This window comes from Oscillibacter acetigenes (assembly GCF_025567605.1).
In the GTDB taxonomy this organism is placed as follows: domain Bacteria; phylum Bacillota; class Clostridia; order Oscillospirales; family Oscillospiraceae; genus Oscillibacter; species Oscillibacter welbionis.
The window spans coordinates 47,536-105,206 of record NZ_JAOQKG010000007.1; the positions used below are offsets into that span (position 1 = coordinate 47,536).

At 53.9% G+C, this 57,671-nt stretch carries 54 protein-coding genes, 2 tRNA genes and 3 pseudogenes (1 of these 59 running past the window's edge); 36 read left to right on the top strand and 23 right to left on the bottom strand.

From position 1 onward, the window contains the following. The 3 genes from OCV80_RS14115 to OCV80_RS14125 form a co-directional block, all read right to left on the bottom strand. Positions 1-1,595: ABC transporter ATP-binding protein (locus tag OCV80_RS14115; protein ID WP_267288492.1), on the bottom strand; the 1,595-nt coding region annotated here is incomplete at its 3' end. Beyond that, entirely contained in the window at positions 1,592-3,301 is a 1,710-nt protein-coding gene (locus OCV80_RS14120; RefSeq protein ID WP_136891236.1) for an ABC transporter ATP-binding protein, read from the bottom strand. The genes OCV80_RS14115 and OCV80_RS14120, both read right to left, overlap by 4 nt. Before the next feature lie 117 nt (positions 3,302-3,418). After that, positions 3,419-4,987 carry a sulfatase-like hydrolase/transferase gene (locus tag OCV80_RS14125; protein ID WP_267288493.1) on the bottom strand — a complete coding sequence of 523 codons (1,569 nt, stop codon included), beginning with the start codon at positions 4,985-4,987 and terminating at the stop codon, positions 3,419-3,421. 343 nt (positions 4,988-5,330) lie between these two features. Here OCV80_RS14125 and OCV80_RS14130 point away from each other — a divergent pair, with 343 nt between their 5' ends. The 3 genes from OCV80_RS14130 to OCV80_RS14140 all read left to right on the top strand — a co-directional run bounded on the left by OCV80_RS14130 (position 5,331) and on the right by OCV80_RS14140 (position 7,482). Then, positions 5,331-6,335, top strand: coding sequence for a LacI family DNA-binding transcriptional regulator (locus tag OCV80_RS14130; RefSeq protein ID WP_025543572.1), 1,005 nt, complete (start codon positions 5,331-5,333; stop codon positions 6,333-6,335). Positions 6,336-7,323: 988 nt separating this feature from the next. After that, positions 7,324-7,400 (top strand) — tRNA-Asp (locus tag OCV80_RS14135). Positions 7,401-7,406: 6 nt separating this feature from the next. Beyond that, a tRNA-Thr gene (locus tag OCV80_RS14140) sits at positions 7,407-7,482 on the top strand. A 203-nt stretch (positions 7,483-7,685) separates the two neighbouring features. Here OCV80_RS14140 and OCV80_RS14145 read toward each other — a convergent pair. From OCV80_RS14145 to OCV80_RS14165, 5 genes are all read right to left on the bottom strand, one after another. After that, positions 7,686-9,095, bottom strand: coding sequence for a tyrosine-type recombinase/integrase (locus OCV80_RS14145; protein WP_267288494.1), 1,410 nt, complete (start codon positions 9,093-9,095; stop codon positions 7,686-7,688). Further along, positions 9,053-10,258 carry a tyrosine-type recombinase/integrase gene (locus OCV80_RS14150; protein ID WP_267288495.1) on the bottom strand — a complete coding sequence of 402 codons (1,206 nt, stop codon included), beginning with the start codon at positions 10,256-10,258 and terminating at the stop codon, positions 9,053-9,055. The genes OCV80_RS14145 and OCV80_RS14150 overlap by 43 nt, the downstream gene beginning before the upstream one ends. A gap of 3 nt (positions 10,259-10,261) precedes the next feature. Then, positions 10,262-10,564, bottom strand: a complete 303-nt coding sequence (locus OCV80_RS14155) for a DUF6809 family protein (RefSeq protein WP_256264923.1) — start codon at positions 10,562-10,564, stop codon at positions 10,262-10,264. A 196-nt stretch (positions 10,565-10,760) separates the two neighbouring features. Continuing rightward, the gene (gene mobP3, locus OCV80_RS14160) at positions 10,761-12,566 is read right to left on the bottom strand and encodes a MobP3 family relaxase (protein ID WP_267288496.1); all 1,806 of its coding nucleotides are present in this window, start codon (positions 12,564-12,566) and stop codon (positions 10,761-10,763) included. Continuing rightward, positions 12,566-12,973, bottom strand: a complete 408-nt coding sequence (locus OCV80_RS14165) for a hypothetical protein (protein ID WP_267288497.1) — start codon at positions 12,971-12,973, stop codon at positions 12,566-12,568. The genes mobP3 and OCV80_RS14165 overlap by 1 nt, the downstream gene beginning before the upstream one ends. A gap of 486 nt (positions 12,974-13,459) precedes the next feature. On the opposite strand from OCV80_RS14165, the gene OCV80_RS14170 reads away from it, so the two are divergent. The 18 genes from OCV80_RS14170 (at position 13,460) to OCV80_RS14255 (ending at position 31,393) form a co-directional block, all read left to right on the top strand. Then, positions 13,460-13,858, top strand: coding sequence for an IS110 family transposase (locus OCV80_RS14170; protein WP_256265088.1), 399 nt, complete (start codon positions 13,460-13,462; stop codon positions 13,856-13,858). Beyond that, a complete protein-coding gene (locus OCV80_RS14175) occupies positions 13,849-14,652 on the top strand; it encodes a transposase (RefSeq protein WP_267288498.1) in 804 nt (267 codons plus the stop codon). Before OCV80_RS14170 ends, OCV80_RS14175 begins: the two co-directional genes overlap by 10 nt. Before the next feature lie 294 nt (positions 14,653-14,946). Then, positions 14,947-15,258: a DUF6809 family protein gene (locus tag OCV80_RS14180; RefSeq protein WP_256265021.1), complete on the top strand. Its 312-nt coding sequence runs from the start codon at positions 14,947-14,949 to the stop codon at positions 15,256-15,258. 126 nt (positions 15,259-15,384) lie between these two features. Further along, on the top strand, positions 15,385-16,521 hold the full coding sequence (locus OCV80_RS14185) for a tyrosine-type recombinase/integrase (protein ID WP_267288499.1): 1,137 nt from the start codon (positions 15,385-15,387) through the stop codon (positions 16,519-16,521). A gap of 1,259 nt (positions 16,522-17,780) precedes the next feature. After that, positions 17,781-18,716, top strand: a complete 936-nt coding sequence (locus OCV80_RS14190) for a 3-hydroxyacyl-CoA dehydrogenase family protein (RefSeq protein WP_256265024.1) — start codon at positions 17,781-17,783, stop codon at positions 18,714-18,716. Positions 18,717-18,728: 12 nt separating this feature from the next. Beyond that, positions 18,729-20,396, top strand: a complete 1,668-nt coding sequence (ilvD, locus tag OCV80_RS14195) for a dihydroxy-acid dehydratase (protein ID WP_256265025.1) — start codon at positions 18,729-18,731, stop codon at positions 20,394-20,396. A gap of 21 nt (positions 20,397-20,417) precedes the next feature. Beyond that, complete coding sequence (locus tag OCV80_RS14200) at positions 20,418-20,981, top strand: ferredoxin domain-containing protein (protein ID WP_256265026.1); 564 nt, start codon at positions 20,418-20,420, stop codon at positions 20,979-20,981. Between the two features lie 91 nt (positions 20,982-21,072). Further along, a complete protein-coding gene (locus tag OCV80_RS14205; RefSeq protein ID WP_267288500.1) occupies positions 21,073-21,933 on the top strand; it encodes a TRAP transporter substrate-binding protein in 861 nt (286 codons plus the stop codon). Positions 21,934-21,975: 42 nt separating this feature from the next. Next, on the top strand, positions 21,976-22,104 hold the full coding sequence (locus OCV80_RS14210; protein ID WP_267288501.1) for a hypothetical protein: 129 nt from the start codon (positions 21,976-21,978) through the stop codon (positions 22,102-22,104). 147 nt (positions 22,105-22,251) lie between these two features. Next, positions 22,252-22,797 (top strand): TRAP transporter small permease, encoded by a 546-nt coding sequence (locus tag OCV80_RS14215; RefSeq protein ID WP_267288502.1) that lies wholly within the window; start codon positions 22,252-22,254, stop codon positions 22,795-22,797. Positions 22,798-22,800: 3 nt separating this feature from the next. After that, positions 22,801-24,084: a TRAP transporter large permease gene (locus tag OCV80_RS14220; protein WP_267288503.1), complete on the top strand. Its 1,284-nt coding sequence runs from the start codon at positions 22,801-22,803 to the stop codon at positions 24,082-24,084. A 106-nt stretch (positions 24,085-24,190) separates the two neighbouring features. Further along, positions 24,191-25,123 (top strand): BKACE family enzyme, encoded by a 933-nt coding sequence (locus OCV80_RS14225; protein WP_267288504.1) that lies wholly within the window; start codon positions 24,191-24,193, stop codon positions 25,121-25,123. A gap of 75 nt (positions 25,124-25,198) precedes the next feature. Continuing rightward, positions 25,199-26,575 (top strand): hypothetical protein, encoded by a 1,377-nt coding sequence (locus OCV80_RS14230; RefSeq protein WP_267288505.1) that lies wholly within the window; start codon positions 25,199-25,201, stop codon positions 26,573-26,575. 50 nt (positions 26,576-26,625) lie between these two features. Beyond that, complete coding sequence (locus OCV80_RS14235; protein WP_267288506.1) at positions 26,626-27,111, top strand: PPC domain-containing DNA-binding protein; 486 nt, start codon at positions 26,626-26,628, stop codon at positions 27,109-27,111. Positions 27,112-27,125: 14 nt separating this feature from the next. Beyond that, complete coding sequence (locus OCV80_RS14240; protein WP_267288507.1) at positions 27,126-27,545, top strand: PPC domain-containing DNA-binding protein; 420 nt, start codon at positions 27,126-27,128, stop codon at positions 27,543-27,545. Between the two features lie 237 nt (positions 27,546-27,782). Next, on the top strand, positions 27,783-28,499 hold the full coding sequence (locus tag OCV80_RS14245; protein WP_267288508.1) for a FadR/GntR family transcriptional regulator: 717 nt from the start codon (positions 27,783-27,785) through the stop codon (positions 28,497-28,499). 1,109 nt (positions 28,500-29,608) lie between these two features. Then, on the top strand, positions 29,609-29,875 hold the full coding sequence (locus OCV80_RS14250) for a DUF6809 family protein (RefSeq protein ID WP_256265035.1): 267 nt from the start codon (positions 29,609-29,611) through the stop codon (positions 29,873-29,875). A 327-nt stretch (positions 29,876-30,202) separates the two neighbouring features. Next, complete coding sequence (locus tag OCV80_RS14255; protein WP_267288509.1) at positions 30,203-31,393, top strand: IS256 family transposase; 1,191 nt, start codon at positions 30,203-30,205, stop codon at positions 31,391-31,393. A 54-nt stretch (positions 31,394-31,447) separates the two neighbouring features. Here the strand turns inward: OCV80_RS14255 and OCV80_RS14260 are convergent. The 5 genes and pseudogenes from OCV80_RS14260 to OCV80_RS14280 all read right to left on the bottom strand — a co-directional run. After that, positions 31,448-31,678 (bottom strand): annotated as a pseudogene (locus tag OCV80_RS14260) (transposase); the annotation flags it as partial. A 357-nt stretch (positions 31,679-32,035) separates the two neighbouring features. Beyond that, on the bottom strand, positions 32,036-35,173 hold the full coding sequence (locus OCV80_RS14265) for a type I restriction endonuclease subunit R (protein WP_267288511.1): 3,138 nt from the start codon (positions 35,171-35,173) through the stop codon (positions 32,036-32,038). Positions 35,174-35,188: 15 nt separating this feature from the next. Further along, on the bottom strand, positions 35,189-35,803 hold the full coding sequence (locus tag OCV80_RS14270) for a hypothetical protein (RefSeq protein WP_267288512.1): 615 nt from the start codon (positions 35,801-35,803) through the stop codon (positions 35,189-35,191). Between the two features lies 1 nt (position 35,804). Then, complete coding sequence (locus tag OCV80_RS14275; protein WP_256265067.1) at positions 35,805-36,977, bottom strand: restriction endonuclease subunit S; 1,173 nt, start codon at positions 36,975-36,977, stop codon at positions 35,805-35,807. Then, positions 36,974-38,794 carry a class I SAM-dependent DNA methyltransferase gene (locus OCV80_RS14280; RefSeq protein WP_267288513.1) on the bottom strand — a complete coding sequence of 607 codons (1,821 nt, stop codon included), beginning with the start codon at positions 38,792-38,794 and terminating at the stop codon, positions 36,974-36,976. The genes OCV80_RS14275 and OCV80_RS14280 overlap by 4 nt, the downstream gene beginning before the upstream one ends. 369 nt (positions 38,795-39,163) lie before the next feature. On the opposite strand from OCV80_RS14280, the gene OCV80_RS14285 reads away from it, so the two are divergent. Next, on the top strand, positions 39,164-40,618 hold the full coding sequence (locus OCV80_RS14285) for an ATP-binding protein (protein ID WP_267288514.1): 1,455 nt from the start codon (positions 39,164-39,166) through the stop codon (positions 40,616-40,618). Positions 40,619-41,686: 1,068 nt separating this feature from the next. On the opposite strand, the pseudogene OCV80_RS16695 reads toward OCV80_RS14285, so the two are convergent. The 4 genes and pseudogenes from OCV80_RS16695 to OCV80_RS14310 all read right to left on the bottom strand — a co-directional run bounded on the left by OCV80_RS16695 (position 41,687) and on the right by OCV80_RS14310 (position 44,254). Further along, positions 41,687-42,842: pseudogene (locus OCV80_RS16695) on the bottom strand (tyrosine-type recombinase/integrase). 143 nt (positions 42,843-42,985) lie between these two features. Next, positions 42,986-43,342, bottom strand: a complete 357-nt coding sequence (locus OCV80_RS14300; RefSeq protein ID WP_249390868.1) for an IS3 family transposase — start codon at positions 43,340-43,342, stop codon at positions 42,986-42,988. 50 nt (positions 43,343-43,392) lie between these two features. After that, positions 43,393-43,791 (bottom strand): annotated as a pseudogene (locus OCV80_RS14305) (IS3 family transposase); the annotation flags it as partial. Next, on the bottom strand, positions 43,748-44,254 hold the full coding sequence (locus OCV80_RS14310) for a transposase (RefSeq protein WP_317258894.1): 507 nt from the start codon (positions 44,252-44,254) through the stop codon (positions 43,748-43,750). The pseudogene OCV80_RS14305 and the gene OCV80_RS14310, both read right to left, overlap by 44 nt. Before the next feature lie 20 nt (positions 44,255-44,274). On the opposite strand from OCV80_RS14310, the gene tnpA reads away from it, so the two are divergent. The 6 genes from tnpA to OCV80_RS14335 all read left to right on the top strand — a co-directional run bounded on the left by tnpA (position 44,275) and on the right by OCV80_RS14335 (position 46,978). Beyond that, a complete protein-coding gene (tnpA, locus tag OCV80_RS16640) occupies positions 44,275-44,577 on the top strand; it encodes an IS66 family insertion sequence element accessory protein TnpA (protein WP_394802918.1) in 303 nt (100 codons plus the stop codon). Continuing rightward, positions 44,507-44,725, top strand: a complete 219-nt coding sequence (tnpB, locus tag OCV80_RS14315) for an IS66 family insertion sequence element accessory protein TnpB (protein WP_119311746.1) — start codon at positions 44,507-44,509, stop codon at positions 44,723-44,725. The genes tnpA and tnpB overlap by 71 nt, the downstream gene beginning before the upstream one ends. A gap of 296 nt (positions 44,726-45,021) precedes the next feature. After that, entirely contained in the window at positions 45,022-45,969 is a 948-nt protein-coding gene (tnpC, locus tag OCV80_RS14320) for an IS66 family transposase (RefSeq protein ID WP_267288515.1), read from the top strand. Further along, positions 45,909-46,160, top strand: a complete 252-nt coding sequence (locus OCV80_RS14325) for an IS66 family transposase (RefSeq protein ID WP_256264667.1) — start codon at positions 45,909-45,911, stop codon at positions 46,158-46,160. Before tnpC ends, OCV80_RS14325 begins: the two co-directional genes overlap by 61 nt. Before the next feature lie 51 nt (positions 46,161-46,211). Continuing rightward, positions 46,212-46,373, top strand: a complete 162-nt coding sequence (locus tag OCV80_RS14330; protein ID WP_021751533.1) for a transposase domain-containing protein — start codon at positions 46,212-46,214, stop codon at positions 46,371-46,373. A 140-nt stretch (positions 46,374-46,513) separates the two neighbouring features. Continuing rightward, positions 46,514-46,978: a sporulation initiation factor Spo0A C-terminal domain-containing protein gene (locus tag OCV80_RS14335; protein ID WP_119311745.1), complete on the top strand. Its 465-nt coding sequence runs from the start codon at positions 46,514-46,516 to the stop codon at positions 46,976-46,978. A 419-nt stretch (positions 46,979-47,397) separates the two neighbouring features. Here the strand turns inward: OCV80_RS14335 and OCV80_RS14340 are convergent, their stop codons facing one another. From OCV80_RS14340 to OCV80_RS14365, 6 genes are all read right to left on the bottom strand, one after another. Continuing rightward, the gene (locus tag OCV80_RS14340; protein ID WP_249390866.1) at positions 47,398-48,051 is read right to left on the bottom strand and encodes a tetratricopeptide repeat protein; all 654 of its coding nucleotides are present in this window, start codon (positions 48,049-48,051) and stop codon (positions 47,398-47,400) included. 72 nt (positions 48,052-48,123) lie between these two features. Next, the gene (locus OCV80_RS14345) at positions 48,124-48,402 is read right to left on the bottom strand and encodes a relaxase MobL (RefSeq protein WP_249390865.1); all 279 of its coding nucleotides are present in this window, start codon (positions 48,400-48,402) and stop codon (positions 48,124-48,126) included. Beyond that, entirely contained in the window at positions 48,395-48,664 is a 270-nt protein-coding gene (locus tag OCV80_RS14350; protein ID WP_249390864.1) for a hypothetical protein, read from the bottom strand. Before OCV80_RS14350 ends, OCV80_RS14345 begins: the two co-directional genes overlap by 8 nt. Positions 48,665-48,712: 48 nt before the next feature. After that, positions 48,713-49,066 (bottom strand): relaxase MobL, encoded by a 354-nt coding sequence (mobL, locus tag OCV80_RS16465; protein WP_317258895.1) that lies wholly within the window; start codon positions 49,064-49,066, stop codon positions 48,713-48,715. Positions 49,067-49,133: 67 nt separating this feature from the next. After that, complete coding sequence (locus tag OCV80_RS14360; protein ID WP_119311744.1) at positions 49,134-49,538, bottom strand: hypothetical protein; 405 nt, start codon at positions 49,536-49,538, stop codon at positions 49,134-49,136. A 309-nt stretch (positions 49,539-49,847) separates the two neighbouring features. Next, a complete protein-coding gene (locus tag OCV80_RS14365) occupies positions 49,848-50,246 on the bottom strand; it encodes a hypothetical protein (protein WP_136891234.1) in 399 nt (132 codons plus the stop codon). Between the two features lie 647 nt (positions 50,247-50,893). Here OCV80_RS14365 and OCV80_RS14370 point away from each other — a divergent pair. From OCV80_RS14370 to OCV80_RS14405, 8 genes are all read left to right on the top strand, one after another. Continuing rightward, entirely contained in the window at positions 50,894-51,337 is a 444-nt protein-coding gene (locus OCV80_RS14370) for a hypothetical protein (protein WP_119311743.1), read from the top strand. Between the two features lie 15 nt (positions 51,338-51,352). Further along, positions 51,353-51,733 carry a DUF6076 domain-containing protein gene (locus OCV80_RS14375; protein WP_136891233.1) on the top strand — a complete coding sequence of 127 codons (381 nt, stop codon included), beginning with the start codon at positions 51,353-51,355 and terminating at the stop codon, positions 51,731-51,733. Positions 51,734-52,231: 498 nt separating this feature from the next. Beyond that, entirely contained in the window at positions 52,232-53,623 is a 1,392-nt protein-coding gene (locus tag OCV80_RS14380; protein WP_160117452.1) for a sigma-54 interaction domain-containing protein, read from the top strand. Between the two features lie 459 nt (positions 53,624-54,082). After that, positions 54,083-54,847 (top strand): HpcH/HpaI aldolase family protein, encoded by a 765-nt coding sequence (locus OCV80_RS14385; protein WP_136891231.1) that lies wholly within the window; start codon positions 54,083-54,085, stop codon positions 54,845-54,847. A gap of 18 nt (positions 54,848-54,865) precedes the next feature. Beyond that, positions 54,866-55,819, top strand: a complete 954-nt coding sequence (locus OCV80_RS14390; RefSeq protein WP_136891230.1) for a hydroxyacid dehydrogenase — start codon at positions 54,866-54,868, stop codon at positions 55,817-55,819. A gap of 35 nt (positions 55,820-55,854) precedes the next feature. Further along, positions 55,855-56,715: a 5-deoxy-glucuronate isomerase gene (locus OCV80_RS14395; protein WP_021752195.1), complete on the top strand. Its 861-nt coding sequence runs from the start codon at positions 55,855-55,857 to the stop codon at positions 56,713-56,715. Between the two features lie 21 nt (positions 56,716-56,736). Beyond that, positions 56,737-57,537: an MBL fold metallo-hydrolase gene (locus tag OCV80_RS14400; protein WP_119311737.1), complete on the top strand. Its 801-nt coding sequence runs from the start codon at positions 56,737-56,739 to the stop codon at positions 57,535-57,537. After that, a protein-coding gene (locus tag OCV80_RS14405; RefSeq protein WP_158629754.1) for a zinc-dependent alcohol dehydrogenase crosses the window boundary here: on the top strand, positions 57,537-57,671 show its start. Its footprint extends 903 nt past the window's final position; the window shows 135 of its 1,038 coding nt (coding positions 1-135); it begins with the start codon at positions 57,537-57,539; its stop codon lies off the right edge, out of view. The genes OCV80_RS14400 and OCV80_RS14405 overlap by 1 nt, the downstream gene beginning before the upstream one ends.

Consider the following 57,671-nt stretch of genomic DNA (forward strand, 5'->3'; position numbering starts at 1 on the left):
GCGATGAGGAAACAGGTGCGCCCCCTCCGCAGCCGCTCCAGGGCGGCGCTGATCTGCTCCTCGGTCTCCGGGTCCACGTCCGAGGTGGCCTCGTCCAAGATCACGATGTCCGCATTGGAGAGGAAGCAGCGGGCAAGGGCCAGCAGCTGCCGCTGGCCCTTGGAGAGGCCGGCGCCGCTGTCAGTGAGTGCGGTATCATATCCATCCGGCAGGGAGGAGAGAAAGGAATGGATACAGGCTGCCTTGGCGGCGGCCTCGATCTGGGCGCGGGTAGCGCCCGGCACGCCGTAGGCGATGTTTTCCGCGATGGTGCCGCCGCACAGCCAGCCGTCCTGCAAGACGATGGCCAAGCGACGCCGGAGGCCGTCCCGGGTGTACTGCTGGAGGGGCAGTCCGTCAATGGTGATCGTGCCGCTCTGGGGTGTATAGAATCGCAGCAGGAGGGAGACCAGGGTGGTCTTGCCGGCCCCGGTGGGCCCCACCACGGCCACCATGCTGCCGGCGGGGATGTCCGCGCTGAAGTCCCGCAGCACCGGGTGGGCGGGGTCATAGCCGAAGTCCACATGGCGGAAGGAGATGGCGCCGGAGAGCTTGCATGGCTCCCGGGCGCCCGGCAAGTCGCCATCCTCTGCCGGCTGGTCCAGCAGATCCAGAACCCGCTCCGCCGCGGCCACGGAGGCCTGCAGGTCGCTGAGGAGTTCCGCCGTCTCCCGGATAGGACCGGAGAATTTGCGGGAGTACAGCACAAAGGAGGACAGCGCCCCCAGGGACAGTCCGCCGCCTAAGTACAGCAGGGCACCAAAGACACTGACCGCCGCCAGGGAGAGGTTGTTGATGAAGTTGACGGAGGGCCCCAGGGCCGTGCTGGCGCAGTCGGCCTTGTAGTACGTCTCGGAGGCGGCGTCGTTTTTCTCGGCGAACTGCCGAAGATCTGCCGCCTCGACGCCGTAGACCCGAATGGCCCGCTGGCAGCTGACCCGCTCCTCCGCAAAGCTATTCAAGGCCCCCAGCTCCTGGGAGCGGCGGCGGAACAGGGGATGGATATGCTTCATCTGGAGCCGCGTCAGCAGGACGGAGAGCGGCACGGTCAGGAAAAACACGCCGGAGAGCAGGGGGGAGAGCATCAGCAGCATCACAAAGGAGCCAATGACCGTCAGCAGGCTGGTGCCGATCTGGAGCAGATCAGTGGACAGGGCGGCGTTGACCGTGTCCACATCATAGCAGACCCGGCTGATCAGATCCCCCGCCGGGTGGGTGTCAAAATACCGGACCGGTAGCTGAGTGATTTGCTGAAAAGCTGCCTTCCGCAATGTGTAGGATACGGTCTGCCCCACCCGCACCAGGGCGGCGGAGGCGCCGTAGCTGCAAACAGCGGACAGGACAGCGGCTCCGAGACCTGCGGCACAGTACCGCAGCACCGCGGTCAGGTCCGCAGCCCCCGGCCCAGTCCCGATGGCCTCCACCGCCCAGCCCGCCACGAGAGGCACCAGCAGCGCCAGCAGACCGGACAGAGCGGCCAGCGCCGCAGCCCCTGCTAGGGACGGCGCCTGGGGCCGCAGGAACCGGCCCATCCGGCGAAACAGATGTCGTTTCATCCGACATCACCTCCCATCTGGAGCTTGGCCATGCGCTGATAGCGCCGGCAGGAGGCCATCAGCGCGTCATGGCAGCCCTGGGCGTCGATGCGGCCGTTTTCCAGGACCAGAATGCAGTCCGCTTCACGCACGGCGGACACCCGCTCGGAGATTATCACCAGGGTAGTGCAGGGGAAATCCCGCCGCAGCGCCTGCCGCAGCGCGGCGGCTGTGGAGTAATCCAGGGCGCTGTCGGCATTGTCCAGTATCAGGATCTCCGGCCGGTCCGCCAGGGCCCGGGCGATCAGCAGCCGCTGGCGCTGGCCGCCGGAGAGGTTGGCGCCGCCCAGGTCCAGCGGGGTGTCCAGACCCTGAGGCAGCTGGGAGATAAAGGGCCACGCCTGGGCCGTCCGGGCGGCGGCTCCCACCGCTGGCCGTGGGAGATTTCGCAGGAAGGAGATGTTTTCATAGACGGTGCCGCGGATCAGGTCGTCGCTTTGAAAGACCACGCCGAAGCGGCTCTGGAGTGCCCGGCGATCCTGGGCTTTTACATCCATGCCGCCCACCCAGACCACGCCCCGGTCTGCGTCATACAGCCGCAGCAGCAGGGCGGTCAGTGTGCTCTTGCCGCTGCCGGTGGGCCCCAGGATTCCCAGCATCCCGCCTTGGCGCAGGAGGAAGGACGCCTCCTCCACATCCGGCTTGGCACCCTGATAGGAGAATGTGACGCGGTCCATGCCCAGAAAACCGCCGCCAGCAGGCAGGGGAGCTGTTTGCCGCTGCTGCTCCGGGGCCAGCAGGACCTCCTGGATCCGGCGGGCGGATGCGGCGCCCTTGCTGACCTTCACGAACACCTTGGAAAGCCCCAGTGTGGCGCTTTGGATCAGAGTGAAGTAGGTCATAAAGGCGACGATCTGCCCCGGGGGCATCAGTCCCGCGTTGACCCGCAGGGCCCCCACCAGGACTACCAGGATGAGCCCGGCGTTCAGCAGCAGATCGGTTATGGGGTTTGCCAGCGCCATGACCTGCCCGGCCTGCGCCTCTGCCTGCCGCTGGGCCTGGTTGGCTGTGTCAAAGCGATCCCGCTCCCTGACCTGACAGGCGAGGGCCTTTACCACCCGCACCCCGGCGGCGTTCTCCCGTAGGATGCGCACCACCGTGTCCACAGCCGCCTGAGCTCTGGTGTAGTGGGGGATCCCCCGCCGGGTCACCAGCGTAATGGTGAGAAAGGTGAGAAGGCTCACCGCCAGCTGCACCAGCGCCAGAGAGGGCTCCAGCAGAAAGGTCAGTATCAATCCGCCCAACACCAGCATGGGGGCCCGGATGCCGCCCCGCTGGACCTTGTCAAACATCTGGTGGACATTGTAGGTGTCATTGGTGAGGCGGGACACCAGGGAGGAGGGTGAGAATTGGTCTGCCTGGGTGCAGGAGAGTCCCTGGATCCGGCGGTAGAGATCCTGGCGCAGTACCCGGGTCATCTCCATGGAGACCCAGGCGGCCATCCGGTTGGCGGTAATATTGCAGCCCACCGCCCCAAGAGCCAGCAGCGACATCCAGCCGCCGGTCCGCCAGATGGCGGCAGTGTCGCCGGCGGGCACCAGCTCGTCGATGACTTCTGCCAGCAGGAGGGGGAGGATCAGCTCCAGGACCGCTGCGGTGAATTTGATGGCGGCACCGGCGGCGACCCGCCCGGCATGGGGGCGCAGATAGCCCAACACGGTTTTCATAGCGCACCTCTTTTCCAATGTGCAGACAATCTCGCAGCACGCCCTTGGCGGCTGTATCACAAATACAGGGCCCGCGCGGAATGAGGAGCGCATCCCGCGCGGGCCGAGCGTCGGCGCTCATGAATACCAGGCGCCCAGGCCGTCTGTCAGGGCATCGTATGCCCGCTTTACCTTGTCGTAATTCTTGTCCCGGTCCAGGACCACGCCCCGGCCAACGCCGTCCACGATCCGCCCCAGCCCGATCTGGTCCAGGCGGCTGTCCAGCTCCGCCAGCAGCGCGGGGGCGGAGCCGGGTTCGGTGGAGCGGCCGTCGAAGATGATGTGGAAGTAGACCTCCTCCAGGCCCTGCTTCTTGGCCATCTCACAGATGGCCAGGGGATAGTCGATGCACCCGTGGGAGGACTTATGGGTGAGGTAGGCCAGCAGATGCAGGGAGGCATGGTTCCGTCTGGCATGCTCGATGGCCTCCAGAAAGACCGGATTGCGGGCGAAGGAGCCGTCCTGCACCGCCGCGTCCAGCCGCACGTCGTCCTGCATGACGCACCGGCCGGCCCCCAGATTGGAGTGTCCGGCCTCGGAGTTGCCGGCCTTGCCGGCCCCCAGGCCCACAAATTCACGGGAGGCCTGCAGGCGGCACCAGGAGCGATTTTCCAAAAGGGCGTCCCAGTAGGGGGTGTGGGCCAGGTGGATGGCGTCGCCCTCATCGCCGGCGCCCAGGCCCCAGCCGTCGCAGATGATGAGGAGCATCCTCCGCCCCCGGCTCCAGGCGTGTCCCTCCGCCAGGGAGCGGCCGGTCATCTCCAGGGGCTGAGGAAGGCCCATGACGTCTAATATTGTGGGAGCCACGTCGCAGAGGGCACCGTCCCGCAGGGAGATGGGGTCCTCCTGACGGGAGTCTATCAGAATAAAGGGCACCAGATTGGTGGTGTGGGAGCCGTCCGGCTTCCCGGCAACGGTGTACAGCTTTTCGATATTGCCGTGGTCCGCAGTGATGGCCACCACGTAGTCCTGGGCCAGGGCAGCATCCACCACCTGCTCCAGGGCCCGGCTGACGTAACCGCAGGCATCCAGCTTGGCGGCGGTGTTCTGGGTGTGGCCGATGACATCACCGTTGGCGAAGTTGGTGACGATGAAGTCGTATTTCCCCAGGGCGCCCGCCACAGTCCGGGCCACCTCCGGCAGGGAGAGCTCCGGCTTCTGGTCAAAGTCGATGCCTTTGGGAGAGGGGACGCACACATCCTCTTCACCGGGGAAGGAGGTGTTTTCCCCGCCGTTGAAGAAAAAGGTCACATGGGCGAACTTCTCGGACTCCGCGCAGTGGAACTGGGTTTTTCCGGCCTCGGAGAGGACCTGGGCCAAAGGTTTTACCACGTGTTCCGGCGCAAAGGCGACGGGCAGATGCTTGAACTTGTCGTGATACAGTGTCAGGATAGCGAAGTACAGATCCTTCAGCTTCCGGCGCTCCACGGCCCGGAAGTCGTCCGCCGTGAACAGTTCCGTCAGCTCGATCTCCCGCTCACCCCGGCGGCAGCAGAACACCACCGCGTCGTGATCCCGGATGCGGCCGACGGGAACGCCGCGCTCAGTCAGCACCATGGGCTCCAGATGATAGTCGTCCTGCCCTGCGGCATAGGCATGCCGGACGGCCTCTGCCAGCTGGGCACCGCCGTGATTGGATACAGACATCAAAAGACCTCCCCTATGTTTCAGGCCGCCATTCACAGTGGGCAGGAGAGCTTCTGTAAACGGACAGCTGAAGAATGTAAACGTTTGCGGTTTTCTTGATTTTATTTTAGGATATCCGTCTGTCATTTGTCAAGTCGGCGCCCGCCAAAGAATCTTCGGCAGATTTGGAGAAATCACTATAATGATAATTTTTTCGGAGATATTGACAAGTTTGATATAATTCTATATGCTGTTCAATAAGAAAAGTGAAATTGACGATTTGTTTGATTTTAACGGCGTCAAAATGAAAACGTTTACGCAATGGAACCGGCTCAGGCATGGACCGATGGAAAGGACAGAGATCATGAAGAACGTGACACTGAAGGATGTGGCCAAGGCCGCCGGTGTCTCTTATGCAACGGTATCCCGGGCTCTGTCGGGGAGTAACCAGATCGGAAAGAGCACGCGGGAGCGGATTGTCCGCCTGTGCGACGAGATGGGGTACACGGGGAACTACGTGGCCCGCTCCATGGTGATGAAAAAGACGTATCTGCTGGGACTGGTGGTGCCGGCCATTGAAAATGAGTTCATGTCCCAGCTGGCCTATTATGTGGAGATGAGCGCCCGGGCCAGGGGCTACAACATTATGCTGTGCAACTCAGAGCCGGATTTGAAACAGGAGGAGATGGTGGTCAAACTGCTGCTGGGCCGCCGGGTGGACGGGATTTTGATCGTCCCCCAGTCCCCGGCCACCTATGAGAAGATCGCCCCGCTGCTGGAGCAGATCCCTGCGGTGTTTCTCAGCGAGAATCTGCGGGATCAGCCCCAGAGCTACGTATCTGTGGACAACAGCCGAGGCGCCTATCTGGGGGTGGAGTATCTCTACGGACTGGGACACCGGGAGATCCTGTACTTCGGTTGCCGGAACTCCACTACCCATCAGCTCCGGGCGGAGGGCTATCTGCGGGCCTGCCGGCAATTCGGGCTGGAACCCAGGCTCCATCACAGCGACTTTGCCCGGTCCTCCATCGAGAATGGATATCAGATGGTCAAGGAGCTGTTTGCAAAGCCCATCGACTATACAGCGATCTTTGCCTCTACGGACTCCAACGCACTGGGCATCCTGAAGGCGGCTGACGAGCTCCATATCCGCATCCCGGGGGATCTGTCCCTCATCGGATTTGACAACATCCCCTCCACTGCGCTGCCGCGCATCGACCTTACCACCATTGAGCAGCCGAAAAAGGAAATGGCCGTCCAGGCGGTGGATATGCTGCTGGACAAGATCGAAAAGGGGACCCAGGGTTATGTGCACCAGATTTTGATGCCCAGCCTGGTCCAGCGGGGGACCTGCCGTTCTCTGACATGATGGCAGAGCGTTTTTTCAATTTGAAGAGTGACAGAAAAAACACCGTTCCTGGCGGTGTTTTCTCTTGCGGCCGAGGTGCGGGTGAAAAGAAAATGGACTGCAGCAACTCCAGAGCTTCACAATAATATCTAGCAGGATATCCGCGCTGGTGGCATCCCTCTTGTCCAAAGCGTGATTCATATGGCTGTAGCTCTCCCGGTATTTCAGAATTTTCCAGACCAGCCCAGGAGAAGTGCTCTGCAATGGACTGGTGGAACTGGATATTCAGCGTGTTTTTCAGCTTCTTGACCCAGGTGGCCTCTTTGTAGACGCTGGCCTTGGTTCACCATACTTTCCATGCAGATCAGCAGGCTATCGGCCATCTCCGGAAGGAGGCATCCATCGAGGGCGCCAGTATGGCTCTTTCTCATAGGTTTGAAGTTCCCCGAGGAAAGGGCTTTCCATTGTTTTATGCGCCTTGGTTTTTGAGGGGCGGCTTTTTCCATGTCTGTGCGCTACGGTCATCCTTGGCGCTGGAAATTTCAGAGATTTGGTCTGGTTAGTGTAAAATTTTTGTTGGCAAAAGAAAAAGGGAAACGGCGAAAACACAGCTTCCCTTGGGACTCCAAAATCAGTAGAATTGTGAAGCGACAAAACACACCTGCTGCAAAGGTGCCTCAAGGCAGCTGTCTGTCTGCTGGATAATGGAGACATTAAAAAAATGTCTCAAAAATCAAAAAAAGGATTGACAAAAGCTGCGGCGTAAAGTATAATCCTTATTGTTCTGTGCGGCGGATGCGTTGTCCCAAAGGATGACAGCATCAAGAAAACGTCAGAATTGTGAAGAGCGAACTGCTATGGATTGGTAAGTGTTTGGGGCAGTAGAGGAACGTTGCTCTTTGTAGCCATCCCAAAACCGCATGCCGAGGGTTCGAATTCTTCTGCTCCTGCCATTGGAATCTTTAGAAGGCAGGATGTATTTGCTTATAATAGGACGAGCCTACAAAATGGCCCGGTAGTTCAGTTGGTTAGAACGCTAGCCTGTCACGCTAGAGGTCGACGGTTCGAGCCCGTTCCGGGTCGCCATTTTATGCTGCTGTAGCTCAGTAGGTAGAGCGCATCCTTGGTAAGGATGAGGTCGGCGGTTCGAATCCGCCCAGCAGCTCCAGGAAAAGACCGCTTTTTACCCGAAAAGCGGTCTTTTCCTTTGATATTTGTAACAATTTTTGGGAGTTCAAATTTCCGCTTTTGAGTTTGACCACACAACAAGCCACAGACAGAGAAAAGACGGGCCTCCAAGGGCATTTTGCCTTCGGAGGCCCGTTTGTGCAATACGTCAGTATCGCCTGGTCAACCTGCTATATTTTCCGGTTACATCCGGTTTTTCCCGGCGGCGATCTCCGCCTTCATCTCCCGAATTAGTATGGCCAATTTTCCCTCACATTCCGCCTCCGTTTTGGCATAGACGTTCCGGGCCATGCGCTTGCCGTTGACGATGGGGGAGTAACGGCCCTCCCACAGGTGGTCATTGATTCGGTTGACACATCCGGTGCCCGGTTTGCGCCGCTGTCCCTTGTGGGCTTGGAAGGCGCTGGGGACGGGTTTCTGGGGCACGGGCTCTTGTCTGGGTTTCGGTTCGGCTCTCCCGATCCCCCGGTCGATCTTGTCCGCTGCGTTCTGTCGCATGGCATCGGTAACGTGTGTGTAGGTGTTGAGGGTGGTGGCGCTGGACACGTGGCCGATGATAGTGCTCAGGGTCTTGATGTCCATGCCGTGCTCCAAGGAAGCGGTGGCGAAGGTGTGCCGCAGATCGTGAAACCTCAGACGCTTACACTCCGCCCGCTCCAGCACCGTCTGGAGCCGCTTCCGGACAGCAGCTGGGTCCATGGGAGAATCCTCCTTGACAGGGGAGGGGAACATCCAGCGGGAGCGGATGGTTTTCTGGTAGGTTTTTAAGACCTTCAAGACAGGGGCAGGGAGAAGGACCGTCCGGTTGCCGGCTTTGGTTTTAGGTGGGGATACAACCAGCTCTCCCTTTACCCGATGAACTTGACGCTCTACCCGAAGGGCACCAGTTCTGAAATTTAGGTCACCCCATTGGAGTGCTAAAATCTCGCCCCGGCGCAGGCCGGTGGCCAGTTCCAGCAGCAGAAGCTCGTAGCAGCCGTCCTCCCTGGCCTGGATTAGTAGCCGCTGGATCTCCTCTGGAGCAAGCACTTTCATCTCTCTGGATTTAGCAGGTGGGAGCTTGCAGCTGTCCGCCGGATTGCGGAAGACCAGCTTTTCTTCTACCGCCTTGTCCAGGGCTGCGTGGAGGGTGGTGTGGATGCCACGGACGGTCTGGTCTGAGAGCCCCTCTCCATAGAGCTCCTTGCGCAGCAGTCTGCCGTTCTGCTTAAGATGGGTATAGAACTGCTGGATGTCCCCAGTGGTCAGCTTGTCCAGTTGGATTCCACCTAATGCGGGTATAATGTGCTGATAGATGCGCCGCTCATAGGACATCTGGGTATTGGGGCGGAGGTTTGCCTTTTTATAGGTCTGGTACCAGTGATCCAGCCAGCCGCCCAGGGTGACCCCAGGCTGGGGCGGCTCGGGGGCGGGGGCTCTGACATCCTCCCGCAGCTTTTCCAGCTTCGCCACACACTCGGCCTTGGTTTTGGCGAGGACATTCTTGGTGACGGGCAGGCCCTTTGCGTCCCGGCCCACCACGATGCGGCCCTCCCAGCGGCCGTCCTTTCTCAGGTGGATGCTGCCGTCCCCGCGTTTTCTGCGCTTTGCCATGGGGCCATCTCCTCTCCCAAGTAGTCGGTCAGGAAGCCGCCCACGATCTCTGCCGCCCGTTTCTGCATATCCCCCGTGGTATGGGTGTAGGTGTCCAGGGTAAAGCTGGCCTTGGTGTGGCCCAGGATGCCGGCCAGGGTCTTGGCGTCCACCCCGGAGGCCAGGGCCTGGGTGGCGAAGGTGTGCCTGAGATCGTGGAAGCGGATGTCGGGGAGCCCCGCCTCCTTCAGAGTTTTCTTCAACTGATGGTATGCGGCGCCGGGATTCAGCGGAGTCTCTGGGCGAAGGGGATTGTGGAAAATCCAGGGGGAGCAGGAGTGCTTTTTGCGCCCGATCAGCCGCTTCGCTGTGCTGGACGGCAGGAGGATCTTCCGAGTCCCGGCATAGGTCTTGGTGTCCCCGACCACCAACCGCCCGCCTTTTTCTTTGCGCAGCGTGCGGGTGACGCTGAGGATGCCCTTCCGCCCATCGAAGTCGCTCCACATCAGACCGCAAATTTCACCCAGCCGCAGGCCGGTGGTCAGCTCCGTGTAGAAGAAATCTCGCCAGATTTCATTGCCATCCACTGCCGCCAGGAAAGTGTCCATCTGTTCCTCGTTTAGAATTTTCATGGGCTTGTGGGTGATTTTAGGCGGGTCCACCTGTTTGGCAGGGTTGTTGGGTATCAGGCACTGGTCTGCCGCCGCTTGGAGGGCCTGGTGGAGGGCGGCGTGGATACCGCGGACGGTGGCGGGAGAGAGGCCGGGGCCTTGGCCGGGGCGAGGGCTGATCCGGCCACGCTCCTGGAGCGTGTGGTAAAGTTCTCTTAGATCCTCTGCCGTGATCTGGGTGAGTTTTTTGTGCCCCAGGTAGGGCTTGACATGGCGGTCCATGTCGCCCCGGTACCGTTTCAGGGTGTCGGGCCGTAGGGTGAGTGACATCTGCTCCAGCCACCGGTCCAGCCACTCTGACAGCGTCATTCTGCTTTCCTCCGTCAGGTCCACTCCCTGATAGGCATCGATGTTCTGCCGGAGTTTAGCGGTCAGTTCCTTTTGGTTATCTGCGTAGATGTATCGGAAGATAGAGTCACCGTTTTCCTTGTGGCCCACTACGATGCGGCCCTCCCAGCGGCCATCCTCCCGTTTGCGCACCATGCCGTCACCGGACGGCCTGCGTTTTGCCATAGGCTATTCCTCCTTATTTTGGTCGATTAAGCTGCCGTCGTCCCCGTCCAGGGACTCCAGGATCATGCGTACTCCCAGCCGGAAACCCAGGATGAAGTTCTCCAGGGCCATGGTGCTGCCGATCTCATTCTCCGCATTGATGAGCCGGAGCAGCAATGTTTTTTCCTTGTCCTCCAGCAGGGCGGTGAGCTTTTCCTCGCACTCTGCCGACTGTTCCATGGCCTTTTTCAGGGCAGTCCCAGATCTGACATTCTGATCGTTGGGGGTGATGTTTCCAAAGTATAGGTTTTCCAACATATCTCGCATATGCGCCGCCTCCTTTGTCAGCAACACAACATAGCGCAGAAAGAGAAAACTATCCAGTGGCACAGCGTAGAATTCAGAAAAAGTTATCATTTGATTTTTCCTGTATCATTGTTAACAGCATCTCATTCCCCGTGCGGATCTTTTGCTCCATGGGAAGGGCTTTTCTCTTTGTTTTGCGGCGCAGTTTCTGATATACCTACCACCCCATAGTCATGCCGCCCATGTTTTGCTGAGGAGTTTCCTCATGGTCATCCGGCTTGTGGCCCATGGCGATCTTCTTTTCCTGGATCTTCCGCCGCAGCTTTCGGTCCACCCGCTGTCCCATCGGAGCGGCAGGCGGCACCGAGTTCTCCCGGAAGATCTGGCCCAGATGGTGGAGCAGCCGGGTGGCCGACAGGAACACATTGAGCCTGCCCACCTGGTCGAAGTGTTCCAGAAAGAAGGCGGCGTACTCGTTTCCCTGTTCCGCCGATTCATAGAAATACGCCCAGGCCTGCTCCCGGTCCTGCTTGACGTCCTGCCCGGCGAGGTATAGTTTCCCAAGAACATACTGGGCATACTGGTTCCCGTGTTCGGCGGAGTCGGTGAGATAGGCCACAGCTTTTGGCACGTCCTTCGGGACAGCTTTCCCCTCCAGATATAGCTTTCCCAGGCGGTAGGCGGCCCAGGAGTTCCCCTGGGCCGCCGCTTTTCCATACCAGGATACCGCCTCATCCATTCTCTTTTGGCTTTGCAGGAGCTTCCCCAGCGCGTATTGGGCGAAGTTATATCCCGCCTCCGCCGCCCGCCGAAACCACAGTTCCGCCTGCTGGTCGTCGGGAAGGAAGCCCCGACCATCCCGCCAGCACTTGCCCAGCTGGTAGGCGGCCAGGGAGAAACCTCTCTGCCAGAGCTGCTCCAGCACCTGCACCTGCTCCGCTTTTTCCTCCTCTGGATTTTCATACTCCTCCAGCACTTGCTTGGCGCTCTGGTAGGCCTCAGCCATCTGCCAGTTGGAATCCCAGGCGGAGTATACCGCATCCTGATCCTCATCTACCTCGTCCCGCATACGGGCATCCTCGAAGGTAAACGTACCAAGCCGGAGCCGCTCCGCCTCCCGGATGACCATGTTTTTGATGGCTTTGAACTCCTTCTGCTGGGAGAGGGGCAGGTGCTCTCTGGGGGAGTCTTTGTAGTAATGCTCCAGTTCGTCCCGGAGCCGGTTCCACTGTTCGTAGCACTCAGCCACCTCCGGGACCTTGGCCAGTTCATCCACGATGGCGTCTACCTGCGTCTTTACCGGCTTTTTCAGGTAGCCGTAGACCTTTTTGCCCTTGTGGTCCTCCAGCATTTTAGACAGGGTTTCCATCTGCTCCGCAATGACCGGGCTATGGCACAGACCTGTCTCCATCTCCCGAATGAGCCGCCCCATGGCCTCCATCGCCGCATCCCTCACCTGCTGATAGGACATATCTTTCTTCTGATAGAGAGACAGCAGCTCGTCCCGGAAGAGCTCATTGGACAGCTGGGAGCGCATCTTCTCGATACCCTTTTCTGTTAGAAAACCCTGCTTGGGGTCCGCCGACCAGACCATCATGTGGATGTGGGGGTGGTGCTTTTCATTGTGAAAGGCGGCGCACCATCGGAAATTGTTCGGAGGAATTTTCATGGCCTGGGCCAGTTCCGTCTGATGGGCCAGCAATAACTTCCGCCAGCTCTCACTGGTTTCGTAGCCCAGCCGGTGTGCGTCCTCCCGTTTCAGGGAGTAGACGAAGGTCCACACCGGCCCGGTGTGCCCGTTGATCTCCTCCGTGGTTTTCTCCAGATCGGCGGGACCGTCGGCAGAGAACAGACCGTGGGAGCGGGGGCGCTCCGCCATATATTCCAGGTAGCCGCCGCCGTCGTGGGAGGGGGATGGAGCCTCGATCAGCTCCACACCCTCCCGTGTGGCGATGTACTCGGCGTAGTGACTGCCGCCGTTTCCCGGCTTGATGTAGCCCGACTTCTGGATTAGTCCCGGCATTACTCGGCCCCCTTTTGGTAACGGACCGTGTCTTCGAAGCTGATCTCACCGTTGGTCTCCTTTACCTCTTTGACACAGCGGACGCGAGCTTTCCGCAGCTGATCCGGGTCGATCTCTATGTCGGCGGCCAGAATATTCCCCATGAGATTTTGGTCCACCGCCAGCTTGAACAGCAGGTGTCCCATCCGGTTTCCCAGGGCACCAAGCTTGCCTTCCAGCACGTCGGCCAGGACCCGGGGCAGGTATTCGTCGGCGTGCTCGGTGTCCAGGTAGCCGGAGTAGAACCGAATGGCCTTCGCGATAAATTCGTTTCTTTTCGCACAGTTGTCCTTCTGGTAGTGTGACTCTACCTGATCCCACACATCGTCATCTATCCAAACGGTGTGTCTGTGTCTATTTTCATCCATTGTCAAATCCCTCCAAACTCTATCGTAGCGTCAGCGAGTATCCCTCAACGGCGGGGATATTCGCCGGTTTTTCCGAAAACAGCGTCAATCGCAGTTTTGGCGACCCGGAAAAGCGTCAGCCCCCGTCCCCGGAAACCGCCCGCACTGCGGGCGGAAGTGACCGTCCGGACGCCACAAAAGCGCCAGGGCTTTCTCCTGCTATACTTTGGCTGTGGTCAAAAGCTGTGTATCTATGCAGAAATTCTGCATGCTAAACCTTGGTATCAACACCCGGTTGGGTGATGATATAATCGCCTCGTGCAGGCAGAGGACCGCTTCTTTTCTCCTTGCGGTATATCCGCTTTAAGCAGCATGCGGCCTCGCTCTTACAAGATTTCATTTATGAGCCGGATGCGGGAACACTTGTCCTCCGCCGATATCGAAGCAGGGTATGACTTGTAAGAAACATGAGGACTGCCTGTCACTATGACTTGAGGATGTGGTGGTATGTTTATCGTCGGGATCGATGTAGCTAAGCGGAATCACGAGGTCACGGTCATTACCTCAGCGGGGCAGGTGGTGTGCAAAGGGTTTCGCATTTCCAATACCTGCACCGGATACAACCGCATGATGGAGCGGCTTGGGAAACTGACCAACCTCAAGAGACAGTTCATCTTTGCTATGGAGTCTACCGCTCACTATTGGTTGGCCCTGTACACTCGTCTCAAGAAAGATGGTCATCAGGTCGTTATACTGAACCCCATCCAGACACACACCATGCGGGAGATGTTTCTCCGCAAATCAAAAACTGATGCAAAGGACTCTTTGGTTATTGCGGAGGTCGTCCGCTTTGGCCGCTACGCAGCCAGCGATGTTCCACAAGAAAAGAAAAACTGTTGGCACTGAAGGAACTGTGCCGCAACCGCGCTTACCTGATGGACATGGCCAGCGATCTGAAACGGAAGGCCGTTGCGATCCTGGACCGTGTCTTTCCAGAGTATGAAACACTGTTTGATTCCGTCTTTTGCAAGACATCCCTGGCTGTGCTGGCGAAATATCCCACGCCGGATAAGTTGTCCAGGGCCCAGTTTGGAAAGCTGACCGAAGTACTCCAAAAGAGCAGCAATGGGCGGTTTGGAGAGTGGAAGGCTCGCGAAATCAAAGAACTGGCTCACGGCAGCTTTGGTGTTGCGGATTATGAGGGTGTCTACTCCACTCTGATCCAGCTGTTCTTGGAACAGATCCATACTCTGCTGGAAACTTGCAGTTCACTGGAAAGGCAAATCAATGAACTGCTTCTGCAGTTTGACACTACACTCACCACGATCCCCGGCGTCGGTACGCTCCTGGCGGCCACGATCCTCAGCGAGATCGGTGACATCTCCCGGTTCTCATCCGCGGATAAGCTGGCTGCGTATATAGGCGTAGACCCGGCTGTAAACCAATCCGGTGAATTTGTGGGTTCACATGTCCATATGTCCAAGCGAGGCTCCCCCTATTTACGCAGAGCAGTTTGGATGGCCTCTATGATCGCGGTCCAGCGTGATCCCATGTTCAAGGCATATTATGAGAAAAAAGCCTCCGAGGGGCTGCGCTACATGAACATCATTGGCCATGCAACAAAAAAGATGACCGCTGTCATCTATGCCATTATGCGGGACAACAAGGCCTATATACCTGTTATGCCTGTTGTGGCGTAACGGAGGGGCATTGTCTCTGTCCAGGCCCACTCAAAGTGGGTCCGGCTTTCTGTACCGTTTTTCATCTCGCAAGCATTCACTTTACCTGTATATTTTTTGCTTGACAAACACATAGCCGCTGCTTTGCCACACGGTTTCGGCAGGGGATCCCCCTCAGAAATTGCGGTACTGAAAATAAGAATAGGGCGCCCGGACAAGGGGCCAAGTTGTTACTTTTCTGATAATAGATGCCGTGTCCCCTGGATATTGGGCCATCATCGTGGTATGTTGAGTCGCTGACAAGGAGGCGGCACAATGTACGACTACATGAGAGCCCTGCACGCAAGGTTCTGCCGGGAGCCGGAACTTCAAAAAGTCCGGGCGGAGCTGGAACAGACCTACAGAGAGATCAAAGCGAGGTTCGGCCAGCAAGATCAGGAGATCCTGCTGCAACTGGCGGATCTGGAGAACGAACTGCGGGAGGAAACTTCCCTGACCTCCTTCATCGCCGGATTTCAGCTGGGCATGGGGATCGCCGGGGAGATGGAACGGTATTGCTTCGAGGACGAGGAGGAAAAGAGGGCCACAGAGAGGGCGAAGATGAGGTGTCCCCAGGCCAAAATTTGATACGCTATATACAAAGAAAAAGGGCTGCCGCTGGCAGCCCCTTAACTTTCTGATAACTGTGGCTGTAGGCCCTGGCTATTTCGCTTTTCTGTGGTATGTTGTGTCGTTGAAAAGGAGGCGGATGCCATGACGAAAAAACGGGCCAACGGAGAGGGGAACATCAGAAAGAGAAAAGATGGCCGGTGGGAAGGACGCTACACCGCTGGGCGCGACTCGGAAACCGGCAAGCCTATCTACAAAAACGTTCTGGGCAGGACCCAGGCAGAGGCGAAGAGCAAGCTGAAAGCGGCCATCGAGGAAACCAAAAGCCTGGATGTGACCAAGACAGGGAAATACACAGTAGGCACGTGGATGGACGAGTGGTTTGAAAACTACGCAAAGGTAAAAGTTCGACCGTCCTCCCACCAGACCTACCGGGGATATATTGATAACCACATCAAGCCAAACATCGGGAAGGTTCCGCTGGAAAAACTCACTTCTCTGGAGTTGCAGAAATTCTACAAGAAGCTGCTGACCAGCGGAAGAATAGAGAGAGTTGAAAGTAAGCACCAGGCAAAGGGCTTCAGTCCCAAGACCGTGCGAAACATCCACCAGATCATCGCCTCGGCCATGAAACTGGCGAAGGAGCAGAAAATCATCGCTGCCGATCCCACCGAAGGCTGTGCCCTGCCGAAGCCGGAACATCGGGAGATGAAAACTCTCCCAGTGGAGCAACTGACCTCCTTCCTTAGAGAAGCGAAGGACAGCAGTGTATTCGAGATGTACTATGTGGAACTGGCCACTGGCCTCCGGCGGGGAGAACTCCTTGGCCTCAAATGGGAGGACATTGATTTCGAACACGGTAACCTCCGGGTAAAACGGCAGATTGCCCGGATCGACGGCGAAGTGGTGGAGGCACCGCTTAAGACGAAGAACGCCTACCGGACGCTGCCGCTGGCGGAGGACACGATAGCTGTCCTAAAACAGCAGAAGAAAAAAGTCGGCAGCAGCCACTGGGTATTCCCCTCGCCTACCGGCGGGTCCATCTCCCCGGACAGCGTGCTCCATATGCTCCACCGGGTGCTGAAACGGGCGGGATTGCCCAGGGTCCGGTTCCACGACCTCCGGCACACCTTCGCCACCCTGGCCCTCCAGAACGGGGTAGATATCAAGACGGTGTCCGGAATGCTGGGACACTTCAGCGCCGGGTTTACACTGGACACCTACGCCCACGTCACCACGGCGGCCCAGAAGGAGGCGGCAAAAACATGGAAAAGGTCCTAACAGCCGCGCTGTAAACGGCAAAAAATCTCTCCAAAAAGGACGAAGGCCCGGAGGCGAAAACACCGCCTCCGGGCCGATTTTTTGACCCGTCTGGGTCACGGTTTGGGTCACCCCGGTGTCCAGAAAATGGGGACGTCCCAAAAAGTTGCAAAAGAGCAGAAAAAAACACCGCTTTTCGGCCGGAAAGCGGTGTTTTTGTGGTTGCGGGGGCTGGACTTGAACCAACGACCTCCGGGTTATGAGCTGCCGGCGGTTTCTCCATCCGCTGTGGTGCAGTGCTTTCCGGGCCTTTTTGAGCCTAAAATGGCCCAAAACCCGAAGGTTGTTCATCTTCGTTTCGCAGCAGTTTTCATCATCCTGGGTCAAGTTATGGGGCAGGAAAAAGGGCACAAAACAAGGTGCCATGCAAAGTGCTTTCGCTGGTGATTGCTATGAATGCCTGCAAGCAATTCCTACGAAAGTGAGAATTCTCATCTGCTTGAACGGAGTAAGTAGAATGTTTAACCTACCAATAGCGGCAACCAATGCTTTTTTAGTCTGCCGCTCACATCTCCTTTGATGCAGAGGCTAATTTGAAGAAGAGCAGACGAACCGCACAACAAGTCTCAACAAAAATAAGCGACGCTCCACCAATGGTCAGGATATCCTGCTATGAGTTGACCAGTCAACAATGGACTTGGCTTTCCCGTGCCATATAACAGTAAGCACACAACTGTTTTTAGTGCTTAAAGTTTCCGCGAACATGCAGACACACAAATGATAACGGAAAGTGCTCCGCTTTGTATGTTTTTTATCTATTGACACAAAAGTCTCCTTTTGATTTAGCAGTATGCAGATTAAAATGATTTGTTGTAAAAATTTTATAAAAAATATTGTCTATTTTGCTCATTTTTATAACAAGCTTGACAAGAGTTCTGCATTTGATGTATAATCCCATTATCCTATAATAGGATTAATAAAAGGAGTAATCTACAAAATGCATTTTTAATCTAATAATATTTATTTGCTCAGATAAAGAAATCTGGTAAAAATCCGAACTTTAAAATAGCCAAGCGCAGGCGAATGTTTTAATCAGGCTTAATTTTCTCAGGATAGTTTTAGCTTTGAAAATAAATTTGCACATTTAATGGAGGGTATTGAGAGAAAACGAAGAGGGGGTGTGGTTTTATCAATTAGATTAGTCGTGTTATGCGCTTCTATAGTTTAAATGTATCGCAAATCTTGAAAAGCACTGAAGAGAAAGGAAGGGCTACAAAGCTATGAAGGAAAACAAAGTCGTCATGGCAGGCGCCGGCGTCATGGGGGCCTCCCTGGCCCAGGTATACGCCCTGGCAGGCTATGATACTTACGTCTACGACATCTATGAGGCGGGGCTGGAAAAAGGCAAGCACCTGATCTCTATCAACCAGGAGATGATGGTGAAAGAGGGCCTAATCACTGCCGAGGAGTCCAAGGCAGCCCTGGCCCGGATGACCTTCACTCTGGACAAGGAGTGCTTCCGGGACTGCTGTCTGGTAGTGGAGAGCACCGTGGAGCGGATGGACATCAAGCAGAACTTCTTCGCGGAGATCTCCGAGATCGCACCGGCGGAGGCCCTGCTTGCCACCAACACCTCCGGTCTGAAGATCACGGAAATCGCCAAGGCCTGCAAGCACCCAGAGCGGTTCATGGGCCAGCACTGGCTGAACCCGCCCCACCTGCTGCCCTTGTGCGAGATCATCGCCGGCGAGCAAACCAGTCCGGAGAACGTCCAGAAGATGCGGAAGCTGGTGGAGGGTCTGGGCAAGCAGCCGGTGGTGGTGGCTGATATCAACGGCTTCATCATCAACCGCATCCAGTTCGCCGTCCTGCGGGAGGCTCTGCACATCGTGGACATCGGTGCCGCTAGCATTGAGGACGTAGACACCGTCCTGAAGGCGGGCATGGGACTGCGGTACGCGGCCCTGGGCCCCTTTGGCGTGGCGGACTTCGGCGGTCTGGACACCTTCGACCACATCAACAGCTATCTCAACGCCGAGCTAGACGACAGCAAGGTGGGCAACAAGCGGCTCCATGAGATGGTACAGGCTGGGAAGCTGGGCGTTAAGAGCGGCCAAGGCTTCTACGACTACTCCGGGGACAAGGCGGATGAGGCCATCCGGGAGCGGGACCGGCTGTACATCGAGCTGGCGAAAGTCCTGTATTTCAAGAAGTAAGGAGGGAAAAGCATGAGAAGTGATCTGATGAAGAGCGGCGTGGAGCGGATCGCCCACCGCGCTCTGTTTCGGGCTCTGGGTCTGACGCAGGAAGAACTGGACCGGCCCATCATCGGCGTGGTCAGCGCCAAGAATGAGATCATCCCTGGCCACATGCATTTGGACAAGATCGCCGAGGCGGTAAAGGCCGGTATCCGCATGGCCGGCGGCACCCCCATTGAGTTCCCGGCCATCGGCGTGTGCGATGGCATTGCCATGAATCACGAGGGCATGTTCTACTCCCTGCCCAGCCGGGAGCACATCGCTGACTCCGTGGAGATCATGGCCAACGCCCATCCCTTTGACGGCCTGGTGTTCATCCCCAACTGCGACAAGATCGTGCCTGGCATGATCATGGCGGCCCTGCGGGTGAACGTCCCCTCTGTCTTCTGCTCCGGCGGCCCCATGATGCCGGGCAAGGCCAACGGCCATCAGGTGGCTTTGACGGACGCCTTCGAGGCACCCGGCGCTGTTAAGGCGGGCAAGATGAGCGAGGCGGAGGCGGATGAGATTGTAGAGCACGCCTGTCCTGGCTGCGGCTCCTGCGCTGGGATGTTCACCGCCAACTCCATGAATTGTCTGACGGAGATCTTGGGCCTGGGCCTGCCAGGCAACGGCACTATCCCGGCGGTGGACAGCCAGCGGATCATTCTGGCCAAGCACGCGGGCATGAAGGTCATGGACCTGGTGCGGGAGAATATCTGTCCCCGGGACATCGTGGACCAGCGGTCTATCCAAAACGCGCTGACGGCGGACATGGCCATGGGCTGCTCCACCAATACCATGCTGCACCTGCCTGCTATCTGTCATGAGGCGGGGCTGGAATTTGACCTGAAGGGTGTCAATGCGGTCAGCGACCGGGTGCCCCACCTGGTGAAGCTGAATCCAGCTGGTGTCCACTGCCTGGTCCATCTAAATGATGCCGGCGGCTTGAGCGCCGTCATGAAGCGGCTGGATCAGATGGGGCTCATCGATACTACGGCCCGCACAGTGGATGGCACCTGGGCGGACCGGATCTCCAAGGCGCAGATCAAGGACGAAGATGTGATCCGGGACAGAGATCACGCCTACTCCCAGACCGGCGGCCTGGCGGTGTTGTACGGCAACTTGGCTCCCGACGGCGCCGTGGTGAAGAAAGGTGCGGTGCTGCCGGAGATGATGGTCCACACGGGTCCCGCCAAGTGCTTTGACAGCGAGGAGGACTGCTGTGAAGGGCTGTACGCCGGCAAAGTGGTATCAGGCGACGTGGTGGTCGTGCGTTATGAAGGCCCGAAGGGTGGCCCGGGAATGCGGGAGATGCTGGGACCCACAGCCACCTTGGCAGGCATGGGCCTGGACTCCACCTGCGCCCTGGTGACGGACGGGCGGTTCTCCGGCGTCAGCCGGGGGGCCTCCATCGGGCACGTGTCCCCTGAGGCGGCTGCCGGCGGCCTGATGGCCTATGTGCAGGATGGGGACCAGATCGCCATCGACATTCCCAACCACTCCATCAATCTGCTAGTTTCCGAGGAGGAGATCGCTAAGCGGAAGGCGGCCAGCGTTCCGCAGCCCCCCAAGCAGGTGACGGGCTATCTGAAACGCTACCGCGCCATGGTCACCTCTGCCAACAAGGGCGCGATCTTGAATGATGAAACATTGTGATCCGGAAAAGGAGCCGATTTTATGAAATATGGTGATGATGCACTGGATTTGGAAGCCGTTAAATCTGTTGCCACACTTATGACCGCTGCTGTGCGGACAGCCCCAAAGTCTTGCGGTGCAGACACTCTAGCAACGCTTGTCCTAGATGGCAAGGACAAAGACCTTTTAGCGGACACCATGTGTTTGCTGGCAAAAGAAACCGGAATGGACTTCTACTCCAGAGATGCAGAGAATGTGCGGAAGGCACAGTGCATCCTTTTGGTCGGCGCAGTTGCCTCTTATATGTCTACCGCACACTGTGGGCTGTGCGGTATGGGAAACTGTGGAAATGCAATGCAGCATGGAACGACCTGTGCATTCTCCGGAATTAACCTTGGAATCGCTTTGGGCTCTGCAGTGGGAATTGCCGCCAGCCACCATATTGACAACCGGATCATGTTCAGCGCAGGGAAAGCGGCTATGAAAGAAAATATGTTTTCGAGAAGAGTTACCATGGCCTTCGGAATTCCGCTATCAGTATCTGGAAAAAACATTTTTTACGACCGCAATATGATCTCTATTGCAAAGCCACTGTTTGTTGATTGACCACTTTGCAGCCCCGCGAAAAGCACAACTATACAAATAAGCAATTATGGAAATTGCTTTATTTGATATTTAAGAATGGGAGGAACTAAAGATGAAAAAACGGGTCGTATCCTTGCTGTTAGCTCTTGGGATGTGTTTTGGGCTGACTGCCTGCGGTCAGGGAGACGGCGGAGAATCCACAGCAGACAATGGTGGCAGTTCGTCCACAGAGACGATTACCGTCAGAATTGCCACACAACACCCGGATGATTACCCTTCTTCTCAGGCAATGATGAAGCTTGCCGAAGATCTGGAGGAGAGAAGCGGCGGCGTTCTTCAGTGTGATGTGTATACCAACAACGCCTTGGGTGGAGAGCTGGATATTCTGGATCAGGCACGGACTGGAACTGTGGAAATTATCTATTGTTCACCTACAGCCGCCACGATGAATCCGAAAATCAATGTATTCGATCTGCCCTTCCTGTTTGAAAATTATGAGCAGGTGGAAAAAGTTGTCTCCAATGAAGAACTGATGAATGAAATTCTGGGAGAATTCGTTGATTATGGGATTCGTCCAATGGCCGCCTATGAAAATGGCCTGCGGGTTATTTCTAGCAACAAAAAAATTGAGAGTCTAGCAGATTTGAAGGGCATGAAGATGCGTGTGCCGCAGGCACCGATTTCGATTGCAATTTTCAATGCACTGGGGGCCAATGCAACGCCTGTTGCATTCAATGAGCTGTACTCCGCTTTGCAGCAAGGAGTGGTAGACGGACAGGAAAACGGCTATCCCACATTTACCAGCAACAGATATTATGAGGTGCAGAAGTACATTGCGGAATCTTATCACATGTGGAGCATCAACGAGTTGTTCGTTTCTGATGTGTTTTGGCAGAAGCTGACCCCCGAGCTGCAGGAGATCGTGCAGACCGCTTGTGAGGAGTCTGGCGTTTACCAGAGAAATCTCTATTGAGAGATGCAGGACAGCAGTAAGCAGGAAGCCCTTGACAACGGTGTGGAGATCACCTATCCGGATATGACAGAGTGGAAAGAGGCCACAGAAAGTGTATATACGGATTTCTACGCAGAGTATGACTGGGGCGAGGAACTAGTCCAAAAGATTCTGGACTGTGCCAATAGTTGAGCCCTTCGCAAATTTTATTTAGGTGGAAAGACGGCCTCCTAAGTCAAGATGCCTGATGCCGGAGATTGTTTGCTTTTGGAGGCCGTCTTTCAGTTTGGCAGGGGTTTACAGCAGGCAGCACGGGGAAAACAGCAGGAGAGTGATTATATGAAAGCTGTTGCAAAAATAATCGACATGATTTTCAAGGCCGTGGAATGGGTGATTACGGCTCTGGTAGCCCTGATGTCGGCGCTTGTTCTTTTGCAAATCATAAACAGAGCCATTCTAAACACTTCGCTGACGTGGAGTGAAGAAATTGTAAACTATTCTATGATTTGGATTGCTATGCTCGGCTCTTGCCTGTTGGTTCGGAATAACGGGCACATGGCCGTCGACAACTTTTTGAAAATGCTAAGAGGTGTGCCAAAAGCTATCGCCACATTCGTTTCCGTCGCATTACAGGTGGCCTTTATTGTAGTGATGTTCTGGGGAATCCTGGAGTTCCTCCCATCTGCAGCTCAGCAGTTTTCTCCAGTCCTGCGTTTGGACATGGCAATGATCTATTCGATTTTCCTGATCAGCGGCGTCTTGATGCTACTTGGCTTGATTGACTATTGGATCATTCACCGTGGAAAGATTGCCGCATACTCCGAGGAAGACGAGCTGCTGAAGAAAGTGCAGGAAGAGAGTACGGTAGACAAGGAGGAGGCGTAACTGATGGCCCTGATTGTATTTGTTGTTTCACTATTTGGGATGCTCTTTTTAGGTGTTCCGATTTTCATGAGTATCGGAGCATCCGGGCTCATCTTATATGCCTATGGCATGGGTGATATGGAGCCTATTCTTTTGGTTCAGCGTATGTTCAATGGGTTAAACAGCTTTACCTTGCTGGCAATCCCATTGTTTATGCTTGCCGGTGAGGTCATGAATCGAGGCGCGCTGTCCAAGAAAATGGTGCGCTTTGCAAACTGTCTGTTAGGATGGGTGCATGGCGGGCTTGGGTTTACCGTGGCGATTTCCTGTATGTTTATTGCTGCAATTTTGGGGTCCGCATCCGCTGCGGCCGCGATGATTGGCGCAATTATGATCCCAGAAATGGTAAACCGGGGATATTCCAAAGAATTTTCCTGCGCATTGACAGTTGCAGCCGGCTCTATCGGGCCGATTATTCCGCCCAGCATTCCGATGATTATCTATGGTGTAATTGCAAATGTTTCCATTGTGGAGCTGTTTGCTGCCGGATATGTTCCCGGAATTGCGATGGGCATCATGTTCATGATTTACTCGTATTTCTTCGCCCGCAAACACGGGTATCCTGCAGAGCCGAAGCCTACAGCGTCAGAAGTTTGGAAATCTTTTAAAATAGCGGCTCCCACGCTGTTGCTACCGGTTATTATCATGGGAACCATTTTGACTGGCATGTGCACACCGACGGAATCCGCAATTCTAGCAGTGGCTTATGCGCTGTTTCTGAGCTGTGTGGTGTATCGGACTCTGCCGCTCAGAGAGCTCAAGGAAACCTTTGTGAATAGTGCCAAGTCCGCCGCAATGGTGCTGGTAGTTATCGCCACAGCCAGTCTTCTGTCCTGGGCAGTCACCGTTATGAATATTCCTCAGATGATGGCCGATTTCGTCTATTCCATTACGGACTCTCCCGCCGTGTTCCTAGTCATCGTGAATGTGCTTTTAGTAATCGCAGGTATGTTCCTGGACGCCGGCTCAGCGATTATGATTCTCTCCCCTGTGTTGCTCCCCATCGCACTGAGTCTTCAGGTTGATCCTCTAGCATTCGGCATCATCATGGTTGTCAATCTCTCTATCGGTGTTCTAACCCCTCCTGTTGGTCTGAACCTGTATGTGGTATCCTCTTTGAGTGGTATGGATATCCTGCGAATTGCGAAGGCGTGTATGCCGTTCATTGTGATGATCTTTGCAATGCTGATTGTCTGTTCCTTCTTCCCGCAGATCCTCACCTTCCTACCGAATCTCCTGTATGCATAAGGCGGGGGGTACTCCAGGCAGCAAACTTATTACAAGGCCGGTCCCCTCTCCAATATTCCAAGAGGTTCTAGTCTTGCTTATAACGTAAAAGAAAGGACTCGTCTGAATGGGTAAGCCTAAAAAAGTTATTATCTCTGCGGCAATTACGGGGGCCATCCATACGCCGTCCATGTCACCCTATTTCCCTGCCAGCCCGGAACAAATCGCACAGCAAGCGATAGATGCGTCTAAGGCGGGAGCGGCCGTTGTGCACATCCATGCCCGCCGAGCTGACGGAATGCCTGTTGGAGATTTTGAAACATTTCGCCAGATCCTCACCACCATAAAGGAGGAGACGGATGCTGTGATTGGAATTACAACAGGCGGAGCAAACGGCATGAGTACGGAAGAGCGATTTTCTGTGATTGAGGAATTTCAGCCGGAAATGGCCTCCGCAAACAGTGGTTCCATGAACTTTTGCTACCACAAGCTCGCAAAGGGGATTGATCAACCGCTTTATGATTGGGAGCTTCCCTATCTAACCCGGACTTATGACAACGTATTTAAAAATACGTTCAAAGACATGGAGTATTGCATCCGCACGATGAACCGGTGCGGGACATTGCCTGAATATGAGGTCTTCGACTATGGTCAATTGAGCAACTTGGCCTATTTCAAAAAGGAGGGGATCATTACACAACCTATTTACATCCAGTTTGTTCCCGGCGTCATGGGCGGATTTCCCATGGGCGGAGAGTCCATGCTGTTTATGATTGACCAAGCCAAAAAGCTTTTGGGGAACGATATTCAGTACAGCACGGTTGCTGGCGGGCGTAGAATGTTCCGATTTGCAACCATGATGGCGATTCAAGGCGGCAATGTTCGCGTCGGTATGGAAGACGGTCTTTATATCCGCGCCAATGGGGATCTGGCAACCAGCAATGCGCAGCAGGTCGCAAAAATTAAAACAATCCTAGAATCTCTGGATTATGAAATTGCTTCTCCTCAGGAGGCGCGGGAGATGCTTCATCTTAAGGGAAAAGATCATGTGAAATTCTGAAAACAGGCATTCTACATATTGGTTCTAATATTTACTCCGGGAATATAATATAAAAAGAAAAAGGAGAACTGAAAGATGAGCCTGACGAATTATTATGAGGAGCTTCAGAAACGAGCGGCACAGGGAAAGTCCATTCGGCTGGGTATGATCGGATTCGGAAGATTCCCTTCTACATTCACCGTTCAGTTGGACAGAATTCCGGGAATGCAACTAGTGGGTGTTGCTGAGTTGAATCCTGCGCGGGCCCAAAAAACCTGTGACTTGATGGAGTGGCCCAAGGAGCGATACAGCGCGAAAACATTTGAGGAAGCGGCACGAAATGGCACGACTTGTATTGTGACCGATGCGGACGAGCTTTTCAAATCTGACTTCATTGATATTTTGGTCGATGCGACAGGAAATCCCTATGCAGGAATCCATAATGTTAAAATGGCCTGCCAGTACCACAAGGATATCATCATGGTCAATATTGAGTGCATGGCAGCGGTCGGTCCCATTCTGAACAGAATGGCTGATGAAGCAGGAATTATTCTGTCCTATGCCTATGGTGACCAGCCCGCAAAACTATGCAGCTTAATTGACTGGGCTCGGACATGTGGGTTCGAGGTCTGTTCTGCTGGTGAGTGGAGGCCCTACACGGAGGGCGATAAGGAATTGCCGCCGACGGACATTGTGTTTGAGCGATTTGGGTACGATGTTGAAGAAGCGCACCGTTTTGGCATGAACCCGAAGGGATACTGCTCGTTTTTGGATAACACCAAGGGCGCCATCGAAATGTGCGTGGTTGCAAACGCCACAGGCCTGGGTGCCCCCGAAGGAGGTCTGCATTATTATCCAGCCGGCTATGCAGATCTGCCGAACATTCTAAAGCCGAAAGCCGATGGCGGGAAGCTCTCGCATTTTGGCGTAATGGAGGTCTGCGCTCCCAACTATCCGGACCGGGGTGTCTCCGCTCCAGTTCCGGGAGCCTTCCGCGCCGGCATGTACGTAGTCATGCATACGGATGGCCGACCGATGACCAAAGATGCGGTAATCAAAGCCTGGTATCCCACAGATGATACGCATCAATACTCGGCTTATATGCTGCCTGTACATGGCATCGGCCTGGAGCTTGGTGTTACTGCTGCGGCAATTGCTGTTTCCAGAAGGGCTACTGGGCGCTCCAAATTTTTTGCTACGGATGTGGTTTCCATCAGTAAAAAGGATTTGACCCCCGGAGAGATCCTAGATGGCGAGGGTGGCTTCTGCGCACACGGAGAGTTTTTCTCTGCAGATGAAAGTCTTCGGCAGTGTGCGCTCCCCATGGGACTCAGCGAAAAGATGAAGATCATCCGCCCCGTGAAAAAAGGGCAGCTGATTACCTGGAATGACGTGCAGTTTGATGAGACAAATGAGGGCGTCAAGATTCGCCGAGAAATGGAGGAAATCTTCAGAAAAGAGAAACGGCTTTGATTTTCATGTGATGATATGCAGGAACTTTAAAGCGGATTGGAGAATCGGATATGGTTTTCACAGCATGCGGACACTTAAAAGATTTACTTGTTGTTGAGTTAAATGCCGGAGATGATCTTTTAATAAAAATTTCTGAAGCATGTGAAGCCGCAGGAATCAAAAATGGGTTTGTATATGGTGCGGTTGGAAGGCTTCAGAAGGCTGCTGTATATACCGCAGCTCCCATCGGCGTGGAAGACGGCCGGCTGAAATTCGGCTATATGGACGAGCCGCTGTGGTTTGGCGGCTTATTGGGTGCGCAGACGCTAAACTCTGTAGAAGGCATCATCTGTCACGATTCGGCCGGGACAGTATCCTGCCACATGCACTGCTTTTTTTCGGACCCGGACGGGTTCGCCCATGGTGGTCACTTACCCGAAGGTACCCGCATTTTAGAAAAAGCCACCGTTATGATCGGCACTATCGAAGGGATTGATATGGCCAGAAAATGGGATGACAGTGTCAATATTTTTGTATTTGCACCGACACAGCTTTGATTGAGGAGGATATTATGCCTGCTATAATGAACCATAAAATCGGGCGGCTCCTTGCTATACGGCTGGGCCCTGGAGAAGACTTGCTCCGCGGAATCCTGGAAAGCTGTCAAAAGTATGACTTCCAGAATGCGGCATTATTGAGTGGCATTGGCAGTCTGAAAGAGGTTCGCATTTTTAATGAGTGTCTAATGTCTACAACAGGCGAAGAAATTGTCTACGGCTATGATCAGGAACCGCGTGCCTGGGGAGGGCGTCAGGGTGTCATGGAACTCTGCTCGGTAAAAGGGACTGTTTATACTTCCCCAAATGGTAAATCCACGCACGATCTGCATGTTGCGTTCAGTAATTCTGCAGGAACTGTTTTGGGTGGCCGTCTTGCGGAAGGCTCCCTTGTGAATCTGACCGCTGAGATTGTGATTGGTGAGCTACTCTAAAATTCTATAAAGTCTTTGCACAATTGTACAAGAGATAGGCCTCTTGCGGCAGCGGGGTGGATCAAGACACCAGCAAGCGCGAGAGGTCTATTTCTTACAAGTACACAGTATGCCTTGAGATGTGTTAAAAAGAACAAAAGATGGACAAATCTAGGCGGAAGTGATATATTATAATAATACATATCTTGCATGTTGCGGCAAAAATTTACATGTTTTATGATAAGGTGGAAATTTCAAATGGCGAAAGTGGCTAGTATACGCCCTATTAAGCGAAAAGAAAATATGGCAAATCTGGTTGCAAAACAGTTGATAGACCTGATAGTATCGGGAAAGTTTCCAGCCGGAGAACGATTGCCTTCTGAAAAGGAACTCTGTGAGATGTTTGAAGTTGGGCGCAACACGCTCAGAGAGGCGACTCGAGCGTTAAATATTCTCGGTTTTATCGATATCCGTGTGCCGGAAGGGATGTTTGTTGCTCGGAGTCCTGATAACTTTTATACCCGTAAAATGCAGCTTTCCAGTAAGTACGGATATGATAATGTGGAAGAGCTGACAGAGGCTCGAATTGCGATCGAGTGCGCCATTGTACGTCTGGCTGCACAAAAAGCTGGAGAAGCAGAAAAAAGGAAGCTATACGATATTTACCGTATTATGAAAGAAACCGCGGATCATAGGGAGCGATTGGCGGCAGATGCACAGTTCCATATGACGATTGCAGAAATTTCTCAAAATGGCTTTTTGCAGCAGACCTTGTTGTTACTGTTGGATGGGATGAATGAATGGATGGCAAAAGTAGAGATTGGGGCACCGACCGTAAAGCAAACTTCTACGCCTCAGCACGAAGAAATCTGGAAGGCAATTCAGGAGAACAATCCAGATTTGGCAGTAGAGAAAATGAGAGATCATTTGACTTATGTAGGAAAAGCTTTCCTGGAGATTGAGCAAAAGCAATAGTCACAAAATTGCAAAATCAAAGGCGACGCAGGCAATATCTATGGGGTTCTGCTGAAGTTGGAAACCCAGCAGGTTGCCCATGCCTGCCTGACGGCAGAGCATCCGCACTTTGTACGTATTTGCAGGAGTACCAGGCCTTATGCGCCATGTGTCCTTCCGGCAACGTCCACTTCGATTCGGCCGTCAACTTTGAGCCCCATCGGTTGCTTATCCTGTCCCCTATTATACTCTTTGGTATGCAGACCCCATCGATTATGATGCCAGACTATGTCTATTTCATGGTGGATGAGCAATCCTTGATGCGGAGTAGCTGTCCTGGCCAAAGAGGAACTGATTCGCCTCCATCAGTTTGTTCTAAGTCGGGAAAAAGGTCGTAAAATGAGGTGTTGTAAGCTATGCTTCCTATAACGTTTTTTCCTATGACTGCAATTGGCTTCTCCATGAGAAAATCCTCACCTGTTTGAGCAGGGTTGAGCAGGGCAAGCATCGCGTTCGGCTATACGCCGGGCGCAGTTCCGGGCAGAAGCCCGGTCCCACTTTAGGCGGCCTGTGGGTCGAAAGGCAGAGAGAAGAAAATAGCCTCTGTTTGGCCCTGTAAGCCCTTGTGTTGGGTGGGTGAAGGCGGGGCGGCATCCCCGTTGCCCATGAAACCCCGTCCCCGGCCCTTGTCGGGCCCGTGTGGCGAAAGCCGGTGACAACTATTGGAACACGTTTTCCCCCAGAATCGAGGGTTAACCCACCCGTTGAAAGTATAGCAGCAGGAGAAAAGGCGGGAGTCGCAAGCGATCCCCGCCTGGGATACAACTGCCCGCAGTGCGGGCAGTTCCCGAGGACGGAAGCTGACGCTTTTTCGGAGGGGACGTAATCTGCTTGACGCTGATTTTTGGAAAAGAACCGGAAAAGCCAGTGGTTGCGGGATTTATTGTGACGCTTGTTCCTAATTTTAGCCTTTTAACTGGATTTGAGCGACTCATGAATTGCGTCGCCTAAACAAAGATAGAAATGCTCCCTGGAGACAGAAAATATGAATTGTTTGATAACTCTCGGGTGTACCCCTGGCTATTCCGCTTTTCTGTGGTATGTTGAGCCGCTTACAAGGAGGCGGCACGATGTACGACTACATGAGAGCCCTGCACGCAAGGTTCTGCCGGGAGCCGGAGCTTCAAAAAGCCCAGGTGGAATTGGATCAGGCATACAGAGAAATCAAAGCGAGGTTAGGCCAGCAAGACCAGGAGACCCTGCTGCAGCTGGCGGATTTGGAGAATGAACTGCGGGAAGAAACCTCTCTGACATCCTTCATCGCTGGATTTCGGCTAGGCATGGGGATTGCTGGAGAGCTGGAGCCCTACTGCTTCGAGGACGAGGAGGAAAAGTAGGTCATAGAAAGGGCCAAAGCGGGACATCCCCACGCCAAAGATTGATATGCTATACAAAGAAAAGAGCTGCAGGCGGCAGCTCTTTCTTAACTTTCTGATAACAGTGGCCGTAAGTCCTGGCTATTTCTTTTTTCTGTGGTATGTTGTGTCGTTGAAAAGGAGGCGGATACCATGACAAAGAAACGGGCCAACGGAGAGGGAAACATCAGAAAAAGAAAAGACGGGAGGGTAAGGTAGAATAAGTTTCGCAAAAATAAAGAGACATGGTTTGGAGCCCTCTGGTAGAATGAAGTCGCGACACACCATTCTGAAGGGAGACAGCAAACCATGTCCGAAAAGATTGTACAGCTGAACGAGGAAGTAATCAAGGGGCAAATCAAAGAACTGGTTCGGGGCAGTGTAGAGGAAACACTCAACGAACTGTTGGAGGCCGAGGCGGAGAAACTGACCCAGGCAGCCCGGTACGAGCGCAACGAACAGCGCCAGGGCTACCGGAGCGGCCACTACAGCCGCAACCTCACCACCACTTCCGGGGACGTTACCCTGAAGGTGCCCAAGCTCAAGGGGATCTCCTTTGAGACCGCTATCATTGAGCGGTATCGCCGTCGGGAGAGCAGTGTGGAAGAAGCCCTCATTGAGATGTACCTGGCAGGTGTATCCGTCCGGCGTGTGGAGGACATCACAGAAGCGCTTTGGGGCAGTAAAGTATCTCCATCCACCATCAGTGAGCTGAACAAGAAAGCGTATGTCCACATTGAGGACTGGCGGAACCGCCCTCTGCAAGGTGGACGCTATCCGTATGTCTATGTGGATGGGATCTACCTGCGCCGTAACTGGGGTGGAGAGTTTGAGAATGTAGCAATTTTGGCGGCGATCGCGGTGAATGAGGACGGATACCGTGAGGTTTTGGGGGCCGCCGAGGGCATGAAGGAGGACAAGGCCAGCTGGGTCAGCTTCTTCCAGTGGCTGCGTGGCCGCGGCCTGGATGGGGTCAAGCTGGTGGTTGGAGACAAGTGCCTTGGTATGCTGGAGGCTGTGGGAGAAGTATTCCCCGAAGCCAAGTACCAGCGCTGTACCGTCCACTTTTACCGCAATGTGTTCTCGGTCACACCTCGTTCCAAAGTAAAGCTGGTGGCAAAGATGCTCAAGGCGATCCACGCCCAGGAAAGCAAAAGAGCGGCCCGGGAGAAAGCCAAAGCCGTGGTGGAGCAACTGCGCTCTATGAAGCTGAAAGAGGCGGCCAGGAAGGTGGAGGACGGCATTGAGGAAACGCTGACTTACTGCGATTTCCCCGGTGAACATTGGACTCGCATCCGTACCAATAATGTCATTGAACGGCTGAACCGGGAGATCCGCCGCCGCACTCGGGTGGTAGGCAGTTTCCCGGACGGCAACTCCGCCCTCATGCTGGTCTGTGCCCGGCTGCGCCATGTGGCCGGCACCCAGTGGGGCAACAAGAAGTACATGAACATGAAGCACCTGGAGGCTGCCCTTGAGGACGCCTCCATTGCTGGCTGACTTCTCTCATGCCAGGCCCTGCAAACCATTTTGCGAAAATTCCTTGACACTACCCTTGGGTACCTTGAGGGTAACGTCCCCGGAAGTGGTGGTAAGGTTGCGGCTGTAGTGGCCGCTGCGATAACCCTGCCGCTGATCATTGCGCTCGTACCGGGCCGCCTGGGTCAGTTTCTCCGCCTCGGCCTCCAACAGTTCGTTGAGTGTTTCCTCTACACTGCCCCGAACCAGTTCTTTGATTTGCCCCTTGATTACTTCCTCGTTCAGCTGTACAATCTTTTCGGACATGGTTTGCTGTCTCCCTTCAGAATGGTGTGTCGCGACTTCATTCTACCAGAGGGCTGCAAACCATGTCTCTTTATTTTTGCGAAACTTATTCTACCTTACCACTGGGGGCCTCCGTCCACTTAAGGACAATAGTCTGAACACAGTGAAAAAGGACGCGGGCGAAATCGTCTGCGTCCTTTCTATACAGCGTGCTTATTTGGCCGCCACCTTTCCGCCAATCATGCCGGAGCACAGGGACTTGGCATCAAATGCCCATGGTCTGGAAAATGCCATCCGTGGTGATCTGGGTGGTGCCATTGATGATGCTTGTAGCAATTTGGCGCTAAGAATTACAAAATATCAGGCAAAAATAATACGCTATGCTACATCTGGGTACCGAGTATACACATACTCGTAGATTTTCCGCCGGTAACCCGAAATACTGATCTCATCATAACACTCCGGAAGTTCTGCCCACAGGGTATCCCGAATCAAGTTGTCCACAGCAGCTTTCGTTTCCTGCTTATCAGTCCAGTGATCCAGCTCTGCGATTTTAGCCTTCACCTTGGCCAGCAGGTCAACCGCCACATGCTTGATTTTCTGAATATCCTGTTTGGACAGATTTTCAGAGAAGAGCAGATCGTACAGAGATAGCTCCTCATCGCTGGAGAAGCCCTCCCGGACATACCGCTGCTCCTCCTGATCCATGCTGTTGGCCAGGTCCATCAGGTCCATGAACGTTTTCTCAATGGTGGCCCGGTTCTGTTCGCTGTTGTAGTCGTCGATAATTTGCTGATATCGCTCATAGTAGTTGATTCTCTGTGGATTTGCAAACATCAGTTCGTTAAGACGCTGTTGAACCAAGTCGTCCAGATCCTTCAGAATCAGATTTTTCCGCTTTGCCTTTGCAAATTCCCGGCGGAGCAGGTCAAAGTCGATCTTGCTGATGTCAAACTGACGGGAAGGAGTCAGTTCTTTGCCGGGAGCATCCACCTGCACATACTCACTGATGATGCCGTTGATCTCCACCATCAGGTCCACATTGCTGGCATGCTTGCGCTTTTTCTGGAGCTGATGGAAGATAGCAACGATGGCCTCGTACTCTTTTCGGACATCCGCCGAAACATCGTCCCGGTCGGCGTACTTCATCATCCGAATCAATTCGTTGGCGTAAGTCTGGAACTGTTTACGCTCCTCCAGGGTTCCACTGGCCGCGTTTGCCCCATCCTCCAGCCGGGCTATCTTCTCAAAATCCTTTGCAGCGATCAACGTCTGTAAGTCAAAATCGTGGCGCAGAAGAAATTCCTTGGCAGCAGCGATGGTATCCAGGATACGGACAATCAGCGCCTCCTTATCTATGGTGGGGTCACTCTCGCCCTGGCCGCCCACATTGGCTGTGTAGTCTGCCAGCGCTTTCCGCAGTGCTTTTACGATCCCAATGTAGTCTACAATCAGGCCGTTGCTCTTTCCCTCCGCCACGCGGTTGGCTCGGGCGATGGTCTGCATCAGGGTGTGGGCTTTTAATGGCTTGTCCAGGTACAGGCAGGACAGACACTTTACATCAAAGCCGGTGAGCCACATGGCGCACACGAACACCACCCGCAGGGGATTGTCCGGGTCCTTGAATTCCTTGTCCAGTTCCCGGTTCTCCATTTTCTCACGGTGGTATTTGATATCCAGCCCCCATTTCTGGAACGTCTGGATCTCGTTTTGTTCCTGGCTGACCACCACGGCCATTTCCGTCTCCTTCATCCAGGCAATTTTCCGGTCCAGTTCCTGAGCCTCCTGCTGGGTGGCGTGCCTGCGCTGAGATTCCAGGCGGGTGATCTCCTGGGCCCAGTATTTTTGTGCCAGATTGTACATCCGGACACAGGTGACCTTGTTCAGGCAGACGAACATGGCCTTGCCGCTGGTCCACAGGTCGGAGTAATGACCTACAAAATCCTTTGCAATAGACTCCAGGCGCTGCTGGGCAGTCAGCAAATGGATCTCCTTGGCAAATTCCCGCTCCAGCTTTTCCTGCTGATCCACATCCAGATCGGCCCGCTCGATGGCGTCCAGAATTCGGTCGGTGATCTCCGGGTTGTGCAGATCCGCGATCTTATCACCCCGGTTCTCATAGTACAGAGGAACCGTAGCGCCATCCTCTACCGCCCGCTTGAAGTCATACACCGATATGTATCCACCGAAGGTGCGCTCGGTGATGTTGTCGTTGGACAGCAGAGGCGTCCCGGTAAAGCCAATCCGTGAGGCGGTAGGCAGTAGCGCCGTCATATTGTCGGCAAAGATGCCGTACTGGCTGCGGTGGGCCTCGTCAGACATGATGAGGATATCGTGATCGGGATAGATTGGTTCTGGGTTTGCCTTGTTGAATTTTTGAATGAGGGTGAAAATGAAGCTGGGATTGCCCTTCAATTTCTGTACCAGATCCTCGCCGCTGGTGGCGATAAACTGGCTGGCTTTGGTCTTGCCCAGCAGACCGCAGTTTTCAAAAGTGTCACTGATCTGCTTGTTTAGCTCATCCCGGTCAGTGAGGATGACAATGGTAGGCGAGCCTGCGAACTTCCGTCGGATCTTCTGTGCCAGGAATACCATGGAATAGCTCTTTCCGCTGCCCTGGGTGTGCCAGAAGACACCCAGCTTGCCGTTGTTTAGTTTCCGAGCCTCGTAGGCCTTAACCGCCTCGTTGACACCCAGATACTGATGATTGCGGGCCAGGATCTTGGCGGTGCGTCCGCCGGAGTGGTCAAAGAGGGTGAAGTTCTCCAGCAAATCCAGGAAGTTTTCCTTTTTGCAGATACCCCGCAGCATGGTCTCCAGGGCCACGCTGCCCGTCTCCTGTTCGCTGAGACGCTTCCACTCATGGAAAAACTCGTACTTGCTGCCCAGTGTGCCCACCTTAGCCTCCAGGCCGTTGGAGAGGATGAGAAAGGCGTTGTAGTAGAACAAGTGGGGGATGGTGTCCAGGTAGTCGGTGTAGTTGTCCGTATAGGCATTCTGGACATCCACCGTATTCTTCTTCAGCTCCACAAACAGCAGAGGAATCCCGTTGATGAATCCCACGATATCTGTGCGGCGGCGGTACAGGTCGCCGTGGATTTTCAGCTCCTTGATGGCCAGGAAGTGGTTGTTGTCCGGGTCCTGGAAGTCGATGATCCGGGCCCGCTTCTCCTCAGTTTTGCCGTCGGGGCGCTTGACGGTGACAGGGATGCCGTCCCGGATGAGGGCGTACTTCTCCTCATTGATCTGCATCAGGGAGGCGGTGGACAGGCGGGACTCCATCTTCTTCTGTGCCTCGTCTGTCTGGGCGGAGGTGAGCCACGGGTTCAGGCGCTTTAACGCCTGCCGAAAATACCGGGTGAGCAGGATCTCCTTATAGCTCATCCGGCCGAAGGTGCCGTCCCTGCCCAGCTTCTCCGTGTTATAGGCATAGGCCACCTCCCAGCCCAGCTCCCGCTCCAGCAGGTGTCCGGCCGATTCCTGGACGAGAATGTTTTCGGAGTAGTCGTAGCTCATAAAATCACCTACTTATTACTCAATTTTAAGTAGCAATGGCAATATTGTTTTCCCTAAGTCATAACTTTTATCAGCAAGCCACGCCAAAATGGGTTTGATTTTTTCCCATTTAGACTTTTTACTGCTGTCAGAGTTAATAACTTGTTCGATTACATCAATACGTTCTAATACTTCCTGAGTTTGTTCATCCGTAAGAGACGACATATCCTCTATCTGCTTTCGGGCTTCCTCGAAAGAAATTGAAATATTGACCGTATTACTGACGGTAACATTTACATCCGGGGTTTTCATAAAGCCTGACGGACGACTTGCGGTATTCCATCCGTAAATAAATGCCTCCAATTTCGGCTTCATTGCAGATAAGTTGTTTCTAATGGAATCAAGATCGAGGAACTCATACGAAAAACCATATTCCGCATTATATCCATACATACTTTTGCCCCAATCAGCAATGCCGTGTTGGTATTTTCCGTCTAAATATTTATGTAGGGCTTTCATTTCATTGAAGTCGGATTTTTGAAGCGTTTCCTCTATTTTCAGAATATCCCGGCGGATTTCTCGTTCTCTCTTATAGCTATTTGACGCCTCAATTTCTGCTTTGGTGGGTGATTTTATCGTAGGCAAAGTCATACTATACCTCCACTTCTCCGCTCATCAGTTTGGGTAACAGGCGGTCGCGGGCTTGTTGTAAATACTGGTTTTCTTTACTCAAAATAAGTATTTTTTGAAAAATTGGATGGCAAAGTTCAAAAAAGTGATTGCCCAAATAACTTTCCGGATATAAAATTCTAATATTTTCAAATTTTGTTTTATTGACATTAGTCATTGTTGCTCCGTTACTACCAACGCCATCCAATAAGGACTTTATGCGTTTCATAGCAAAGTAGAAAAAATATAACTCTTTTTCATCCTTTAATATGACAGAGTTTATCTGCTGATTCGTTTGGCATAGATCACATGTGATATTAACGAGACCGACCGTGGCAATGCAAGAAACCATTACGGAATGTGGAGGAAGAAATTTGTTTTTCTGTGTATTAGCTCCTTGTTTAGATAAATACTTCTCTGTTGATAAAGGGAAAATCGTATTATGCATATCAGGGATTGTAACGAATGGAATGTTTCCGCCATAGTACTCGGGTTTGCTGGTAGACGGAGTTTTTCCTGTAATTACTTTCCCAAAGTCGCTAACTGCTCGAATGTCCCACCCCTCCGGCACGCCGTCCGTGATTTTAGTGTGCTCATAGCCGGGAAAGCGCAGGTCCACGAACCACTCTTTATACAACCGCTGGGCCGCCTCCTCCAGCAGTTTGATCTGCTTTCGGTTATTCTCAATCAGGTCGTCGTAGGCGGAGAGAATGTCGGCGATGCGGCGCTGAATTTCAATTTTAGGAAAAGAAATATCTATTGAGGTAAAGACATCATTATTGACTCTTTGCCTTCCAGAGGCACCGACCATAGATTTTATCATTTTCTCTCGAATATAGTTAGTCTGCATCAAATAATATAAATATCTGCTATCAACAGTTTGGTCCTTAGGCCTCAATACAATAAACTCAGTTGAACCAAATCCTTCACCAATATTGTGGCAGTAGAAGCCTTTTCCATTTTGAAGGCATGGCGTTATCCGCGCGATAATTGTATCACCATCTGCAAACCGGCTTCCCGATGAATACACCTTAGTGTCGACATTCTCCGGCTCACGCTGATAGCTTCCGACATTGGCCATCTCAATAAACGGATAGGCAATCCCTTTCTTTAACGGAACGGGAGGATTTAATGTTATTTTATCTAAAAAATTCACAACCCCATTTCCTCCCAGTTCTTCGAGATGGTCTCCATCAGCCGGTCGGACTCCGCCTGGAGTTCCAGCAGTTCCTTGTGGATTTCGGTCATACGTTCATGGAAGTCCACCCCGTCGTCCTCCGCCGGGGCCACCCCCACATAGGCGCCGGGGGTGAGGGAGAAGCCCTTCTGCTCGATCTCCTCCAGGGTGGCCGCTTTACACAGGCCGGGAATATCGGCGTACACCCCGTCCCCAAATTTCTCCGTAAGCCAGAGAGCCTCTTTCGCCACGGTCAGCTTCTGCTCCAGGGCCTGGATGGTGTCCTGATATTCCGCCTCGATCCGCTTCTTGTCCTTGCGGGCCGCCTGAGCCACAGCTTCTCTTGCCTCTGCCCGGGCGCTTTGCAGGTCGGCCTCCAGCTGCTGCGCCCGCTCCGGGAAGGACAGCTGATCTCCCAGCTCCTGACGGTACTCAGAGAGCAACTCCTGGTACTTGTCCACCTCGCCCCGGTACAGCCACACGATGGCGTTCAGGTTTTTCAGCTGCCACTCGTTCCACTCGTTGAGGGTGCGGTCCACCACGGTGTAGTAATTTCGGGCGTCGATGAACAGCACCTTGTCCCGCAGTTCTTCCTTCTTCCCCTTGTCAAAAAACCACAGAGAGCAGGGCAAACTCTTGGTGTAGAAGAAGTTGTTGCCCGCCGAGATCATCACATCCACATGGCCGGTGCGTACCAGCTTTTCCCGGATGTCCTTGTCCTTCCCCTGGCTGTCGGTGGCTGAGGAGGCCATGACAAACCCGGCCCTGCCGTCCTCGTTTAAGTAGGAGTAGAAATAGGAGATCCACAGATAGTTGGCGTTGCTGACCTCCTTATTCTTGTTGACGGTGGGCATCCCAAAGGGCAGCCGCCCGGCGTTCTGGGCCGACTCCGCCTTCACCTTGTCCACGTTGAAGGGGGGGTTGGCCATCACATAATCGCAGCAGCCGTCCAGATTGTGGGCGTCGTGGTAAAAGGTATTGGCCTCGTCCCCGGACTTGATGACCCCGGACAGGCCGTGGACCGCCAGGTTCATCAGGCACAGCTGAGCGTTGTACTCCACCTTCTCCTGGCCGTAAAAGGTCATGGTGTTGTTGGCCAGCATCCCGGCATGCTCCACAAAGTCGCCGGTCTGGACGAACATCCCGCCGCTGCCGCAGGCCGGGTCCAGAAGGATGCCCTCCCTGGGTTCCAGAATATTGACGATCATCTTTACCAGGGACTTGGGGGTGAAGAATACCCCGTCGTCCTGGGCGATGTTCTTGGCAAACTTGTTGAGAAAATACTCATAGATGCGCCCGATCACGTCGCCCCCCACATCGTCCAGGGCGCTGTTGTTGAAGATCCGCAGCAGTTCGGCCAACAGCTCGTCGGAGAACATGGTGTAATCCTTGGGCAGCACGCCGGAAAGCTGCTCGCTCTGCTCCTCTACCAGCTCCATAGCGTTGTTGACCACTTCCCCCAGGCTGTTCATGACCTGGCCGTTCCGGTTAGTCAGCCCAGCGGCGGCGATGTTCTCTGGCAGGTCCACCAGATAGGCGTATTGGGCCTCCCGGGGCAGAAACAGGGCGCTGCGGGAGACAAAGTCGCTCTCCTCCACCGGCAGCACCTGGCCGTTTCGCACCGGGCGGTCCTTTAGGATTTCTGCCTCCACCAGTTTGAAGCGGCTGTATGCATAACGGAGAAAAATCAGCCCCAGAACGGGCATACAGTATTGGTTGGATGTCAGCTTGGAACCGGCCCGCAGCAGGTCGGCGGACTCCCACAGTTCCGATTCCAGCTTGCGAATGTTGATCATGTCAATTTCTCCCGGAGTGTAGTTTTTAGAATAGTGTATCATTTTTTCTGGGATTTTGGAATATAGTTCCCAGCAGAAATGACCCATAGTTCGCCTTTTCATTGTCAACACCATCGCAAAACACTGCAAAAAAGCACGCATGCGTTTTTCCTGTTGAGCAAAATGCACACATGCATTCAAATATGGGCACATGGATGAGTGCAAAGAAAAGCTATCTTTGCATTTCTACCAAGATAGTAAATTTAATAAAATCTAAATAAATTAAAATAAACCTAACTCCCTGTTTGAAAAAGCTAAAAATGTCGAACAGATTTGATTGACATTTTTGAAGATGTAAGTTAAGCTTGGAGCAAGAGAGGAGGTGTCCTTATGCTGACGGAAGAACTGTTAGACCTCGTGCGGCATACGACCCGGCAAAAGGCGGAGACGCAGACGCTGGAGGTCAAAGCCGCTCATGTGGATTGTCCGAGACGCCTGTATGACACACTGTCCAGCTTTTCAAACCAGGACAGTGGAGGAATTTTGCTGTTTGGACTGGACGAGACACAGGATTTTCAGGTAGTGGGTGTCTATGACCTTCAGGACTTGCAGAAAAAAGTGGCGGAGCAGTGCAATCAGATGGACCCGCCTGTGCGTGCGGTCTTTACGGTAGCTGAGGTAGATGGACTCCCAGTCTGCTCTGCAGAAATTCCCTCCATTGATCTGGCGGAGCGGCCATGCTATTACAAGGGCGCTGGTCGGATGAAGGGCTCTTATATCCGGGTAGGCGACGCGGATCTTCCCATGACGGATTACGAACTATACAGTTATGAGGCGTTTAGGAAGCATTTGCACGACGATGAAAGGCCGATTGAGCGGGCTTCTCTGGACACCTTAAATCAGGACGCTGTGCAGCGCTATCTGCTGGATCGGCGCATGGAACGGCCAGGCTTTGGAAAGCTAAGCGAAGAGCAGCAGTACGAGATGCTGAACATTACACGAAATGGCGCGCCAACCCTTGCGGCCGTCCTGAACTTCGGGATTTACCCACAGGGATACCTGCCCCAGCTTGCCATTACCGCCGTCGTGGTTCCGGGAAAAGAAATCGGTGACACTGCAGAAGAGGATTCTGCCCGGTTTCTGGACAATAAACGGATCGAGGGAACGATTGCTGAAATGACAGAGGAAGCACTCTCGTTCTGCAAGCGGAACATGAAGACTCGCACGGTGATCGATCCGCAGACGGGGAAACGTACCGATCAGACGGAGTATCCCATCCGGGCACTCCGGGAGGCGATCCTCAATGCGCTGATCCACCGGGATTACAGCATTTATACCGAGGGTACGCCTGTCCAGATCAATTTCTTTTCTGACCGACTGGAGATCCACAGCCCCGGTAGCCTCTATGGCAGGATGACGGTGGACCAGCTGGGCCATGCCCGTCCGGATCTTCGGAATCCTGCGCTGGCGGTGATGGCGGAGATCCTGACAGACGCGGAGAACCGATACTCGGGCATTCCCACCATTCGGCGGGAGATGGCGGCCTATGGCCTACCGGCCCCGGTATTTGAGAACCGTCGGAATGAGTTTGTGGTGACGCTCTACAATCACGCCCAGGAAGAGAGACAGGCAGATCCCGCGGAGGAGCAGCCTTCGGCGGGACATGATCTTCTCTCCTTCTGCCGTGTTCCGCGCAGCCGCAAAGAGATCGCTCAATTCTTAGGCATCAAGACATCCTACTATGTAACCCGTCACTACATCCGGCCGCTGGTGGAAGTCGGGAAACTCAAAATGACGATCCCGGATTGCCCCGGGAGCCCCAAGCAGAAATATTATGCCGGATAGTGGATGAAAGGGCCTAGAGTAAGGGAACTCTCAAGGAACTCTAAACCTACTATCAACCTTGAGACAAATAAAAATCTCGGAAAAGTGATAGGAAGCCTACAATAAACAAGAAAATCTCAATTATTACTGAGCGACTTGAAAATCTACTCTCAACTTTTGGGGGAGAGGTATCAAATAAGGGCCAAGGAAGCGCTGGGAATCAGCAAATCCTTGGTCCTTATTTGACCGCACCATATGGAAATCAAACAACAATCAGTTGTTAAATTGGAATGAAAGAATCTTCCCTTGTCAATGCTGTCGCAGAAACTGGGTAAAAGGTATTGCTACCTGTTTGATGACAGCACCAGAGCATTCTCATGGTGGTATATCAACGAACAATTTAAGGCGTTGGATGTTTTGGGACTAACGTTGAACTAATTTGGTACTTCTTTGCGGTTTACACGGCATCATTTAACGATAGCAGGGAGTTTGGTACAAACTTGCATGAAACTTACAACGAAAGGTTTGTCGCCAGAGGACGGCGACATGGCAGCTTTAGGAACAGGATTCTCGTCTTTTTATCTTTGTTAACACCCTCTCAAAAGCAGCTCTGTGAAAGCATGTAGAAAAGCGGGACAGTGAGCTTTTGCGGCAGGAAAGGAAGACCGCAATTTGACCACATTTGTGCAAACCGTCGGATCGCTAAACCTACTGCCCCAACGGTTTGACCACACAACCCGCCACAGAGGGCCGCGGAACAGGCGGAAACCTTGTGCTCAAAGAGTGACGGAAAGGAAGCGGATTGGAGCGGATATGGCCATAAAGCACGAAAAATAGTTAGAAAAAATCTCCGGGGTCGCTTGGTAAGGATGAGGTCGGCGGTTCGAATCCGCCCAGCAGCTCCAACAAATACCTGAAATCTTCGGATTTCAGGTGTTTTTTTGTTGCGAATGTGGACTTTTTCGTGTGGGTCAAAATGTGGGGCAGCGGGTTGACCCACACCGTGACCCACACGCGGAAAGGAAATAACGGACACAAGAGTGCCGGACGGGAAGATTTGCCTTCCCGTCCGGCATTTTTCTCTCTGTCTTACATGACCTGTTCCATGAAGCTGCCCATGGTCTGGGTTGCCTCATCCTGCTTTTGCCTTGTTGCGTGGGTGTAGGTGCGGAGGGTGAAACCGGCGTCAAAGTGCCCTAGCATGGAGGACACTGTTTTCACGTCCACGCCATTCTGGAGAGCTGTGGTGGCGAAGGTGTGCCGGAGATCGTGGAATCTGAGATGTTCCAATCCGGCGTCCTTCAGGATCTTTTTGTGGAGGTTTACCACGCTGTCCGGGTGATACATCTCTCCGGCTAATGGAGAGGGGAACATGTATGGATTATCCGGATGGTGGTCATGCTCCTGGAGCAGCAGGTCCACCGCTGCCTGTGGGATAGACACCAGACGTACTGAGTTTTCGGTTTTGGGCCTTGTGAGCTCCAGACTTCCATCCGGGTTTCGGACATACTGTCTGCTTACCGAGATAGTTTTGCTTTGGACATCCAGGTCGTCCCACCGCAGGGCCACCAGTTCTCCCTTCCGCAATCCGCTGACCAGTTCCAGATAAAACATAGAGAGCAGATCTCGCCGCTGTGCGGCTTCCAAAATAGCCCCCCATCTGCTCTGGAGATAAGACTTTCATGTCCAGTTTTCGGGGCTTTGGGACGATGCAGTTCTCGCAGGGGTTTCGGGGAATGAGCCGTTCTTTTACTGCCCGGTCCAGAGCGGCGTGGAGCATCAGGTGGACGCTGCGGACCGTGGTGGTGCTGAGCCCTTTGCTCTGGTTCTTTCCAACATGGATTCTACCGTTTTCTAATAACTCCTTGTAGAGCTTCTGCAGATGCCGGGTGGTCATCTTCTTCAATTTGATATTCCCGATGCGGGGGACGGTGTAGGTATCGATGATGAGCTGGTAGCGGTTGGCGGTGGCTGTGCGGACGTTGGGCTTGGCATAGAGTTCATACCACATTTTCAGCCAGGTGGCTACTGTGTGTTCATCGGCTTCTCTGCTGACGTCCAGCCCCTGACACTCCGCCATGGCTGTTTTCGGTTTTTCCCGAACCTCCGCCTGCGTCTTACCCAACACATTTTTGTTGATGCGTTTGCCGGTCTTTGGATCGTACCCGGCAGTGTATCGTCCCTCCCAGCGGCCGTTCTTGCGTTTGCGGATGTTCCCCTCGCCGTTGGCTCGTTTCTTTGACATATCGATCGCCTCCTATCAGCAACACAACATACTGCAACTTCTATAAAATAGCCACGCTATTTGATCGGAGTTATCAAAGACTTTACAATTTCCTTTTTTCAAAAGTTGAACTGCACCCAAAATATTGGACAACTACGACTGACTCAAGCAGCGCCAAGGGTTTTACATCTATGAACGGCTGGAGGCAGACCGCCCGGGCTCAATTTGATTCTTCGGTTGTTGTAGTATTCAAGATAGGAGACCAGTTCTGTTTTAAACTGCTCTATGGATGCAAACTTTTGCAGATAAAGCAGCTCCGATTTGAGGAGCCCAAAGAAATTTTCCACGACAGCATTATCCAGGCAATTCCCCTTTCGGCTCATGCTTTGCCGAATGTCCTTGCCTTTCAGCATGTCCCGATACTTTCTATGCTGGTAATGCCAGCCTTGGTCCGAGTGAAGAATCAGATTTGTCCCATCCGGAATTTTATGAAACGCTTTCTCCAGCATGGAGGTCACCATCTTTAGGTCCGGACGATCTGAAATCGTGTAGCTTACAATGTCCCGGCTTACAGATCAAGCAGGATGGATAAGTAGAGTTTTTGCCCGAAAAGATGAAATTCTGTGACGTCTGTTACCATTTTTTCGTTTGGCTGTTCTGCCTCAAAGTTTCTCTCCAACAGATTTGGCGCAATTTGTCCCATCTCGCCCTTGTAAGAACGATATTTCTTCATCCGAACTCGGCACACCAACCCAAGCTCCTTCATCAGTCTGGAGACTACCTTGTGATTACAATGAATCTTCCTGTTTTCCAGCTCCGCTGTGATTCGCCTGTAACCGTATCTGCCCCGGTGTTCTTTAAAAATTGCTTGGATTTCTCTTTTTACGGATGCGCACTTGTTCCCCTTCTTCATCCGCTTTATCTCATCATAAAATGTGGGCCTTGACAGGTGAGCAACGGACAGCAGCATCTTCAAAGGGATTTCTGGCCTCAGTTCTTGAATCACCCGCGCTTTTTGCGCTGGCGCTGCTCGTCTTCCAAAACCGAGGCCCGCAATTTTTTAGGTATCGATTTTCTGCCTCTAATCGCTGTACTTGAGCCAGCAACTCTTTCTCACGGTCCTGGCTTACCCGTTTCAGAGGACGGCCCGATCCGCTGTGCCCTCGTCGTTCAACAGAGAAACCTTCCGGCCCTTCCGCCAAGTAAATCCACTCCCATATCTGAAGCAGTGTATGAGACTCAATCCCAAACCGCCGGCCTGCTTCACTGTGGTTCAGGCCTTCCGCCCGCATGATTTCGATTACCTTTACTTTGAATTCCGCACTGTATCTTCGATTTGGCGTAAGCGTCAAAGCTGGGGGCGGATTAAAAAGTTGAAGAGGATATGAGATACTAATTCTCGAGAAGTCTAAAGACTTCTCGAGAATTCTCATTTTAGAAGGTGGCGGGGAAGATGGGCGCGTGTGAATTGAAACGGCAGGCAAAGCTGGAACAATGGAAGACACAGGTCATAGACTGCCGCAGCAGCGGCATGAGCGTAAGGGGATGGTGTGCGGAACACAATATTTCGGCAAAGACGTACTACCGCCGGGAAAAGGAAATCCTTTCATCGGCAGCCACAGAACTTGTGCCCGCAGTTTCAGCACCGCAGCCACCGGCAGCCTTTGTAGAGCTCTCGCCGTTGCCTGAGCGGCAGACAGCGGGACCGCATCAAGGGCCTCTATTGGGAGCGGGATGGATTTATCCTGTTGTATAAGCGGTTGGAACAGGGTGCATACCAATGGCCGCGAACGGAAAACGAGGTACGGCAATTGACGCCGCAGCAATACCGCTGGCTGATGGAGGGGCTGAAGGTGGAGCAGCTAAAGGCCCACCGTCCGGTGGACGGCCTGCGTATCATTTAGGCGGTAGAATAGCTGAAAACCCTGGAAATACTGGACTTTCCAGTTCAAATATAGTATAATTTACCCATGAAAAATGAAAGAAATCATGGGACAAGCACCCCGGAGATGGTAACCATTTCACGGGCGGAATATGCGTCTCTGAAAGCGGAAAGAGACGAGCTGAACCAGAAATTGGACTGGCTTCTGGAGCAAGTGCGCCTGAACAGGAAGAAACTCTACGGAGTGTCCTCGGAGCGGCTGGAAGAAGAACTGATAGGCCCCAGTTGAGCCTCATGTTTGACGAGACGGAAGCCTGGTTGTCCAGGCGGAGAGCCAAAGAGACGGAGGTGGCCGCCCATACCCGGCGTTCTTCCAGGCCGGAGGAGGTCCTGCCGGACAATGTACCGGTTGAGGTGGTGGAACACCGGATTCCAGAGAAGGAACCAGACTGCCCTGTGTGCGGCACAGCCAAGATGGAGATTGGAAGGGACGTCCGGCGCACATTGGTGATGATCCCGGCCCAGGTGATGATCCGGGAAAACATTTATTTCACCTACGCCTGCCCCAAATGCAAGGAGGAAGGGACAGAGACGCCGATCCGCAAGGCGGAAAGGCTCCCTGCCCTGACTCCCGGCAGCTATGCCTCGGCGGAGGCGGTCGCCCATATCATGGTGCAGAAATTTGTGATGTACGCACCGTTGTACCGGCAGGAACAGGAGTGGAACCGGGCAGGCGTGCAGTTGAGCCGGCAGACCATGAGCAACTGGGTGCTGCGGGTGGCGGAGGACTGGCTGAAACCGGTATATGAGGAACTGCACAGGCGGCTCCTCCAACGACAGGTGCTCCACGCGGATGAAACCACGCTGCAGGTGCTGAAACTGGAGGGCCGGGCAGCCCGGAGCAAGTGCTATATGTGGCTGTACCGCACCAGTGGGGACGCGAAGTCCCCCGTTGTGCTGTATGAGTACCGGCCTACCCGGAAGGCGGAGAACGCGGCTGCCTTTCTGGAGAGTTTCTCCGGGTGGCTCCATGCAGATGGCTACTCCGGTTACCACCGGTTGCCTAAAAACATCCGGGTGGTTGGTTGCTGGGCGTACCTGCGGCGAAAATTCGATGAGGCGGTGGATGCCCTGCCGAAGGACCAACGCGCAGGTTGTGCGGCACCGGAGGGGCTGGATAATGCCTCTTCGGGATTGAGCAGGAATTGGCAGGGCTGCCGCCGGAAGAACGGTGTGAACAGCGTCTGGCCCGGTCCAAGCCGGTGATGGACGCTTTATTGACATGGGCTGAAACGAAGAGCGCCGCTGTGCCGAAGTCCGCGCTGGGCAAGGCACTGTACTATCTGCGGGAACAGTGGCCATACCTGATCCGGTTTCTGGGGGATGGGCAGCTGGAGATCTTCAATAACCGTGCGGAACGCAGTGTGAAACCCTTTGTAATGAGCCGGAAGAACTAGCTGTTTGCAAATACGGAAGGCGGGGCTCAGAGCAGTGCAATTGTTTATAGCATGATTGAGACTGCCAAGGAGAATCCTCTCTCCCCATACCAGTATCTGACCTGGCTTCTGAGAGATGCTCCGAAACTCGCGGCAGAGGAAAAGAATTTGGCAGAGAAATTATTGCCGGAGAACGCCCCGCAAAGCAGTTGGGATATCCCTGTGAAAATATGACTGTACGCTAAAGAGTCTGCTGATACGCAGGCTCTTTTTCCTTTTAGGTTTCTGAATTTTCTGGTGTCTCTTTTTGTCTCAAAACGGCGAATTTGCGAACTACAGATTTAACGTCAAATTTTTTACCGGAGGTATTTTCTATGGAGGACACACAAGACCTGATTTTTGAAATTGAAGGAAACGTCGGTTCGGTAGGTAGCAGCGATCTGCTGGGTGTTGTCTCTCTGGTCATGACCGGTGGGACAGAAGCCTTGCATCTGGGTAAGACATCGGATTCTTTCGAGCAACAGACTGGAAAGAAAGCAAAAACTGTATCCAGGTCCTTAGCACGTACAACAACTAACATTTGGGAGACTGGAAACAAAAAGATCCTGCGGCAAGTCTATAGCAACCATCTTCCGGTTGAACGTCCTACACCCAAAAATTTCATTATACGGCTTGCGGAATATTTAAAGCGCCAGACCATACGTAAGCAAGACACCCCTTTGAATGGTCTTGAGCGTAATGAAACTATCCCCAAAGAACCAAATGTTCACCAAATGTTCTTTACAAATATTTTTTCCACGAGATACATCCATCCCGCACTTCCTCCTATGGCATTCTAGTACAAGGTCATTTTCCAGATGGCTGGGCCACAATTTCTGTGGTTTCTCCCCCTATCCCACGGCAAAAACGCTGTGGCCTTGCTCGTTAAAAAAGATTCTCGTCTCCAACTTCCCCCTGAGCACCTTTTGGATGTGGTACATGATTTTCTTTCGCAAGAAGTGATCCTCTCTTAATCCTGCGAATCCTATTCAGCAAAAAGGCGGCCATGCGGCCGCCCTTTTGTTGATGCTTCCCGCTGTTTTACGCTTACGATTTGGCACTCCTTTTGGCATATTTACCCCCCTTTTTTTATTTTATCACTTTTGTCTATCTCTGGGGGTGCAGTTCAATGGTATCACATTTTGATACCATCCTCCGGTCCTATCAATATCCTGTCATACCTCCCATGCCGCCTTGTGTTAGCTCGAGATCTTCATGGTCACCCGGCTTGTGGCCCATGACGATCTTCTTCGCCCTGATCTTTCGGAGCAGCTTTCGGTCCACACCATGTCCCGCCGGTGCGGCAGGCGGCACGGAGTTGTCCTGGAATATCTGCCCCAGGTGGTGAAGCAGCTTGGTGGCGGCCAGAAGCATATGAGGACTGTGTGTCATTGAAGTGCGCCAGGAAGAACTGGGCGTACTTGTTTCCCTGTTCCGCCATCGCAGAGAACCAGTCCCAGGATTGATCCGGGTCCCGCGGAACCTCCCGTCCGTCGAGATACAGCCTGCCCAGAGCATACTGGGCGAACTGGTTGCCCTGTTCGGCGGAGGCGGTGAGGTGGTCCACCGCCCCGGGTACATCCTTTGAGACCGCTTTTCCTTCGAAGTACAGCTTTCCCAGCCAGCAGTCGGCGTAGGAATTGTCCTGTGCCGCCGCTTTTTCATACCGAGACACCGCCTCATCCATTCGCTTTTGACTTTGCAGCAGTTTACCAAGGGCGTACTGGGAGAAGTCATGACCAGCTTCAGCGGCACGGCGGAACCACAGCTCCGCCTGTTCGTCATCCGGAAGCACGCCCATGCTGTCCCGCCAGCACTTGTTCAGCAGATGAGCCGCTACGGTGAAGCCGGCATTCCAGAGCTGCTCCAGCATCCGCACCTGTACTGCTTTTTCTTTCTCTGTATTTTCATACTCTGACAGGATTTCCTTGGCAGCCTGGTATGCCTAAGACATCTGCCGGCGGGAGTTCCAGATGTTGTACACCGCCTCCTGATCCTCATCCACTTCGTCTTTCATGGTCGTATCTTCGAAGGTAAAGGCACCTAAGCGCAATTCCTCTGCTTCCCGGATGACCATATTCTTGATGGCTTTGAACTCCTTTTGCTGTGAGAATGGTTTGTGCTCTCTCGGCGCGTCCTTGTAGTAGCGCTCTAGTTCATCCCGAAGTTCGTTCCATTGTCCATAGCACTCCGCCACCTCTGGGAGCCTGGCCAGTTCATCCACGATGGGCGTCTGCTTGGGCTTTTACCGGCTTTCTCAGGTAGCCGTAGACTTTCTTGCCCTTGTAGTTTTCCAGCATTCCGGCCAGCGTTTCCATTTGCGTTTCGATGACCGGACTGTGGCACAGACCTGTTTCCATCCTCCGAATGAGCCGCCCCATGGCCTCTATCGCGGTGTCCCGCACCTGCTGATAGGATAGATCTTTTTGCTGGTAGAGGGACAGCATCTCGTCATGGAAGATCTCATTGGACAGCTTCGAACGCATCTGCTCGATGCCTTTTTCCGTGAGATAGCCTTGCTTGGGGGCTGACGATTAGGCCATCATGTGGATGTGCGGATGGTGCTTTTCGTCATGAAAGGCGGCCCGCCAGCGGAAATTTTGCGGAGAGATTTTCATGGCCTGGGCCAGTTCTGTCTGATGAGCCAACAACAGCTTCCGCCAGCTCTCCGCGGAGTCATACCCCAGCCGGACGGCATCCTCCCGCTTCAGGGAGTAGATGAGGGTCCACACCGGGCCGGTATGCCCATTGATCTCATCCGTAGTTTTCTCCAGGTCGGCGGGACTATCGGCGGAGAACAGTCCGTGGGACCGGGGGGGCGCTCCGCTATATACTCCAGGTAGCCGCCGGGCTTCAACTCCTCCGCACCCTCCCGGGTGGCGATGTATTCAGCGTAGTGTCCGCCGCCGCTTCCCGACTTGATATAGCCCGACTTCTGAATCAGTCCCTCCATTCCTACACCCCTTTCTGGTAGGCGAGGGCGTCATCCATGTCGATCTCACCGTTGGTTTCTCTGACCTCCTTCACGCACCGGACCCGTGTCTTACGCAGTGTGTCCAGAGCCACGTCCATCCCGGCGGCCACCAGATTTCCCATGAGGGCCTCCTCCACCGCCAGCTTGAACAGCAGGTGTCCCATCCGTTTGCCCAGGGCCCCCAGCTTGCCCTCCAGCACATCGGCCAGAACCCGGGGCAGGTAATCGCCGGCCCGCTCCGAATTCAGGTAGCCGGAGTAGAACTGAATCGCCTTTTCGATATACTCATTTTTGGTGGAGCAGTTGTCTTTCTGGTAGTGGGACTCCACCTGATCCCACACGGCATCGTCCATCCAGACGGTGTGCCGGTGTCTGTTTTCACCCATTGTCAAATACCTCCCAAATCCGTGATAGCGTCAGCGAATGTCCCGCAATGGCGGGGATATTCGTCTGCTTCTCTGGAAACAGCGTCAATCGTAGTTTGGGCGTTCCGGAAAAGCGTCAGCCCATGTCCCCGAAAACCACCCGCACTGCGGGCGGAAGTGACTGCCTGGGCGCCATAAAAGCGCCAGGGCTTTCTCCTGTTTTTTCGTCCTCCGCAGAGCCTCAAAATCGGCCCAAATCCGTCCAAAATCCCCGGGAGGAGCTGGGATCTTACTGGGGCCCAAACCGCTCTACAAAGGGCTTTGCTGGGCTCACGGGCTTTCCCTTGCTATCCTTTGTTTTGCTGATACACTTCCTCCACAACATCTCCTGTGGTGGATTTCCTGCTTGCACGATGCCCTGCGGTGGAAAGCGCAGGCAGCGGCAGGATGTAGTAGTGGTTGTTGCTCTGCCGCCAACTTCCGTCGCGGCGCATCAGCTTGTTGGTTGCCGCCTTGCGGATGAATCCGCGATCCACTAATTGCCTGACTGCGTCCCTCGCAACGTTTTCCGAACAGCTGCAGTGCGATGGTCTTGATGCTGGGCCAGCAAAGTTCTTTCTGCCCGGCGCAGCAGACCAGATAGCTGTATACCGCCAGCGGGATCGGTTTCAGGTCATAGCAGAAGATGGCATTGCTTATTTGATAGAATCGTTCACCGAGAATCGGCATAGAGTACCTCCGTGTTCTTTTCGAAATTCAGAGAACAAAATCTTGCGTTCCGGAAGCCTCTCTGTTAGACTGTCTGCAGATGGAATCTGCGTTTTTCGGAACGCGGCGTGCCGGCGGACTGTTGCAGCAGTTTCGGCGGCTTTCCTTTTGCTGCGGACCTTGTACGCTGATCACACGCACCTCCTTTACAAAAATTCGTGGGCCGCACGCCGTACCGGTTCCTACTCTGCGGCCTTGTTTGTCACGCACGGCGTTTCCTTTCGCCTTAGTGGGCGCGCCTGTTGCTTGACAGCAGAGTTCTGGCGGCACTCTTTCCGGCAAGTATCGGCTTTGGTGGTGGGTATGCAGTTATCGAGGTACAATCGCGGCCAGATAGAATTCTTGATTTTTCTAACTGTCTAATCCAGACTTGGTTTTAAAGGCATTATTCTATTGCTCGCCTAACCCGGGCGTAACAAACCACACTCTTTGCGTCAAGACCAATTAATGAACAGTTTGTAAATTAGTCTGGGGTGGGGCACATTGCTTTGATGAGGTACACATTCAAAACCTATATCGCCCATGAGCAGGAGCACTATCTTTACAGCGAGTAGACACTTGGCGAAGCGGTCACGTTTTCTGAGACAGTCCCGTTCCCGGAAAGCTTGATGTCGCTGCTCTATATGGACCTGGACCCCATAGACGCCATTATTCAAAAGTTGAATGACGAGTTCTGGAAACTGGCAGCAACGAAAGAAGAGCAACATCACCAGAACGCGCTTGCGCTGCTGGATGACTTGGCTTCGCGCCACATCTATTTTCAGCAGTTTCGGCTGGATATGAATTGCCGTCTTACCCATGCCAAGCTATTCAATAGCTATACAGAGGACGTGCTGCCCCGGGCGTATCTGTATCATCTGCCGGAGAAGCTTCGGCAGATGCAAGCTCAGATCCTGGAGCTGATCCAACATGTATTGGATACGGATCAGGAGTCCGAGGAAACGGTACCGCAGAAAATGGTCTCCTACTACAAGGCAGCAGGAGACCGTGCCTTTCGGTTCTGTGTGCAGCCGGTTGGCTTTGAGCTCATCGACGATGAAGTGTTTGCATAGGTTTTGGAGCCGGAGGTGGTCTATGACCTCATTGACTACCACCTCCGGGAGTGCATCAAGCGGGAAGTGAAGATGCGGGTGTGCAAAAACTGCGGGAGATACTTTGCCCTGACGGGCCGTACCAACACCGAATATTGTAGCCGGCCTTTTGACGAGAAAGGCCGCACCTGCCGGGAAGTGGGCGCCATTGCCCTGTGGACGAAACGGAAGAGCAGGGATGCCTTGTTTCAGGACTATCGCAGAGAATACAAGAATCGCTTTGCTCGCATGAAGGCGGGAAAGCTGGAGCCGGAGGAGCTCTACGCGTGGGACGAACGTGCCAGAGAGAAAAAAGCGGAGTGCGAAGCGGGGAGGCTGTCCCCGGAAGACTACGCTGCCTGGCTGCGGGAATCATGATAAAGAAGGAAAAATTAAGCGGCGCAGACTGTATGCAGTCTACGCCGTTTAGTTTTAGGTATGAACCAATTTTTTTACAGAAGATGGGGTATAAACGCACTTCAAGTCAAGGCATACGGCCCGACGTGGAAATGCTCGGAGCCGATACAGCCATAGAAGCCAAAAGCATTCATGACGGAGTTTTGCAGAATTTTTACGATTCCATTTTTTGTGCTTCCCCTTGCCCTTCCTTTTGTTGGAGAAGTTTTCCTTGTCACGATTCGTTGTGTTAAATACTTTTTGCTCGTTATGAGGATGTTGCTCCATGAAGACAATTCTTTTCTCCTGAAAAACATGAAATGTGAGATATAAAGGCAAGCACTTTACAGAGAACCCCGCATTTGATAAAATAGCAATAAATATATCATGGAAATTTTGCGGAATTGGGCATTTTTGCCATATTATAATGATTTGTCGGTAGAACCGATGCAGCTGCGAGTATATAAAAGGAGATACGCCGTGATTGATAGCAATGCCTTGATTGAAATGATGGAATCCTCTTTTGATGGTGTTTGGATTACCGATGGAGAAGGCAAAGTGCTCTTTGCAAATTCAGCCAATGCCTCGCTCCTGGGGGTCAGCAAAGCGGAACTGGAGGGCAGAACGACGCAACAGCTTCTGGATGAAAAGATTTTTTCCAATTCTGTCATTCTGGAGGTTATCCGGCAAAAAAAGCAGATTTCAAAAATCAGCTACAATTATCACACGCGGCTGACGGTTCTGGCTACGGCCACACCCATTTTCGATGATGTCGGAAATGTCAAATATGTATTTAACAATGTCCGGGATATCACAGCCCTCAATGAACTCCAGAACAGTCTGAAGAGCAAGGATACGATTATCCAGCAGCAGTCCCGCCAACTGGAGAGCATGCGGATCCGCCTGGGTGAGGGGACCATTATTGCAAACAGCAAGGCGTTCAACGAAGTTATTACATTGGCACAGCGGGTGGCCGCATTTGATGGAGCCACCGTACTGATTCTGGGTGAATCCGGAACGGGAAAGGAAATTATTTCTGAACTGATTGTAAACAACAGCCCCCGGAAAGACTGGCCGTATCTGCAGGTAAACTGTGGGGCCATTCCAGAAAATCTCATAGAGTCTGAGCTGTTTGGCTATGAGAAGGGGGCATTTACCGGGGCGGACAACAAGGGACACAAGGGCCTGTTTGAGGCCGCCAACGGAGGGACGGTCTTTTTGGACGAGATCGGCGATCTGCCCCTGCATATGCAGGTAAAGCTTCTGCGTGTCTTACAGCAAAAAAAAGTGACCCGTGTGGGCGGGACAGAACCCATTGCCTTGGATGTAAGAGTGATTGCGGCGACAAATCGCAATCTGGAACAGATGGTCAGAGAGGGAACGTTCCGGGAGGATCTATATTACCGACTGAATGTGGTTTCAATTTTCATTCCGCCGCTGCGGGAGCGCCGGGAGGATATCATTCCGCTGATTAACCATTTCCTCATGGTGGAAAACCAGAAATACCACACCAATAAATCTATCTATTCAGACACGATCGATGCGTTTGAAGGATATTGCTGGCCGGGAAATGTCCGGGAGTTGGAAAATCTGCTGGAAAATTTGGTGATTACCACTCCGGGCGACATTATTCGGCGGGAGAACTTGCCACTGAAGCTTCGGCGGCCTCAGCAAGTATCTGCGGAGGAAGAAGAGGAAACGGTTTCATTGAAAAGCGTAGTAGAACGGGCGGAATATGCGGCAATTGAACGCGCCATCGAAAAATACGGATCCATTCGCAAGGCCGCTGCAGCGCTGGATGTCAATCCGTCCACTATTACCCGGAAAATGCAGCTTTATAAGGACATGTCTTCCAGAAAACAAAATAAGTAAATGGTTCGAAAGAGAGATGACGGGGAGAGGGAAACCTTTCTCCGTCATCTCGTATGCAAAATAGCAACGCTGATGCAATTTTGCGCACATGAAGAGTGCGGTTGTCTGTAATATGCATTGTTTTTGCACGAATATATGCGGCATTTATAGCCAATATGCACAATTTCGTCCCAGACTTTTGTGTGAACCTCACGAAAAAATTCGTTTTCGGCAGAATTATCACTTTGGCATAAATATTGCTTAATAACAGGGCGGACAGCAACCGCAGGAGGCGGGAGAAACTTAGACAAGGTGGCTGACAGAAAACGGATGCACTGCTGCGCGACAGCAATGTCCCTATTCAGCAGAATCTTTTTCTGGTGAAGGCGGCGGCTTTTCTAGAGTAAGACACCGAACGCGCTGCCCCGAAATCCGGCCTCGCCCCGGAACCTGTAATTTACACAAAAGGAAGTCATACAAATGCGCAAGAATATGCTCAAGGAGAAGATTCGCAATGGCGAGAGTGCCATCGGCACCTTTGTGAAGCTGACGGACCCTGCGGTTCCGGAGCTGCTGGCCCTGGCGGGGTTCGACTTCTTCGTACTGGATACAGAGCATGTGGCGGTGGACCGGGAACAGCTGAGCAACATCGTCCGGGCAGCGGACGCGGCCGGCATCACGCCCATTGTGCGGGTTCGGGAGAACCAGCAGGTGGAGATCCTGCAGAATCTGGACCTGGGATATGCGGGCGTGCAGGTGCCCAATGTGGATACCCCGGAGCAGGCCCGGAACCTGGTGTCCTATGTGAAGTATACCCCCCTGGGCGTGCGGGGCCTGTCCCCCAGCGTGCGGGCTTGTGACTACGGCACCTGCGGCGTGCAGGAGTATATCGACACCGCCAATGCCAACACGATGATCGTCTCCCACTGTGAGAGCAAGACCTGTGTGGAGAATCTGGACGAGGTCCTGAAGGTGGACGGCATCGATGTCATCTTCATCGGACCCATGGACCTGTCCCAGTCCTACGGTGTACCCGGCAAGACCACGGACCCAGAGGTGAAGGCAGCCATCGACACCATCACCGCCAAGACGCTGGCAGCCGGCAAGGCAGTGGGCACCACGGCGGCTTCCGCCGAGGCGGCCAAGGCGCTGATGGCCAAGGGCGTGCAGTATATTCTGCTCTCCTCTGACGAAGGGATCATCGTCAAGTGGGGCAAGGAGACCATCAGCCGGATCCGCGGCTGAGAAGGAGCGTACATAAACATGGAAAAGGTATTTCTGACCGAGCATATCCACCCGGATGCGGTGGCGTATCTCCGGGAGAATTTCGAGGTCGTGCAGGGCACTTCCACGGAGAGCGGCGAGATCATCCGGCAGGCGCAGGGCTGCTCCGCGATCCTGATCCGCTCGGCGAAGATCACGGCGGAGATCATGGACGCCATCCCGACGTTGAAGGTAGTCGCCAAGCACGGCATGGGCGTGGACAATATCGCGGTGGATCACGCCACGGAAAAGGGGATCCTGGTGGTCAACGCCCCCTTCTCCAACCTGAACGCCGTGGCGGAGCATATCGTGATGCTGCTGCTGGCACTGTCCAAGCGGACGGTGCAGATGGATCAGCTGACCCGGGCCGGCCAGTTCAAAGAGCGCAACACCTACAAGACCATCGAGCTGAAGGGCGCCACGGTGGGCATCATCGGCATGGGCAAGATCTCCCGGCTGGTGGTGAAGAAGCTCTCCGGCTTTGAGATGAACATTCTGGCCACGGATCCCTATGTGAAGCAGGCGGATGTCGAGGGACTGGGGATCACCATGGCGACGCCGGAGGAGCTGTATGCAAAGTCCGATTTCGTCATCGTCCACACCTCTCTGTTCCCCTCTACCTTCCATCTGGTGGGTGCGGAGCAGTTCAAGGCTATGAAGAACACCGCCTTCATCATCAACGCCGCCCGGGGTGCCGTGATCGACGAGGCCGCCATGATCGAGGCCCTGAAGTCCGGCGAGATCGCCGGGGCCGGCCTGGATGTGTTTGAGCAGGAGCCGCCTGCTGATGACAATCCGCTCTTCTCCATGGAGAATGTGATCGTCTCTCCCCACAATGCGGCACTCAGCAACGGGGCGCTTCGGGCTATGGCTATGGACAGCGCCCAGGGGATCACTGAGTATCTCGCCGGCAAACCGGTCACCTATCCCGTCAACAAGGAAGTATTGAAATAATTGCATTCAAATCAAGGAAAAAGGAGTGGACGCAAATGTCTTACACAACTGTATACCGCTTTCAGGACCTGAACGGCTATGAGAGCGTGATCTCCAAGGCCAACTCGGATATGACCTATGAGGGATTCGGCCGAATCCTTCTCAACCCCGGCCAGACGCTGGAGTACAAGGTCACCGGTGAGGAGCAGGCCATCGTGCTGCAGCAGGGCGACATGACCTGCTGGGTGGAGTATGAGGGCGTGACCGTTGTGGACGGCGCCAAGGGCCAGCGCGGCAATGTCTATGACGATCTGCCCACCGCCCTGTATGTGCCGCCCAAAGCCACAGTGAAGCTGTACAGCGAGAAGGGCATGGAGGCGAGAGTTTTCACCGCCTATTGTGAGGAGGGCAATGCCCCCTATTTCTGCCCGCCTGAAAATATCGAGGAGGGAGAACCCGGCGAGTACATCTACAAGCGGAAGTACCGCTTCATCTTCGGCCAGCCCGGCAAGCACAACGACCACATCACCAAGCTGCTGATCGTGGGCGAGACCGTGTCCGTGCCCGGCGGCTGGATCGGATTCCCGGCGCACCGGCACGACTACGAGCGCCCCGGCAAGGAGTGCGTGTTGGATGAGATCTTCTCCTTCCAGATGACCTCCACCGAGGATGGCCCTGGCCGCGGCGGCGTCATGCAGCACGGCTATGATCTGACGGACGAGAACAAGAAGATCTGGGACGAGGTCAATGTGATCGAGGAGAACAACACCGCCGTGGCGCTGCCCACCGGCTACCACACCACGGTGGCACTGCCCGGCACCCGTGCGTATCTGCTGTGGGGCCTGGCTGGCGATACGAAGAAGTACAAGGTCCAGTTTGACGAGCGGTATTCCTGGCTTGAGGGCTGCTTATATTGAGGAACTGAGAAAGGTAGTAGGATGAATCTCGCAGAGGAAATTCGGGGAACACAAGTTCCTCCAGATCATCTGGGAATTTGCTGGCTTGGCCAGGCCGGATTTCTCCTGAAGGCTCCCGACGGAACAAGCATGGTGCTCGATCCCTATCTGACGGAGTGCGGCGAGCGGATTCGAGGATTCAAACGACTCTCACCCATGCTGATCGCGCCGGAAGAGCTGGCGGTAGATTATTATGTGACCAGCCATCTGCATTTTGATCACTTCGATTATGATGCGATTCCAATTGTGGCACAGTGCACAAAAAGGACCTTGTTTTTCGGGCCTGCCAGCTGTCAGGAGAAGTTCATTGAACTGGGCATACAGGCCCACCGCTGCCATCGTCTGGACAGAGGAGAATGCTATCAGGATGAAAAGATCCTGATTCGGGCAGTGATGGCGGATCACGGTACCATGGCGCCGGATGCTATCGGGCTCTTGGTGGCGTTTGCAGGTCATCGGCTCTATTTTTCCGGAGACACGGCGTTTCACTCGGAGTTGTTTCAGGAGATCAGGATCTTTGAGCCGGATATTGCGGTGCTGTCTGTCAATGGTGCATTTGGCAACATGAACGCTGAGGAAGGAGCGGCGGCGGCGGAATTGACTGGCGCGAGATATGCAGTGCCCTGCCACTTCTGGACCTTTATGGAGCACGGCGGGCTTCCCGGTCAGTTTTGTGAGCAGCTGCTCCTAAAAGGGACTTGCCAGCCGCTCTGCTTCCGGCAGGGGGAGATTCGAACGATGCAATGTCATACAAATCGGGAAAGAAAGAAGGAGACCGCCTGATGAAAGCCATTCGGTTCATGGATCCGGGAGTAATCGAGTATTCCGAGATCCCGCAGCCTGAGATTCGGGATGACGAAGTCTTGGCACAGATCGCTTATGCCGGGTTCTGTGCTACGGATATTGAACTGCTAACA

Excerpts from the sequence above, each read along its gene's own strand:
- OCV80_RS14120 (WP_136891236.1), bottom strand. The coding sequence starts at position 3,301 with ATGAAAACCGTGTTGGGCTATCTGCGCCCCCATGCCGGGCGGGTCGCC.
- OCV80_RS14125 (WP_267288493.1), bottom strand. The coding sequence starts at position 4,987 with ATGTCTGTATCCAATCACGGCGGTGCCCAGCTGGCAGAGGCCGTCCGG.
- OCV80_RS14130 (WP_025543572.1), top strand. The coding sequence starts at position 5,331 with ATGAAGAACGTGACACTGAAGGATGTGGCCAAGGCCGCCGGTGTCTCT.
- OCV80_RS14145 (WP_267288494.1), bottom strand. The coding sequence starts at position 9,095 with ATGGCAAAGCGCAGAAAACGCGGGGACGGCAGCATCCACCTGAGAAAG.
- OCV80_RS14150 (WP_267288495.1), bottom strand. The coding sequence starts at position 10,258 with ATGGCAAAACGCAGGCCGTCCGGTGACGGCATGGTGCGCAAACGGGAG.
- OCV80_RS14155 (WP_256264923.1), bottom strand. The coding sequence starts at position 10,564 with ATGCGAGATATGTTGGAAAACCTATACTTTGGAAACATCACCCCCAAC.
- mobP3 (WP_267288496.1), bottom strand. The coding sequence starts at position 12,566 with ATGCCGGGACTAATCCAGAAGTCGGGCTACATCAAGCCGGGAAACGGC.
- OCV80_RS14165 (WP_267288497.1), bottom strand. The coding sequence starts at position 12,973 with ATGGATGAAAATAGACACAGACACACCGTTTGGATAGATGACGATGTG.
- OCV80_RS14170 (WP_256265088.1), top strand. The coding sequence starts at position 13,460 with ATGTTTATCGTCGGGATCGATGTAGCTAAGCGGAATCACGAGGTCACG.
- OCV80_RS14180 (WP_256265021.1), top strand. The coding sequence starts at position 14,947 with ATGTACGACTACATGAGAGCCCTGCACGCAAGGTTCTGCCGGGAGCCG.
- OCV80_RS14185 (WP_267288499.1), top strand. The coding sequence starts at position 15,385 with ATGACGAAAAAACGGGCCAACGGAGAGGGGAACATCAGAAAGAGAAAA.
- OCV80_RS14190 (WP_256265024.1), top strand. The coding sequence starts at position 17,781 with ATGAAGGAAAACAAAGTCGTCATGGCAGGCGCCGGCGTCATGGGGGCC.
- ilvD (WP_256265025.1), top strand. The coding sequence starts at position 18,729 with ATGAGAAGTGATCTGATGAAGAGCGGCGTGGAGCGGATCGCCCACCGC.
- OCV80_RS14200 (WP_256265026.1), top strand. The coding sequence starts at position 20,418 with ATGAAATATGGTGATGATGCACTGGATTTGGAAGCCGTTAAATCTGTT.
- OCV80_RS14205 (WP_267288500.1), top strand. The coding sequence starts at position 21,073 with ATGAAAAAACGGGTCGTATCCTTGCTGTTAGCTCTTGGGATGTGTTTT.
- OCV80_RS14215 (WP_267288502.1), top strand. The coding sequence starts at position 22,252 with ATGAAAGCTGTTGCAAAAATAATCGACATGATTTTCAAGGCCGTGGAA.
- OCV80_RS14220 (WP_267288503.1), top strand. The coding sequence starts at position 22,801 with ATGGCCCTGATTGTATTTGTTGTTTCACTATTTGGGATGCTCTTTTTA.
- OCV80_RS14225 (WP_267288504.1), top strand. The coding sequence starts at position 24,191 with ATGGGTAAGCCTAAAAAAGTTATTATCTCTGCGGCAATTACGGGGGCC.
- OCV80_RS14230 (WP_267288505.1), top strand. The coding sequence starts at position 25,199 with ATGAGCCTGACGAATTATTATGAGGAGCTTCAGAAACGAGCGGCACAG.
- OCV80_RS14235 (WP_267288506.1), top strand. The coding sequence starts at position 26,626 with ATGGTTTTCACAGCATGCGGACACTTAAAAGATTTACTTGTTGTTGAG.
- OCV80_RS14240 (WP_267288507.1), top strand. The coding sequence starts at position 27,126 with ATGCCTGCTATAATGAACCATAAAATCGGGCGGCTCCTTGCTATACGG.
- OCV80_RS14245 (WP_267288508.1), top strand. The coding sequence starts at position 27,783 with ATGGCGAAAGTGGCTAGTATACGCCCTATTAAGCGAAAAGAAAATATG.
- OCV80_RS14250 (WP_256265035.1), top strand. The coding sequence starts at position 29,609 with ATGTACGACTACATGAGAGCCCTGCACGCAAGGTTCTGCCGGGAGCCG.
- OCV80_RS14255 (WP_267288509.1), top strand. The coding sequence starts at position 30,203 with ATGTCCGAAAAGATTGTACAGCTGAACGAGGAAGTAATCAAGGGGCAA.
- OCV80_RS14265 (WP_267288511.1), bottom strand. The coding sequence starts at position 35,173 with ATGAGCTACGACTACTCCGAAAACATTCTCGTCCAGGAATCGGCCGGA.
- OCV80_RS14270 (WP_267288512.1), bottom strand. The coding sequence starts at position 35,803 with ATGACTTTGCCTACGATAAAATCACCCACCAAAGCAGAAATTGAGGCG.
- OCV80_RS14280 (WP_267288513.1), bottom strand. The coding sequence starts at position 38,794 with ATGATCAACATTCGCAAGCTGGAATCGGAACTGTGGGAGTCCGCCGAC.
- OCV80_RS14285 (WP_267288514.1), top strand. The coding sequence starts at position 39,164 with ATGCTGACGGAAGAACTGTTAGACCTCGTGCGGCATACGACCCGGCAA.
- OCV80_RS14300 (WP_249390868.1), bottom strand. The coding sequence starts at position 43,342 with ATGGTGACCTCCATGCTGGAGAAAGCGTTTCATAAAATTCCGGATGGG.
- OCV80_RS14310 (WP_317258894.1), bottom strand. The coding sequence starts at position 44,254 with ATGAGAATTCTCGAGAAGTCTTTAGACTTCTCGAGAATTAGTATCTCA.
- tnpA (WP_394802918.1), top strand. The coding sequence starts at position 44,275 with ATGGGCGCGTGTGAATTGAAACGGCAGGCAAAGCTGGAACAATGGAAG.
- OCV80_RS14330 (WP_021751533.1), top strand. The coding sequence starts at position 46,212 with ATGATTGAGACTGCCAAGGAGAATCCTCTCTCCCCATACCAGTATCTG.
- OCV80_RS14335 (WP_119311745.1), top strand. The coding sequence starts at position 46,514 with ATGGAGGACACACAAGACCTGATTTTTGAAATTGAAGGAAACGTCGGT.
- OCV80_RS14340 (WP_249390866.1), bottom strand. The coding sequence starts at position 48,051 with ATGCTGGAGCAGCTCTGGAATGCCGGCTTCACCGTAGCGGCTCATCTG.
- OCV80_RS14350 (WP_249390864.1), bottom strand. The coding sequence starts at position 48,664 with ATGCGTTCGAAGCTGTCCAATGAGATCTTCCATGACGAGATGCTGTCC.
- OCV80_RS14360 (WP_119311744.1), bottom strand. The coding sequence starts at position 49,538 with ATGGGTGAAAACAGACACCGGCACACCGTCTGGATGGACGATGCCGTG.
- OCV80_RS14365 (WP_136891234.1), bottom strand. The coding sequence starts at position 50,246 with ATGCCGATTCTCGGTGAACGATTCTATCAAATAAGCAATGCCATCTTC.
- OCV80_RS14370 (WP_119311743.1), top strand. The coding sequence starts at position 50,894 with ATGTCGCTGCTCTATATGGACCTGGACCCCATAGACGCCATTATTCAA.
- OCV80_RS14385 (WP_136891231.1), top strand. The coding sequence starts at position 54,083 with ATGCGCAAGAATATGCTCAAGGAGAAGATTCGCAATGGCGAGAGTGCC.
- OCV80_RS14390 (WP_136891230.1), top strand. The coding sequence starts at position 54,866 with ATGGAAAAGGTATTTCTGACCGAGCATATCCACCCGGATGCGGTGGCG.
- OCV80_RS14395 (WP_021752195.1), top strand. The coding sequence starts at position 55,855 with ATGTCTTACACAACTGTATACCGCTTTCAGGACCTGAACGGCTATGAG.
- OCV80_RS14400 (WP_119311737.1), top strand. The coding sequence starts at position 56,737 with ATGAATCTCGCAGAGGAAATTCGGGGAACACAAGTTCCTCCAGATCAT.